Source organism: Neobacillus paridis (assembly GCF_016765675.1).
In the GTDB taxonomy this organism is placed as follows: Bacteria; Bacillota; Bacilli; order Bacillales; family Cytobacillaceae; genus Neobacillus; species Neobacillus paridis.
This window is the reverse complement of sequence record NZ_JAESWB010000181.1, coordinates 57,672-115,342: the sequence shown is the minus strand read 5'-3', so window position 1 is coordinate 115,342 and position 57,671 is coordinate 57,672. Positions and strand designations below refer to the sequence as shown.

Genomic DNA, 57,671 nt, shown 5'->3' with positions numbered 1-57,671 from the left:
GTACGACGAAATGGGAGACGGACTCAAATGGAACAAATCTCAGGACTCAATCATTATTACGTTCGTCCGTTGATGAGCCGGTAATTGCGGATATTTCGAAGTGGCAGGGAACGATCGACTGGAAAACGGCTAGTAACTATTTGGATTTAGTGATTATTCGCACGCAAGCTGGAAGCAGTTATGAGGATCCTCTGCATAAAGTGAACGAAAACGCCGCAATTCAATATAAAGTTCCATTTGGTGTTTATGCCTATAATAAGTCGATTTCATCCGCCGATGCCAAAGCGGAAGCGAAGGATTTTTACAACCGGGCCAATAAAAATACGCTATTTTATGTTGTCGATGTTGAAGAGAATACGAGTAAATCAGGAGAGAGTATGCGCACGATCATCAATTCGTATGTAACCGAATTACGGAAATATACAGATAAAAAAATTGGCGTATACATTGCCCATCATTTATACAAAAGTTTGAATATTGATACTTCAAAATTTGATTTTGTGTGGATTCCTAGATACAACAATACCAACACTCCTCCGAATTATGATTATGATCTATGGCAATATACCGATAAAGGAATCGTCAAAGGAATCAATACATATGTGGACTTAAACCGTCTCCATCCTGATGTAACACTCGAGTTTTTCACCGATGATAGTAATGATTCAGTAGATGCTGGCGATCCAAGTGATACCGGCGGCACAACTGATCTCGGTGATAAAACTAATCCTGGTGAAAAAACTGATGCCGGTGATAAAACTAGTCCTGGCGATAAAACTAATTCCGGTGAAAAAAACGATACCAGTGATCCAAATTATGCGGGGGAATTGCTGGATCTAGCAAAGTACTATACTGCTAATCCCAAAAAGGTAGTCATTTTAAAGACCATTTATCAGTATGCGAATCCGAATTTAACGCAAGATGCTAAAAAAACAGCCTTAACGGCCAATAGTATCGTGTCTGTAACAGGCGTAGCTTTCTCATCTAAAGGCACTCCTTGTTTAAGGCTATCTAATGGGTATTACATAAGTGCCGCTAAAGACTATGTTTTAAAGGTGACAGCGGATATTGGGAAGTACTATACAACGGCACCGAAAAAAGTGGTGGTGAAAAAGGGATTATATGAATACAGAAGTATGTTAAATATAACTGCGAACCGGATCAGGGCATTGCAGAAAAACACAGTTGTTCCGATTACCGGTATCGTTTATTCAGCAACAGGCACGCCGAAGCTAAAGACATCAAGAGGCACCTATATTACCGCTCATAAAGACTATGTTTTGAAGATGACAGCGAATATTGATCATTACTATACAACGGTACCCAAAAAAGTGAAGATTACAAAAGGATTGTATGAATACAAAAGCACAAACTGCACAACCGCGAACCGGATTAGAGCAGTGAAGAAAAACACAGTTGTTCCGATTACCGGTATTGTTTATACAGCGTCAGGCACGCCGATATTAAAGACATCAAAAGGTACCTATATTTCGGCTAATAAAAGCTACGTTCAGAAGCTTGCTTGATTGATACCACTCGGATTTTGTCGAAGTTTAACAGGAAATTAGGTTTGGAATGGCCCTGTGGAGAGGATTCTCCCCGGGGAATTTTTTTGGCCGAGAGAAGCTGCTTGGCCTAAGTGTACAAGGGAATATTTGTGAGACTAGGCAGCGCAGCCCAAAGTGATTCTTTTGGGGTGAACTACGCCACTGTCTTTGACCTTTACGGCTCGCCAATCAGCGGCTTTCCTATGTCGCATAAATTCAACTATCCCTATAAACTGCCCTAAAGGGCCCGCCAATCGCCGAGTTTTTTACAATAACCGGATAGGAATGTCTATTAAATAGGAAATTTGCCCTACTGGAAATGCCCCTCCCATATTGGTAGAATTAGGGGTGTAGGTTTGTCAAAATTCGTAGATAGATGTCATATTTATACTAAATTAATATGGGAAGAATAATAGATTTTGTAATAGCAGATAACGAAAGGAGGTATTGAAAGTCAATGGATCCTCATTGCCTGCCTATTTCGAACAGTTTTTCGACATTACTGGGTATGCCCCAAAGGATATTATTCTATTGCTATGGCAGCTGAGTAGATGATTCGACAAAATCTATTGTTTAATAGCGTTTAGTGTCAAGGGAGGAGAGAAAGTAAAATTGAAAAAGTTTTATTTGCTTGCAGTATTATTGGGGATTAGTATTTTGGCCATATTGAGTGTTCAGGAGGCCGCATATGCAGACATGGCACCGGCCAATCCGGATAGTACGACGAAATGGGAGACGGACTCAAATGAAACAAATTTTAGCGCTCGATCATTATTACGTTCTTCCGTTGATGAACCGGTGATTGCTGATATTTCGAAGTGGCAAGGAACGATCGACTGGAAAACGGCTAGTAACTATTTGGATTTAGTGATTATTCGCACGCAAGATGGAAGCAGTTATGAGGATCCTTTACATAAGACCTACGAGAACGGTGCGATTCAATATAAGGTTCCATTTGGTGTATACGCCTATAACCGGTCGATTTCGACCACCGATGCCAAAACGGAAGCGAAGGATTTTTACAACCGGGCCAATAAAAATGCGCTATTTTATGTTGTCGATGTTGAGGAAAAGACGAGTAAATCAGGAGAAAGTATGCGCGCGATTATCAATTCGTATGTAACCGAATTACGGAAATATACGGATAAAAAAATTGGCGTGTACATTGCCCATCATTTATATGAAGATCTGAATATTGATACATCTAAATTTGATTTTGTTTGGATTCCTAGATATAACAATACCAACACTCCCCCGAAGTATGATTATGATCTATGGCAATATACCGATAAAGGAATCGTCAAAGGAATCAATACATATGTGGACTTAAACCGTCTCCATCCTGATTTAACACTCGGGTTTTTCACCGATGATCCAAATGATAAGGGTAATCCAAATTATACGGAAGATTCCCTAATTAAAGCAAACTACTATACGGTCAATCCGAAAAAGGTAGTCATTTTAAAGAAAGTTTATCAGTACGAGAATCCGAATTGTACGCGGGATACTGTAAAAACCGCATTAACAGCCAATCACATCGTGTCCGTAACAGGTGTTGCTTATTCAACTAATGGTATCCCTCGTTTAAAGCTGTCTAATGGATATTATATTACCGCCAATAAAGACTATGTTTTGAAGGTAATTGCCACTATTGATCAGTACTATACCACTGTACCCAAAAAGGTGGTCATTAAAAAAGGATTGTATGAATACAAAAGCACAAACTTCATAACCGCGAACCGGATTAGAGGTTTGCAGAAAAACAAAATCGTTACGATTAGCGGTATTGCTTATACAGCATCAGGCACCCCGAGATTAAAGACATCAAGCGGGACCTATATAACGGCTAGTAAAGACTACGTTTTGAAGGTAATTGCCACTATTGATCAGTACTATACCACTGCACCCAAAAAGGTGAAGATTACAAAAGGCTTGTATGAATACAAAAGCACGAACTTCACAACCGCAAACCGGATCAGGGGATTGCAGAAAAACAAGGTCGTTACGATTAGCGGTATTGCTTACACGGCATCAGGTACTCCAAGATTAAAGACATCAAACGGGACCTATATAACGGCTAGTAAAAGCTACGTTCAGAAGATTTCTTGATGAGGGTGGCAGTCCGTTGCGTCCTCAGGATAGGTGCAACTGGCCCGCCAGATTAATTTAGGTGCCAGGTACCGCTCGAATAAGAGGGATGTGAACTTCAGTATCCCATTGCTAAATTCAAATATCAATTATTAGGGGGCTGTCCCAAATGGTGCTTGACATCATACTTTTGGGACAGCCTCTTTTGTATTATACGGCTTAGTAGAGGCGGCCTGACTGAGTGAGGTATCCGCCCACCAATAGGAGAGGGGTTTTCGCCAATTGGGGTGTTGTTATCGCCAATAGGAGAAGGTTTTTCGCCAATTGGGGTGCTGTTTTCGCCAATAGAAGTGGGTTTTTCGCCAATTGGGGAGAGTAACTCGCCAATAGGAGAAGGGATCCTGCTAATTGAAGGGGGTCACTCGTCAATTTTAGAAGGTTATCCGCTAATGATAACCGTTACTATTTAGCTTAGAAGAAATGAAACTTTTTTTAAAATGAACCAGTATAATGTAGTGATGTATTTAGCGAGGAGTGCTAGTATGAGCATGATAGGAAGATTCCGGGAGATCATGGATCGTAACTTGAATGCCTTATTGGAGAAGGCCGATGATCCCGAGAAAATGATTGCCCTGTATTTACAGAAGTTGAAAAAGGATTTAGGGAAGATTAAGTCGGAAACAGCAACCGTGATGATGGAAGAACAGCGCGCTAAGCGGGCGGTTGCTGAATGCGAGGAGACAATAGCCAAGATGGAACGCTATGCGGCCAAGGCAACGGAGTCCGGCAACGAAAGGGACGCTCGGCGGTTTTTGGAAAGGAAAACAGCTTTGTCTGCGCAATTAGCGGAATTGCAGGAGGCTTATCATTTAGCGGCTGCCAATTCCCAAAAAATGAAACAAATGCATGATAAACTGGCTGCTGAAATTAGCGCAGTGGAAGCGGCCCAAGACGACACCTTTTAAAGCAGGAAAAGGACGTTAGAGGACAAATAGAGTTGGTCAATCTGCCCTCAAAAGCGGAAAAATCCAATTTTGAGGTCAAGTATTAGGCTGCTATCGAGGACTAATTTTACTACACTTATAGACCAGAGGGTGATGTGAAGATGATCCTTCATTATAAATGCCCAAGCTGTGGCAGTGACATGAGTTTTGATTCCGAAACCGGCGACCTGTCCTGTCCGAGCTGCGGCAGACATGAAAAAATCGAAAATTATCAGGAAGAGCTGCAGACATCTTCTGCTAATGATGTTGAGACGAAGGAGTATCATTGTGAGAATTGCGGCGCCATTTTGCTGACAACCGCCGACACGACGGCGACAAACTGCAGTTTCTGCGGTGCGGGCGTCGTCATCGCCGACCGCTTGTCGGGGCAGCTTGCTCCGGCGAAGGTGATTCCGTTTACGATTAGTAAAGAAGAAGCAATTGATGCATTTAAAAAATGGTGCCGAAAAGGGTTGCTTACGCCAAGGGGCTTTATGAACGCCGACCGCATCAAAAGCATTACCGGGATGTATGTCCCCTTTTGGCTGTTCGATTTGAACAGCAAGGTGCAGGTGAGTGCCGAATGTACCAAGGTCCGGACCTATACACAGGGAGATTACATTTACACTGAAACCAAGTATTATGATGCTTTCCGTGATATTAACCTTGATTATGTTAAAATCCCGGTCGATGCCTCGGAAAAAATGAATGACGAGCTGATGGATCGATTGGAGCCTTACCCGTACGACCAATTAAAGGATTTTAAAACTCCGTATTTGGCTGGCTTTTTGGCGGAGAAATACAATTATTCCGATGACGAGCTTTTGCCGCGGGCGAAGGATAAAATCAGCAGCTATATTGAGTCTTATATTAGCTCCACATTTGCAGGTTACCATTCTGTTTTTTATAAAAATAAACAGATTGATACGAAAAATGTGAACAGCAATTATGTCCTGCTGCCTGTTTGGATGGTCAGCTATGATTACAACCATTCGGAGCACACGTTTGCGATGAATGGCCAGACGGGAAAGGTTGTCGGCAAACCGCCAATCAGCATGGGGAAAGTGGCTGCCTGGTTTAGCGGTATTGCTGCCGGGACTTTCTTCGCTTTAAAATGTGTCTCCTTTATGTTAGGAGGTGGCTTTTGGTGATGGTCGAAAAATGGCTGCAAAATCAAAGTCTCTTTTGCTGTTTCTTCGTTTTCCTGCTGCTGCTGCCTTTCGGGACGGTAGCCAAGGGGCAAAGTTTTGACAGGAATCAGTATATTTATGATGAGGCCCAGTTGCTGACGGCAAAGGAAAAAGCTAACCTGCAATCGCAGGCGAGTCAGCTTGGCAAGAAAAGAAATACGGCATTTATTGTTGTGACGGTCAATGGAACCGATGGAAAAACGCTGAAGCGTTATGTCGAGGATTTCTATGATAAATATGCCCCGGGCTATGATCAGCCGCATGGGAATACGGCGATTCTGGCCATCGACATGCAGAAGCGGAATGTCTATTTGGCCGGTTTTCAAAAGGCGGAGAAGTATTTGGATGACAGCCGGCTGGATCAGATTCGCGAAAAAATCACCCCTGATCTGTCTGATGGCAACTATTTTCAAGCCTTTTCGGCATTTTTAAATACCTCCGATGAGTATATGAACTATAAACCAGGGGTCAATCCGGAAAATATCTTGTTTAAATGGTGGTTCCAATTGGCTGCAGCTCTTGTAGTGGCCGGTGTGGTTGTGGGGCTGATGGCCTATCGCTCCGGCGGCCGGGTAACTGTTAACGCGGGAACCTACCTGAATCACGATCAATCAAGAGTTTTGAGCCATTACGATAATTATATAAGAACCATCGTGACGAAGGTGAAAAAACCGTCCAATAATTCAAGCAGCGGCGGTGGAATCTCGAGCGGCGGCCACTCCCACAGCGGCAGCGGCGGCAAGTTTTAAAGCGCCGGGATTAGGCGGAATATTGCCGATCCGTACTATTATATCAGCGATTTTTAAGTTTTATTAGCGAATCGCATGAATATATTAGCGATTTTTAATTTTTATCAGCGAATCAAAATGGAAGGGAGCAATTGAAGAATGTCTTTTTTTCGCAATCAATTTGCTAATGTGGTAGAGTGGCAGGAATTCAGAGATGACATGATTTTTTATAAATGGAGCAATCGTGAAATCAAAAAGGGAAGCCGGTTGATTATTCGCCCGGGGCAGGATGCGATTTTTTTAAACAATGGAAAAATTGAAGGGGTGTTTCGCGACGAAGGTGATTATGATATCGAGTCGCAGATTATTCCGTTCCTGTCGACGTTAAAGGGATTTAAGTTTGGCTTTAACAGCGGCATGCGGGTCGAAGTGCTGTTCGTCAACACGAAGGATTTCGTTGTCAAATGGGGCACGAAAAATGCGATTAATATTCCGGCGCCGGGGCTTCCAGGGGGAATGCCGGTTCGCGCTAATGGAACGTTTACCTTTAAAGTCGATGATTACATTGCCTTGATTGACCAAATTGCTGGTGTGCGTGACGAATATTTTGTCGATGATGTGAAAATTCGGATTACCGCTGTCCTCGACCAGCTCCTGATGAAATGGATTACGAAGGAAGGAAAAGATATGTTCAATCTGCAGGCCAACTCCTTCGACATTTCCAAAGGGATTCAAGAGGATTTAGATATGCAAATGATGAATAGCGGCATTTCCATTACCGGGTTTAATGTCATGAGTTTCAGCTATCCAAAGGAAATTCAAGACATGATTAACAAAAATGCTTCCCATGGAATGGTAAGCGATATCGGCCGCTACCAGCAAATTGAGCTGACCGATGGCATGGCCTCAGGAAAAATGACTGGCGGCGGAGCGGCGTCCGATATGGCCGGAATGATGATGGGAATGAATATCGCCAATCAAATGATGAAACAAATGAATCAATCAACACCAAACCAGGGGGCGGCTGACCAGTCTGCATCTGGCCAGCCGTCATCAAATCAGCCGGCGCCAAATCAGTCTCAACCCAATCAGCCGGCGCCATCCCAATCCAGACCGAACTTCTGCCCAAATTGCGGCACAAAAACCACTGGAGGAAACTTTTGCTCCAACTGCGGACAAAAACTTGTATAAGAAAGCGCGGCTTCTGCCGCGCTTTTCTATTGGGTGGGAAGCTATAGTCGTTAATGCCGATTTTACTTACGGATGGAGCAGTGTTACTTGCGAACAGAGTGGCGTTACTTGCGAATAACCTTTTACTAAAGCAAATCAATTGGCGGCACCCCTGCTCCAATTGCCGAATCAACGTCCCCCGTCAGTCGCGCTCCCCCAATAACAGGATACAGTTTCCATTTTTAACATTGGTTTTCCTAGAATAAGAGTCTATAATAGTCATAGATTGGCAAATAAATAGATAAGGAGACTCTTTTTGTAATGCAGGGGAGATTTTTGAAAGGTTTTTGGTTTATTTTTGTGCTGATGTTGTTGGGTTTTGTATGTATGGCGATCAAGCCGGTCCAAGCTGCCACGTCGATTAAACAAGAATTTAAAGCATCGGCGGGGGTGACGTACCAGGATTATCGAATTAATACATCTGCCCGCAATCAGGCCGTTCGTGTGTTAAAGGCGAATTTGAGCGACCCTTATACACAAATTAAGGTGGGTATTCCCGATCCGTTAAATAAATTATCCAAGACCATTGCTAGAGCGTTGACGTATTATGCGCCGAGGCATCAAGTTGTTGGTACCATTAATGCTTCCTTTTTTGGGCCGACAGGGCTGCCTGTGTATTTGATTGCTGAAAATAACCAGCTCATTAATGCCGGAAAGCTTCCGGTTGGAAAAACGGAATATGCGAATGAGCCGATTGCTTTTGGGATGAAGGACGGGAAAGGGATCATTGCTCATTATAATTTAGACCTACATTTTGTACATAACGGCAAGTCAACCCCAATTACGGCTTCCAATAAGGCGAGAGCGACAAATCAGCTGATTCTCTATACTGCCAAAAATCCAAGCAAATATACGGATACAAGCGAGAAAGGAATCGAAGTTGTCGTTGAGAAGCTCGATGCCCCGCTTGATCTTACTTTCGGTTCAACGGTTACAGGAATGGTTACCAAGATTCGCGATTATGGGGACAAAACGAAAACGCAGATTCCGAAGGATGGCTTTGTTTTATCAGCGACAGGAACAAGTAAGGCTGCCTTAAAGAACATTCAAATAGGCGATTCAATTTCTCTAGCGGTAGATATCGATACCCTTTGGCAAGGTGCAGATTTTATGTTGGGCAGCGGGCCAATGCTTGTCAATAAAGGAAAAGTGGACTTATCGATGGATCCGAAAAGTCCCAATGCTATCACAAGGGCACCGCATACGGCTGTGGCTGTTGATAAGACCGGCCGAAATGTATTCTTTGTGACGGTTGATGGAAGACAGCCGGGCTATAGCACTGGAATGAATTTAACGGAGTTCGCGCAGTTCCTTGTCAGTATCGGTGCCTACCAAGCGCTGAATCTCGATGGAGGAGGATCGACGGCAATGGGCGTCAGGTATCCCGGTGATTCCGTTGTGAAACTGGCCAATTCCCCGGCAGACGGCTTCGAAAGATATATTTCTACCACGTTAATGGCGGTCTCAACAGCGCCTAATGGGCAGCCAACATACATAAAAGCACATAAATCGAATACTAGTGTTCTTTTAAAAGGATCGTCGATTAAGATTTTACTAGATTACGTGCTGGATCAATATTATAATCCGGTAAAAGCCTCCACGAAAAATTTGTCGATAACGAGTAAATTGGGGACGGCAAAAGGAACGGCGTTTACCGCAGCTAAGGCAGGAAAAGGGACGCTTACTGTAAAATATAGCCAGGCAGCCACCTCTCTCCCTGTCGAAATCGTTGATCAGCTTGCTAAACTGACGATCTCCAAGAGCAATTTGCTGGTGCGCAACGGGGATACGGTGAAGCTATCGGTCAAAGGCTACGACCGTAAGGGGAGAACCGTCCTGATGGCGCCAAATGCGATCCAGTGGTCGGTCACTGGAAAACTGGGGACCATTTCCAAAGACGGCACCTTTACCGTAACGGGGACAAAGGGCAGCGGACAAATCACGGCAGCCTATGGAAAAACAAAGGCAGTTGTCGCGGTTAACATCGGCCCTGACCAAGAGGTGTTGGACACTTTTGATCAATTAACGAATTGGACAGTTTCCAGCATTCGAGCGACGGCATTTAGCCAGAGCAGTACGAAAAAGGAGCCGGTTAAAGAAGGTAAAGCCGCTTTGAAATTCAACTATGACTTCACCGTAAGCAAATCAAATACATCCGCCGCTTATTTAAACGCAGCAAAAAGCCTTGTGTTTACAAGCAGGCCGAATGCTATTGGCGTGTATGTGTATGGTGACGGGAAGAACAACTGGTTAAGGGCCACTTTAACCGATGGAAAAGGGAAAAGCCGGACAATTGATTTTACAAAAGATATGGGTCTATCGTGGCAGGGCTGGAAGTTTGTTAAAGCAGCCATTCCGAAGGATGTGGCTTTACCAATTAAACTCAAACAAATCTACGTGGTTCAACCGCACCAGGAATTAAAAAGCAAAGGGACGCTGTACTTTGACCAGCTGCAAGTATTCTATGGATTGAAGTGAGCAGGGCTTCCATGCCGCCCTTTTAGTGATAGGAAAAGAAAAACTCTGCCGAGAGAAGTCTCAGCAGAGTTTTTACGTAGCAGATCTTCCGGATGGCAGCTGCCCGCTTAGTTAGTTTCTTTTGAGCAACTTCATTTGTATCTACTTGGAAGTATTTGTTAATCGATTCCGTGATCCGCTTAATCGCAGTTTCCGCGGTGGTAACCCGCTCTTCAACCGATTTGGCATATTTTGTTTTGATGATAACAACTTTCTTTTCAACTTTTTTCGAAATTACTTGTCGAAAAAGTCTCGGGATTACGCGCGCAGGAATGGATGAAGGGTAAAATTTGGACTTTGCCACTCCTGCCATCTATTAAAAATCGGTCCATCTGTCACTCTATTAAGCTTGCAAGCTACTGCTAATAATGGCTTCCTGTTATCGGGAATCCATGATATAATTGGTGATAAAACCAAATGTACCCAACTTAGAAACCTCTTTCCAACCCCTTCTTAGCGCATACGTGCACAAAGGAAAGCTTCGTTAGTTTAGGCCATGCCGTTCAAAAGTTATGCTTTTGGGCGAACTGCGCCTCTGTCTTCACCTTTTGGGGATCGCCAGCCGCTTTTTGATACTCTGGGAAAATCTGCTCATTTAAAAAGTTAGAATGAATATACATAAAGCGCCAAGTCTTTTTTCATAAATTTGAACGCTAGGAAATAAAGTGGTTATCCTGCGGCCTGCGACTGGTAATGTGTCAGCATATCAATTGTCGACTGGTCAAATTCCTTATTTAGAATCAGTTGTTTTCAAAATAGAGATTTCCAACTAAAAAAATGATGGGGAGATGGAAAATGAAGAAAAAACCGCTATTGTTGTTGCTTGTTGCTTTTTTCGTATTGGCCTCGTGGATTCCGCAGTCCGGAGCCCGTGCCGCCGGTGAAATGCTGTATTGGTCCGAGGAAGATAAGGGCGTGTATGAACCACTGCTTGCATACACATTGGAATGGTCCGGGGATGTCTTAAAGTATGGCGGATTTGACCTCGATACGATGACCGTAACGACAGATAAAAATACCGCAGATGTTGTCATTAATCAGTATGGCGATATTGGGGCAAGAAGGATTGCCGAGCTTCCTCAGCAAGCGTTAACAGATCCGGTGAACTTAGACAAGATTACCTTTCCAACAGATGGGCTTGGTTACCCGTTACTATCCCTCAAATTAAAAGCCAATGGTCTCTATTTAATTGAAATGGATAATGGTCAGTATGCCAAGTTAAGAATTGATCAGTCTTCGTCGACGAAGGTAACATTCAGCTTTGTTTTACAAACAGCGGAGCCGCCGGAGGACGATGACGAGACCCCGCCGCCAACCGACGGGACGCAACCGCCAAAGGGCACTGTAACGATAATTGATTTAACCGCGCCACAACAAAACATCTCTGTAAAGACGGGAGCGGCTAGATCTGTTTTGCTTATCGCGCTATATTCCAATAAAACAAAGAAAGATGTTACCGCTGAGGCAAACTGGAAATCCCAGTATCCGCATGTTGCAACAGTCTCGAAGGGGAAAATTCAAGGGATTTCACCGGGGGAAGCCGTGATAACCGCTGAATATCGAGGTCTGAAGAAAACTTTTTGGGTCAATGTGACCGGTACTATGAAACCGGTAAAGCCAATCAAAGGGATAACTGGAACGGCGATTGCCGCAGGCTCTGACCATACGCTTGTACTGAAGAGGAACGGAACCGTATGGAGTTTTGGCTGGAATCAAACAGGACAATTAGGGAATGGAAATACCACCAATCAATCCAAACCTGTTCAAGTGATAGGGTTAAAAAATGTAAAAGCGATTGCCGCCGGGTATAATTTTTCCCTTGCTTTAAAGAAGGATGGAACGGTATGGATGTGGGGCAGTCCCTTCGCCTTAATTGACGGACCGCGACCGTTTCCTTACCAAATTCAATCGTTGAAAAACATTGTCGCAATCGCCGCCGGAGAGGAGCATATGATGGCGCTGCGCAAGGATGGAACGGTTTGGAGCTGGGGAAATAATTCCTATGGCCAGGGGGGAATTGGCAGGACATCCCCGGCAACCATTGAAAGGCCCGTGAAAGTGCTGGGATTAACGAAGGTAGTCTCGATCGGTGTCGGACGCTTCCACTCGTTAGCCGTAAGGAGCGGTGGCTCGGTGTATGCATGGGGAAATAACGAAAGGGGCCAGATCGGCAACGGGAAAAGCGGCTTTGATCTCATGGACAATGTCCTCAAGCCGTATAAAATTCCTTTGATCACGAAGGTAAAAAAAGTTACTGGAGGAACTTACTACAGCCTTGCAGTTAAAGCAGACGGAACGGCTTGGTCCTGGGGGCATAATGATCAACGACAATTGGGCCTTCCTTATAATAACATGATTCAAAATAGACCCGCCCAAATTAGAGGAGAAAACGGCGGGGGCTATCTGCAGCAAATGAAACAGATTGATGGCGGATACCGTCATACGGTGGCAGTGGCAAACAATGGAACAACCTATGCATGGGGTGAAAACCGTTACGGGAAATTAGGAAATAATAAAGCAACGAACGCACCCTACCCTGTCAAGGTTCCGATTACAAAAGTAGTCGCGGTTGAAGCTGGCACCGACCACACTGTTGCATTAAGGTCGGATGGAACAGTCTTGGCATGGGGCTCAAACGGATATGGTCAATTGGGAATTGGAAGTAAATACCGCCAAAGGAATGCACCGGTTAAAGTTATGAATGCAAAATAACAATGGTGTTTTAGTGTCAGGCGCTGCCTTATGGTAGTGCCTGACGTCTTTTCAGACAGCCATTCCGCCAATTGGGGAGGGTTTAGCGCCAATAGGAGAGGGTTTCCCGCCAGTAGGAGGACGCTTTTCGCCAATAGAAGAGGGTTTCCCGCCAATAGGAGAGGGCTTAACGCCAATTGAAGCTACTGATTCGCCAATTGAAAAGTGCCTTCTGCCAATTGGAGTCCATTATCCGACAACGTAGCAGAGACATATAGGGCTTTTTTCCTCATTTTATCTAGCAATCTATTTTTTTTTAAATTGGTGATAAATTTTGACAAAATATTCAGATATCTCGTGCTATTTTAGTAGTAACTACTAAATTGGAGAGATTGATATGAAGAAATTATCTGCTATTTTTGTTGTCTTATTTGGACTATTTTTCTTTGCTGGTCATTCAGAAGCGAGCGGGAGCGGTACATCGCAATTATTGATTATTAATAAGAAGATTAATACCTTGGCTTTTTATGATAGTGGTAAGCTGGTGCGGACATTTAAAGTTGCTACAGGGCGGACGAGGGATTTAACTCCTGAAGGAAAATTTATGATTGTGACGAAGATTGTCAATCGCCCTTATTACAAAGAAAAAATCCCCGGGGGAGACCCGCGTAACCCTTTGGGCAACCGTTGGATGGGATTGAACGCACGAGGTACATATGGGGACACTTATGCGATTCATGGCAATAGCAATGAATATTCGATTGGCCGCTATGTCAGCGGCGGCTGCATCCGGATGCATAATGCAGAGGTGCGCTGGCTGTTTAACCAAGTAAAAAATTACACTCCTGTTGTGATTACCTATTCCAGCAACAGCTTTGAGGCGATTGCCAAAGCCCATTTAAACGGCTGGCAGGAATTTAGCGGCCAGAAGTATTATTTAGCTAATGGCGTGAAGAAGACCGGCTTGCAGACTATCAATGGAAAAAAATATTTCTTTAACGAAGCAGGGGTTATGCAGACTGGCTGGCAAGAGAGCGGTGGTAAAAAATATTATTTTGATTCAAATGGCGTGGCCAAAACCGGGTGGTTGAACCAGCAGGGCAAACGTTATTACTTTGACCAAACAGGAGCGGCTAAAACTGGCTGGTTGGCCGATGGAGGCAAACGCTATTATTTTGCCAAGGATGGAATGATGAAAAAGGGCTGGTTGGAGGAGGATGGCAAAAAGTACTTTTTCGATCAAACCGGAGCGATGAAAACCGGCTGGCTGGAGAAGGAAAATAAATGGCACTATTTTGCTGTAAACGGCGAAATGCAGACTGGCTGGATCAATTCTGAGGGAAAATGGTACTACCTAAAGGCAGACGGGTTTATTGAAAATACTTGGTTCAGCACGAATAATCGCCCAGGTTTAGCAGAAAAGAATGACGCGGTAAAAACCGGCTGGTTAACCCTATCCGGAGATAGATATTACCTTGACAGTCAATCGGCGACAGTGACAAGCTGGTTAAAATATGAGGATAAATGGTACTATCTTGCTGTGAGTAAAGATATGGAAACGATCGCAAAACTGGACCGCGGCAGCATGACAACGATTGCGATTGCCTCCTCATAGCGATAAAAGCCGCGGAAGCTGACCGCGGCTTGTTTTTGGCCGATAGGAAAAACTTTCCTATCAGTCCACCGTGCAGCGCAAAATCAGCGCTGCACCACAAAGAATGAAAATAGTTATACTTTCATGGTAGGCATAAGTGTAACTACGCCTCTGTCTTCGCCATAAAGGTTCGCCAATCGGGGAGTTTTCTTTATCCTAATAGGAGTATAAAATTCTACCCAATTTTAGGCTTTCCTATGTTGTATAAACTCAACAACGCCTCATGAACCGCTCTAACGGACTTGCCAATCGGTGGAGTTTTCATTTAATGTTCTTTATTCGGTAATCTTTTACTTGGGGCATTGTCGCCCTGTCTATGCTGATTTTTTCTGTTTTTTTCTTGCTTTTCGTGCAATTTTTCGACAAACTCATGTGTGCTTCCTTGTTCCATCATGTCAGCCCTCCTTTACCAGTCATAGTGTTACCATCCAGGCAAAAAAAATCTCCCTTTTGGGGAGATTTTTACAAACGAATGCAACGACCATGGCGTCAATGCTGATTTAAATTAACCCTTGTGCAATCATGACATCGGCAACTTTTACAAATCCGGCAATATTGGCTCCAACGACTAAGTTGCCTGGGAAGCCATACTCTTCAGCAGCATTGATACTGTTGCGGTAAATGTTAACCATGATCTCATGAAGCTTGCGGTCAACCTTTTCAAATGACCAAGCGAGTCTGGCGCTGTTTTGTGCCATTTCTAAAGCAGAAACAGCGACACCGCCGGCATTGGCTGCTTTTCCAGGGGCAAAGAGAATTTCGTTATTTAAGAACACATCAACCGCCTCAAGAGTGGATGGCATATTTGCGCCTTCTCCGACAGCTTTAACTCCGTTGGCCACCAGCAATTTGGCTGCTGCTTCGTCAATTTCATTTTGCGTCGCGCAAGGAAGGGCGATATCACAAGGAATCGACCAAATAGCGGAGCAACCCTCAAAATATTGTGCCCGTGGATGATAATCGACATATTCGTAAATTCTTTTTCGTTCTACTTCTTTCAGCTTTTTAACCGTCTCCAGTTTAATGCCGTCCTCGTCATAAATGTATCCGTTGGAATCGCTGCAAGCAACAACTTTTGCCCCCAGCTGCTGTGCTTTTTCAATCGCGTAAATGGCGACATTTCCTGAACCGGAAACAACAACAGTGCTTCCTTCAAAGCTCATGCCCTTATCCTTCAGCATTTCCTCGACAAAATAAACGGTACCATAACCGGTTGCTTCGGTTCTCGCGAGGCTGCCGCCATAATTGAGCCCTTTTCCCGTCAATACACCAGGTTCAAAATTGCCGCGCAGCTTCTTATACATTCCAAACAGGTAGCCAATTTCTCTGCCGCCTACGCCGATATCACCGGCGGGAACATCGGTATCCGGACCGATATGGCGGTAAAGCTCCTGCATAAAGCTTTGGCAGAAGCGCATCACTTCAGCGTCGGATTTTCCTTTCGGGTCAAAGTCTGATCCGCCTTTGGCACCGCCGATCGGCTGGCCAGTTAACGAATTCTTTAAAATTTGCTCAAACCCAAGGAACTTAATGATGCTGGCATTAACCGACGGGTGGAAGCGCAAGCCCCCTTTATACGGTCCGATGGCACTGTTGAACTGGATGCGGAAGCCGCGGTTTACTTGAATTTTGCCGCTGTCATCGACCCAAGGAACGCGGAAGGTAATTGCTCTTTCCGGCTCGACAATTCGTTCTAAAATCCCCTGCTCGATGTATTTTGGATGTTTCTCCAAAACTGGTACGAGAGAGTTAAAAATTTCTTCTACTGCTTGGTGAAATTCATATTCAAAAGGGTTGCGGCGTTTTACCGTTTCGAAAACCTCATTGACATAATCCCTCACCGCTTGGGTTCCTGATTGTTTTACATCTTCAATTGTTTGCATAGGAATCAACCCCTTTGTAAAAAATTTTGATTAAATGTTTACTGAAAATTCTTTTTATTGGCGTCGATTTATTTTATAATGGATGAATAATCTAAGCAATATGAATAATAGATAGGTTTAATGCCGAAATGAGATAAGTGATAACTCGCCGATTGGCGAGTCCGTTAGGGTGGTTCATAAGGCGTAGTGGAATGGATGTGACGTTGGTAAAATTTTTTCCTTTTTTGTAGTCCACCATGCAGCGCAAAAATCAACGCTGCATCACATCATAAGGAATGAAAACATTTTGTTTCAAGCTAGCTTAAAGGAACCGAGGGTTATTTTCCAGAAAGGAGTGGCGGGCAGATGGAGTTGAGACAGATTCAATATTTCATAGAGGTGGCCAAAAGAGAGCATGTAACCGAGGCTGCCCATGCCCTGCATGTTGCACAATCTGCTGTCAGCAGGCAAATTTTTAATTTGGAAGAAGAGCTGGGGGTCAGCTTGTTTTTCCGCGAAGGAAGGAATGTTAAGCTAACCCCGATTGGGGAAATGTTTTTAGGACAGATGGAGCAGGCCATGAAGCTGATTGAAAATGCCAAACGGGAAGTGGAGGAACAGATTGATCCCGAAAAAGGGACGATCCGTGTGGGCTTCCCAAGCAGTCTTGCCGCTTATACCTTGCCCACCGCCATTTCGGCCTTTCGTGAACGCTACCCTCAGGTTAAATTTAAGCTGAACCAGAGCTCTTACGCCAACTTAATTGCTGGTGTGGCTAGAGGTGATTTCAATTTGGCGCTCCTTGGCCCGGTGCCGAAAAGGGAAAAAAAGATTAAAGGCCGAACCCTGTTTACGGAAAAAATGGTCGCTCTGCTGCCGCAGTCTCACCCTCTTGCCGATAAGCGGCTCCTGAAGTTAAACGAATTGCGGGACGCCGCCTTTGTGTTATTTCCGGACGGCTATATTTTGCGGGAAATAATCGTCGATGCCTGCGCCCAGCTGGGGTTTGCCCCACAGGTTGCCTTTGAGGGAGAAGATATTGATGCAATTAAAGGATTAGTCTCGGCTGGTCTCGGGGTGACGCTGATCCCTGAAATTACGCTGATTGACGGTCTGCCGCGCTCGACCGTCAAAATTCCGATTACCGAGCCTGATGTCAGCCGCACGGTCGGGGTGATTATTCCGGCAGACCGCTCCCTGCTGCCGGCAGAAATGTTATTTTATGAGTTTCTTAAAGAATTCTTTAGCATTCTCGACCGCTATAAAAATTAGTTTTTTGATTGATGCTGGCTTTTAAAAAGCAGGTTTTTTGAAAAAGGGATTGACGACCGCTTTTAAAAATTACTGGCAATGAAGAAAGGGGTCGATCCGCAAAAAAATTACTGGCTTGAAGGAAGGATTCGGTTCGCAAAAAAAATTACTGGCTTGAAGATAGGTTTTGACTGCATTAAAATTTGCTGCTTGAGGATATAAACCTTTCCAACATACATATGTATGAAAGGAGGGTTATCACCCTTCTATCTTTGTCGGCTCTTGAAACCTCACGAAAAGGGGGAGTTTGTATGATCTTGATGAATTTAAAACGCTGCGAAGGCGGCCCGCAGTTACATGGGGTTGCTATCTGGGCGGTTTCCCCTGCCGGCGCTTTGGCGGAGGCTTGCGGTGATGACTGAGAGTGGGACCGAGCGGCTGCCAGCGGCAATTGTACTAGAAGATGGTACTTTGAATAGGGGACTGATTGCCGGAAGAGAAATCCTTTACCGCGGCAACAACGGCCGCTCGGTGGAAAGGTTTTTTATGCCTGCAGGGGAATCGTACATCTTTAAACCGTTAACGAACAATGCACAATTAGGTCGGGAAGTGTGGGTGTATGAACAGATTCTCCCCCATTTTCCCGTCGTTTTTCCTAAAATGATTGCCTATCGGATTAGCGATAACCCTCAGTACAGCTGGTTAATTCTCGAGGACCTCGGTCCGCTGTCTCATGAGTTTCGCGAGGAAAGCTTGCTGGCTGCGGTGCGGTCGGCCGCACTGTGGCACTCGCTTTCTTTGGATGGCTTTCCGGATATTCCGGTAACCGGGATAAAGCCGGGAATTGAAGAAATGGCCGTGGAAGTCTGGGCGAGCCGGAAGTTGTTTTCCCAAAAGCAGCTCCGGCTCATTGATGATTTCGAGTTTACCATGAAGCCGGTGGTATCCCACGGGGACCTGCATCAAGGCAATTTTGCCCTTGCCGGCGGTCGCTTGATCGTGCTTGACTGGGAGCATGCCCATGTGAACCTGCCTTATTGGGATCTATTTCATGTCATCGATATGGCGCACCCTGTTTTTTCGAAAAAGATGACCTGCAAACTGCGGGAAGCGGCCCTCGATTGTTATCTTGATCAGCTTGATCAGCCGGTTGACAGGGAGGTTTTTAAAAAGGAATATTACCTGTTCGCCGCAGTGTTTTCATTATGGATGCTGTTATTGATTGGGCGTGATCTGCAGGCCGATGCGGGAAACTGGTCCAAAGAACAGCTGGAAAGGCAGCGATTGGAGACCATTGGATGTTTAGAACAGCTGTGTCAGCGTGCATGTTAAAAAGCTAACCTGAGTTGCAGGTTAGCTTTTTGCTGCTGCGCTTAGTTTGCTCTTTGTTCAAATAGTTTGATAATTTCAATGATAGTTTGAGTGGCTTTGATCATATTTTCGACGGAAGCAAATTCATATTTACCGTGGAAATTTTCCCCGCCGGTGAAGATATTCGGTGTCGGCAGCCCCATGAATGATAATTGTGAGCCGTCCGTACCGCCGCGGATTGGCTGAATGATTGGCTTGATATCAAGGTTTTCCATTGCCTGCTGCGCGATTTCAACGATTTCCTTTACCGGTTCGATTTTTTCACGCATGTTGTAATATTGATCTTTCAGTTCAAGCTGAATATTGTCAGCACCATATTTTTTCCTTAAATCATTGACGATGTTTTCGATCGTTACTTTTCTATTGTTAAAATTCTCGCGGTCATGGTCGCGGATAATATAATAAAGCTTTGTCTGTTCGACATCGCCGTTGAATGAAATCAGGTGGTAGAAGCCTTCATAATTTTCCGTATGCTCTGGCGCCTCTTGTTCTGGCAGTTGGCTGTGTAGCTCCATTCCAATTTTCATCGAGTTCACCATTTTATCCTTGGCTGAACCCGGGTGAATATTGTTTCCCTTGATGGTGATTTTTGCCGCTGCCGCGTTAAAGCTTTCATATTCCAGCTCCCCGAGCGGTCCGCCGTCAACCGTATAGGCAAACTTGGCATTGAACGCTGCAACGTCAAACTTATGCGGCCCGCGGCCAATTTCCTCATCCGGCGTGAAGGCCACGCGCACCTTGCCGTGCTTGATTTCCGGGTGCTGAATCAGATAGTGCATCGCGGTCATGATTTCCGTTACCCCAGCCTTGTTATCCGCGCCCAGTAGCGTCGTGCCGTCAGTTGTGATCAGCGTATGACCTTTGTAGTTTTTAAGGTTCGGAAAATCCTTTGGTGACAGGATGACATTTAATCCCTCGTTTAAGGTAATGTCGCCGCCATCGTAATTTTCATGAATTTGCGGGTTGACATTTTTTCCAGTGAAGTCGGTCGCCGTGTCAACATGGGCGAGGAAGCCGATGGTGGGCACGTTTCTGTCCGTGTTCGCTGGCAAGGTCGCCATCACATAACCGTTGTCGTCAATCGTCACCTCTTCCATGCCAATTTCCTTTAATTCATCCACCAGCATCCGAAGCAGCGTCCACTGGCCCTCGGTTGACGGACAAGTTTCACTGTCTTCATTAGACTGCGTATCCACCTTCACATACGAGGTAAATCTTTTGATCAGTTCATCTTTCAATGTGCAGCACTCCCTTACTAAGTTATGTACATGATTATCATATCACTTTAAGGGAGCGGATACACATTTTTTGGAATACGTGTTGACACAGGGGCGCGTGTTATCAATTGGCGAGAAGTGGGCTCCAATTGGCGCAAAGCCCTCTCCAACTGGCGAGAAAGTATCATCAATTGGCGAAAGCTGCCCTCCAATTGGTGGGAAGTAAATCAACTGGTGCAAAGCGGGCTCCAACTGGCGCAAAGTCCTCTCCAACTGGCGAGAAAGCATCATCAATTAGCGAAAGTCGCCCTCCAATTGGCGGGAAGTAAATCAACTGGCGCAAAGTGGGCTCCAACTGGCGCAAATCCCTCTCCAACTGGCGAGAAAGCATCATCAATTGGCGAAAGTCGCCCTCCAATTGGCGGGAAGTAAATCAACTGGCGCAAAGTGGGCTCCAATTGGCGCAAATCCCTCTCCAACTGGCGAGAAAGTATCATCAATTGGCGAAAGCTGCCCTCCAATTGGTGGGAGGTAAATCAACTGGTGCAAAGCGGGCTCCAACTGGCGAGAAAGCATCATCAATTGGCGAAAGTCGCCCTCCAATTGGCGCGAAGTAAATCAATTGGCGGGAAGTGGGCTCCAACTGGCGCAAATCCCTCTCCAACTGGCGAGAAAGTATCATCAATTGGCGAAAGCTGCCCTCCAATTGGCGGGAAGTAAATCAACTGGCGAGACCCCCCTCCAATTGGCGCAGCTAATTTTTATCAATCAAATAGGTTAAAGTTTTTGATATTCATAATATACTTCCGGTAACGATAATCCCCCTCACTTTTAAAGCTCATATTTTGCAAAATCCGTTTTGCTATATGAATATCATTCACATGCAAAAACTCCCGGCACTCGCGATTGGTGATCGTTCTCTTAAAAATCAAATACCATTCGAGCAAGGCTCGTTGATGTGCCAGGGGATCGGTTGCCTGGCAAAAAGGGCATACCCATGTTCTCGGCTGCTTAATCATTCCCAGCCTGCCACACGTTATACATCCTACGCCTGTTCGAAAGTCGCTCCAACGAAGTTTATAGGTTTCACAAATAGGCTTGGGAAGATAGCGTTGATGACTCTTAAGCAGCTCGGCAGACAGCCAGTTAAACGTTTCGGGAGTTAATTTTTGCCCCTGCTGCGGGATCGATTTTAGATAAGTGGGAATCATGTTGGGGAATAACAGTTTCGTCCGGGGTGGGGCAGTTTTCACAATTTGTTTCGGGTATGCAAGGACGACTGCGCCATAAATCGGGAGTTGGATGCCACGGTGCAAAAACCATTCACGTAAAAACTCGCAATTGCGTTGTAATTGACTAACGGGGCTTTCGTAGCCATATTGACAGCCATCCTCCTTGGTACTGATTAATTGCGGTGGATTTTCGTTAAATTCCAGAATCCCGCTGATATTTTTCACCTCTAACACCAAGCCATACCATGGGGTTAAACAATGTGTGTCCGTTTGGAATTTTTCATCGGCTGAAGGGGATAAATCGTGAAAAATGTGGATGTCGAAGGGAAATGAAAATTGGGACAAGACCTCTGCCACCCGATCCTCGCCGCCGATCCCGGCTTCCATGGCCGCTTGCTTTGCTGCTAACACGGGCAGAATCGGATGCTCGGCGGATAAGCGGTGTCGCGCGGCAGCTAACCCTGCTAATTTTAAGGAAAAATCGCGATTTTTAATAATAATGTCAATCACCTCCACCTTGCATCGTAGCATATTCCCGAAGTCTAAACTATATCGTTCATGATTTTGTAAAAAATATCCTTAACTATCTATTGACCAGTGGAGTCAATCGAGAATATACTACAATTGACCGTTGTGGTCAAAGGAGGAGTGCCGAGGTGTTTTCGAAATTTCTCAACTTAGATAAGGAAAAACAAGACCGCATCATTAACGCGGCGATTAAGGAGTTTGCCCAGAAAGGATATGATAGTGCCTCGACGAATGAAATTGTCAAAGAAGCGGGGATCTCAAAAGGGCTCTTGTTTCACTATTTTCAGAACAAAAAGCAATTATATTTATTTCTGTTTGACTATTGCTATGAGCTGATTGCTACGGAGTTTTATCAAAAAATTGATTTATCCGAGACTGATTTTTTCAAAAGAATGCGCGCGGCGGTAACCATTAAAATGGAGCTGCTCTCTGTTTATCCGGCTCTTTTCCATTTTCTCCAAGCGGTCTATATAGAGGATTCCCGTGAAATTAAAGCGGAGTTTGCCGAAAAGTATCAGCAACTGCTGGAAACCAACTTCGCCAAAATGTACGAAAATATTGATATCACGAAATTCCGCGATGATATTGATTTGGAAAAAATCTTAAAAATCATTACCTGGACGTTTGAAAAATTAAGTGATGAGGAGCTAAACAAAGCCAAGTTTTTACCAACGCATGAAATTGATTATCAACAGGTCAGCATGAAGGCAGAACAGTATTTTGAAGTATTAATTAAAGTTTTCTATAAATAAGGGGGGCTCCCGGCGATGAATGTGATTGAGTTAAATAATCTGACAAAAACGTATGGCAAGGCAAGAGGGATTTCCAACATCAGCTTTACGGTGGAGGAAGGCGAGATTTTTGGTTTTATCGGCCCGAATGGCGCTGGCAAGTCAACGACGATCCGCACGATGCTGTCGCTGATTTATCCGACAAGCGGCAGCGCAACGATTTTTGGCAAGGACTCGGTCAAGTTTGCCCCGGAAATCAAAAAGGAAATCGGCTACCTGCCGTCGGAAGTGTTCTATTATGACAACATGAAAGTTAAGGACCTGCTGAAATATTCAGGCAGTTTTTATAAAAAGGATTGCAGTCAGCGGATCAAACAATTGGCGGAGCTGCTCGACCTTGACCTCAACAAAAAAATTGACGACTTGTCGTTTGGCAACAAGAAGAAAGTGGGTATCGTTCAAGGACTGCTCCATGAGCCGAAGCTGATCATTCTTGATGAGCCGACGAGCGGTCTCGACCCGCTGATGCAGCAGAAATTTTTCGATCTGTTAAAAGAGGAAAATAAGAAAGGGACGACGATTCTCTTTTCCTCCCATATCTTAAGCGAGGTGCAGAAAATGTGCGACCGCGTGGCGATTATTAAGGAAGGCGAACTCGTCAAGGTCGAAAAAATCAGTACATTAAAGGAAAACAACCATAAACGCTTTAAGCTGGAGACGAAGGCGCCCATGCCGCAGGGCTTTTTACAAATTGCTGGGGTGCAGAATTTGGAAATTGATGGCCTGCACGTAAGCTTTCTTTACAGCGGCAATATCAATTTAATGCTGCAAAAATTGGCGCAGCTGGAGCTGTTAAACCTGTGGATTGAGGAACCGGATTTAGAGGAGATTTTCATGCATTACTATGAAAAGGGGAATTGAGCGATGAATATATTTCTCCATGAATTAAAGGATAATCGCAAGTCGACGATCATTTGGACGCTGTCATTAGTGGCGGTTGTCGTCCTGTTTATGGCTCTGTTTCCGTCCATCGCCAAGGATTCGGAGGCGTTTAAAAAGGTGCTGGAAAACTATCCAGAATCCTTGCGCAAAGCCATCGGGATGTCACTTGATTCGATCACCTCACTGTTAGGATTTTACTCGTATGTTTTCACCTATGTGGTGTTATGTGGTGCGATTCAGGCAATGAATCTGGGAGTCTCGATGCTATCCAAAGAAACCCGTGAGAAAACGGCGGATTTCCTGCTAACCAAGCCGGTCACGCGAACGCAAATTGTTACCGCGAAGCTGCTCGCGGCTGTCGTTTCGCTCATTTTGTCCAATCTGGTAGTTATCATGGCCGCGTTAGTAGCGGCGCAGGCGGTCAGCGAGAGGTCATTTGACACCAAGGCATTCCTGTTGATTTCGCTGACGGCGTTTTTCGTTGAATGCATGTTTTTGGCACTTGGCATCCTCATCTCCGTCCTTGTTCCAAAAATAAAATCGGTGTTGCCGCTGTCACTGGGAACGGTGTTTGGTTTTTTCATTCTCAATATGTTCGGATCGGTCATTGGTGATAAGGCGGTGCGCTATCTGACACCGTTTAAGTATTATGATCCGGGTTATATTAGCAAACATCAAACCTATGAAATTCGGTTTATCGTCATTGAAGTTATTTTTATCATTGTCGCGGTCACGGCAAGCTATTTCATTTATGCGAAAAAAGATATTCATGCGGTGTAGGGGGTGTGGACAGTGAATCTATTTTGGCGGGAAATGAAGGCGAATCGGAAGTCGTTAATCATTTGGGGAATCGGGCTTCTGTTCATGGTGGTCGCCGGAATGGCGAAATATGAAGGATACAGTTCATCGGGTCAATCGATTAACGAATTGATTTCGCAGATGCCGAAGTCGCTCCAGGCAATTATTGGGACGGGAGACTTGGATTTGTCGACAGCTATCGGGTTTTACGGCATGCTGTTTTACTACTTGTTGCTGATGGCGGCAATTCATGCGTTGATGCTGGGCGCTAATATTATTGCCAAGGAAGAGCGCGACAAAACAGCGGAATTTCTGATGGCAAAGCCAATCTCACGTACCCGGATTATCAGTTCAAAGCTGCTGGCGGCTTTGGTAAATGTGGTCATCTTTAATCTGGTAACCTTAGTTCTATCGCTGGCAATGGTGAGTCATTATCAGCAAACCGGGGAACAGCTTGATGATATTTACTTATTAATGGCGGGGATGTTTCTAGTGCAGCTCATTTTTCTGGCAGTTGGCGCGGTGATTGCGGCGGTGGGAAAACGGCCGAAGCGTGCGGCCGCACTGGGAACGGTACTACTGCTACTAACGTATCTCCTCTCCATCGCCGTCGATTTGAATGAAAAAATTGAATGGCTGCAATATGTAACGCCATTTAAATATTTTGAAGCAAAAAGGGTCTTGGCGGACGGTACGCTGGAAACTACGTTTGTTGCGATCACCATTGTAGTGGTTACGATTCTAATTGCCATTACTTACCATTTTTATCAAAAACGAGATTTGCAAATATAATCACAAAAATGAAGCAGCAGTAATGTTAGAAAACTTCTATATTGTGATGATGTGGTGGGCTTGTTGGCTGGGATGGATTAGAAGTTGAAGGATGCTCCTAAGTGGTAGGCATCCTTCTTTTTTGGTTCCGGGGGCAACAACTTGATGGGAATAAACAGGATTTTTTATACATATTAATAGTGTTTAATACATTAATAATAGTGTTAATATAATATATAAATAGGTTGGAAAAGGGAGGAATTTAGGATGTCGCAAAATAATCATCAATCGTTGCCGCCAAAAACGTGTACAATTGAGCGCTTAGTGACGTTAGAAAAGGATGTCAAGAAAGTGCTTGCCGGGGAAAAAACAGCCACCCGCCGCAATGGCCGCTATGCCGACCCGGGAGAAATCATGACCCTGGAGGGACGTCAGTTTGTTGTTGATAAGGTGTATTCCCAAAGCTTGGGTGAGCTGACAGAGGATGATGCGCGCCGCGAGGGCTTTGCTTCTGTAGAGGAATATAAACAGTCAATCCTCGCAATTCATCCAGGTATGCCATGGCTGCCGCAAATGAGAGTCTGGGTGCATGAATTTAGCGCAGTTTAATAGAAGGGTTCGGTTAGTCCACAGATCTTTGCACTGTGGACTTGATTTTTTATGGCGGGGCTACTGTAAACATGACAGCCGCTAGAAAAAAGCCATCAATCGCCAATTGAGGATGTTATCCCGCCAATTGAATGAGTTTGCGCCAATTGAAGCAGCTATGTCGCCAGTTGAATTGGCAATGTCGCCAATAGGAGAGGGCTTTTCGCCAGTTGAATGAGTTTGCGCCAATTGAAGTGCGTCTATCGCCAATTGAAGCAGCTATGTCGCCAGTTGAATTGGCAATGTCGCCAATAGGAGAGGGCTTTTCGCCAGTTGAATGAGTTTGCGCCAATTAAAGTGCGCCAATCGCCAATTGAAGCAGCTATAACGCCAGTTGAATTGGCAATGTCGCCAATAGGAGAGCGCCTTCCGCCAATTGAGATGGCTATATCGTCGATTGAAACCGGTTACCTGCCAATTAGAGAGTGTATCCGCAAGTAACACAGCTATATGTGGCCCCACATAATCGGCTCAAATATTTGTATATCACCAAAAAACATCATTATAATAGCTTTATCCCTTTTTCCGGGAGTGTAGCCCTCACCGCAAAACTTTCGTTAAACAAAGTTTTGGTGGGGTATAAGGCGTACTCCACTGATTGAGGTTCCACTTCATGAAATGTTGAAAGACTTTTTGAGGAGAGAAACTCTATGAGTTATTTAGGAAAATACATCAAAAAATATTGGCTGTCTTTCAGCATTGCCGTGTTTTTTCTTACGTTAGAGGCGATTTGTGATTTACTGCAGCCGACGATTATTGCCAAGGTAATCGACGAGGGCGTGGCCCATAATGACATCCACTACGTATTGAAAATGGGTGGGGTGATGCTGCTCGTTACCGCATTTGGAGCGGTCGCCGCGTCAACGCGGAGTATCCTAGCCAGCATCGTTTCACAAAATTTTGGCGCCGAATTAAGATCCGATTTGTATAAAAAAATTCAATCCCTGGCATTTAAAAATCTCGATCAATTTGACCGCGCGTCGCTCATCACTAGGCTGACCAATGATGTCACCCAGGTGCAGATTTTTGTCAACGGATTAATGCGCATCTTTGTCAAGGCACCGCTGCTTGCACTTGGCGGGCTGGTGATGGCTACCCGGCTGAATCTGCAACTCTCGGTTGTCCTGGCGGTCGTTGTGCCGCTTGTCGCCATTCTGATCATCATCAACCTTAGGTTGGGCTTCCCGTTATTTTCCAAAGTGCAACAGGCGTTGGACGGAGTGAACCTGGTGATGCGCGAATATTTATCAGGAGTCCGCGTCGTTAAGGCGTTTAATCGTTTCGAGGTGGAAATCAACAAGTTTACTAGGGTAAACGATGAGTTTAAAAGTCGCTCGATTGCCGCCAGCCGACTGATGTCGATTTTCAGCCCGGCGATCATGCTGACCGTCAATCTCGGGATTGTTGTCGTCATTTGGATCGGCGGCTTGGGCGTTGATAATGGCAGCATCCAGGTCGGCCATATTGTGGCGTTTATCAATTATATGACACAAATTTTAACATCATTGATGATGATCACAATGGTGTTTAATATGTTTGTCCGCGCGAAGGCGTCGGCGGGAAGAATCGGCGACGTTTTTTCCGAAGAAAGCAAACAGACATGGAGCAAGAACACGCTAGCACAGAGCGGTACGCAAACAGGCCGGATTGATTTTGAACACGTCAGTTTCTCTTATGAGACAGAAGGAGCTGAGCCGGTGCTAAAAGATATCAGCCTGACGATCCTCCCGGGGGAAACGGTGGGCATCATCGGCTCAACCGGGTCCGGCAAAAGTACCCTAGTCGGGCTAATTCCCCGCTTCTATGATGCCACATCCGGTACAGTAAAGGTGGGCGGGGTAGATGTTGCGACCGTAAGCCCGAGAGCACTTCGGAAAAAAATTGCCTTCGTACCGCAAAAGAATACTTTATTTACCGGCAGTGTTGCTGAAAATATTCGCTGGGGGAAAGAAAATGCGACACAGGAAGAAATCGTCGAAGCGGCCAGGATTGCCGGGGCGCATAAGTTTATCAGCGCCACGCCGGAAGGTTATGGGACCGCGATCGGCCAAGGCGGGGTTAATTTTTCCGGCGGCCAAAAGCAGCGGCTGGCAATTGCCAGGGCATTGGTGAAAAAACCGGAAATTCTGATCCTCGATGACAGCACAAGTGCCGTTGATGTCAACACTGAGGCCAAAATCAAACAGGCCTTAAAACAATATGCCAAGGGGCTGACCTGTATCATCATTGCCCAGCGGATCACCTCCATGCTGGATGCTGATAAAATCGTCGTTCTCGACCATGGTGAAATCGCCGGGGTGGGAACGCATCAGGAATTATTGAAAAATTGTCGCGTTTATCAAGAAATTTACCGCTCGCAAATTGGCAAGGAGGTGTCCGTAGATGGCGAAAACAACCACACAGCAGCAGAATAATCCGGTCACGCCTCCACCATTAAGACCGGGCGGGGCCCATCATCGCCGTGGCCCGGTTGTCAAGCCGAAAAACTTCAGCGGCACCCTGAAACGGCTTTGGGATTATATCGGCAAGGAGAGAAAGATGCTCACGCTGATTTTCAGCTTTATTCTGATTGACGCGGTGCTGATGTTGCTCAACCCATTCCTGATTGGGAAGGCGATTGATGCAATGACGTTGAAACATGGAAAAGTTGATTTCGCGCTTTTGGAAGTAATGATCCTGGTACTGGCAATCGCCTATATCGCTGATGCTGTGCTTACGCTGATGCAAGGCTGGCTGATGGCGGGCGTAGCTGGAAGGATTGTGAAAAATTTGCGCGATGCCATTTTTCACAAGCTGCAAAAGCTCCCGGTCGCTTTTTTCGATTCCCGCACACATGGGGAGCTGATGAGCCGGCTGTCCAATGACGTTGACAATGTCAGCAACACCATCTCGCAGTCGACGACGCAATTAATGTCGGGGCTCGTTGTTCTGACCGGTTCCTTCCTGATGATGCTTTACTTAAGCCCGTTGTTAACCTTGGCCAGCATGATCACGATTCCGCTTGTCTATTTGCTGACGCGGACGATTGCCAAGCGCACCAGCGTCTTGTTTAAACAGCAGCAGGTCGAGCTTGGCCAGTTAAACGGACAGATCGAGGAGACGATTTCCGGGATCGAGGTCGTGAAAGCCTTTAACCATGAGGATAAAGTAGTCGAAGAGTTTGACAGCGTCAATGCCAGACTCCGTGAGGTCGGCCTTAAGGCGCAGATTTGGTCGGGGTTTCTGATGCCGATTATGAACGTCATTAACAATCTGGGCCTGGCAATTGTCGCAATGGTCGGTGGTGTCCTTGCTGTCAAAGGTCAGATCACGATTGGTGCGATCGCCAGCTTCATTACTTATTCAAGGCAATTCGTCCGCCCGCTTAATGACATTGCCAACATCTTTAACATCCTTCAGTCGGGTGTTGCCGGTGCCGAGCGGGTATTTGAAATGATGGATGAAGAGGAGGAATCCGTCGACCTGGCGAACGCGGTGCCGCTTCAGCATCCGCAGGGTCATGTCGTCTTTGATAACGTCAGCTTCGGCTATCGCTCCGATGTGCCGATTTTGAAAAATGTCAGCTTTGAAGCTGAGGTTGGCACCAGCATTGCGCTTGTCGGGCCGACCGGTGCGGGAAAAACAACGGTCGTCAATCTGTTGACGAGGTTTTATGATGTCACCAGCGGCAGGATCTTGTTAGATGGCCGCGATATCCGCGAATATACGAGAGATTCGCTGCGGCGCTGCTTTGGTTTTGTGCTCCAGGATACGTACTTATTTTCCGGGACGGTAAAGGAAAATATTAAATACGGTAAGCCGGATGCGACCGATGAAGAGGTGGAAAAAGCGGCCCGGATGGCGGGTGCCGCCGGGTTTATTAAACGCCTGCCGCAGCAATATGAGACAGTGCTTGCGGAAAACGGCGGCAACTTGAGCCAAGGCGAGCGGCAGCTGTTAGCAATCGCCCGGGTGATGCTGGCGAAACCGGCACTGTTGATTTTGGATGAGGCGACCAGCAGCATTGACACCCGGACTGAGCTTCATATTCAGAAAGCATTGTTAGCGCTGATGGAGAATCGCACGAGCTTCATTATTGCCCACCGCCTTAACACGATTCGTGACGCTGATATGATCATGGTCATTGATCACGGCGAAATCATTGAAAAAGGCAGCCATGAGGAATTAATGAAAAAACAAGGCCGCTATTATCAAATGTTTTTCAACCAATTTAAAAATGTCGAAAGCGCGCTAAATGAGTGAGGGACGGATCATCCCTCGCTTTTTTTGACTTGGAAAAATGAGCTGCAAATTTTTCTTTATTTTCCGTGCTGGATCTCTGCAATTTTTTAAATTATATCTGCAAAACTGTGCAAGAATATCGGCGATTTTTCAAAAGCTAGTTACAAAAGGCTCAAGTAGGAAATAAATTGGTGACAAGTGTAAAGACAGCTGTTAAAATACATGTATTGTTTCAACATACTATTTAAAAAACATGGAGGGATGAAAATGAGCAATACAAGGGGGATTTCAGGCGCACGGCCGCTTGGAATGAAGGTAAATAACAGCGACGGTATTTCCAGCCGTAAGCTGCTTGGTATTGCCGGGACGGCCTGGATGTTTGATGCCATGGATGTCGGGATGCTAAGCTTTATTATTGCGGCGCTGCAGGCAGAATGGCAGTTAACCCCGGGACAGATGGGCTGGATTGGCAGCGTCAACTCCATTGGCATGGCTGTCGGCGCGCTTGTCTTTGGTTTAATGGCCGACAAAGTTGGCCGCAAAACTGTGTTTATGATTACTTTGTTACTTTTTTCACTTGCGAGCGGCGCCTCTGCGTTTACGAGCAGTTTGGCCATCTTTTTAGTGCTCCGGTTTATTATTGGCGCCGGCTTGGGCGGCGAGCTTCCGGTGGCCTCAACGCTTGTCTCGGAAAGTGTTCCGGTGGAGAAACGCGGCAGCACGGTTGTCCTGTTGGAAAGCTTTTGGGCCGTAGGCTGGCTGGTTGCAGCGGTTATTTCCTATTTTGTGATTCCGGCTTACGGCTGGCAGACTGCCTTGATTATTAGTGCCTTGCCTGCACTTTATGTCATTTACCTGCGGCTCGGACTGCCGGATTCACCAAAATTCGCTGCCGCCCAAGCCAAAAAGACGGTTTCTGTGTTTGAAAATCTCGCAAAAATATGGTCGAAACAGCATGTAAGGCAGACGGCAATGCTATGGATTGTCTGGTTCTGTGTCGTGTTTTCTTACTATGGCATGTTCCTCTGGCTTCCAAGTGTGATGGTGATGAAAGGCTTCAGTTTAATTAAAAGCTTTGAGTACGTGCTGATCATGACATTGGCACAGCTGCCAGGCTATTTTACCGCGGCTTGGTTTATTGAAAAATTTGGCCGTAAGTTTGTCCTGATTGTTTATCTCATTGGGACGGCGGTGAGTGCCTACTTTTTTGGGACGGCCGATTCAACAGCGTTGTTAATGACATCAGGAATCCTGTTATCATTTTTCAACCTTGGTGCCTGGGGCGGGCTGTATGCCTATACCCCTGAGCAATATCCAACGCTGATTCGAGGAACTGGCGCCGGCATGGCAGCGGCCGTCGGACGAATTGGCGGAGTGCTGGGTCCATTATTGGTCGGCTATCTCGTTGCCCAAAAGATTTCTGTGGCCATGATTTTCACTATTTTCTGTGTTTCCATCTTGATCGGAGCACTAGCCGTGTTTATTTTGGGAAAAGAAACGAAGCAGCAGGACCTCATCTAATGTTATTTTGAAGGGATTCCTTTTTATGGGAGTCTCTTTTTTCCTATTTATTCAAAAAAAATCATATTTAGACAAAATATTTTTATCCTATTTATAAAAATATATTGTTTTTAGTTTTTAACTGAGTAAAGCGATAGAATCAATAATAATCCAGACTGTTGGCATTTTTTAAATTATTTCAAAAAAACAAATATTAATACTAGACGAACGTAAAATTATTATGTACAATGTTTTCAGAATATTATCTTTTTTGCCAAGACTTCGATTACTAACTTGGGAAAATATTAAAAAATGGGGGTAAAACAATGAGAAAGAAAAAGGTAGCCGGCATTTTTGCATCATTGATGCTAGCGGCAGGGGTAATGGCAGGTTGTAACTCTAGTACAAGCGGTGGAGGAGATAGCAAAGAAGCGGACAAGGGCGGCGAGATTAAAATCGGTGCGAACCTTGAGTTATCCGGCGGGGTTGCTTCTTACGGCCAGTCGATTAAAGAGGGGATCGAATTAGCGTTTGAAGAAATCAACAAAGAAGGTGTCAACGGCAAAAAACTGAAGCTTGTTCCGTATGACAACAAGTCTGATGCACCGGAGGCGATTACCGGGGCAACGAAGTTAACCAGCCAGGATAAAGTTGCAGCGATCATCGGGGCAGCTACAAGCGGAAATACAAAAGCACAGATTGAAATTGCCCAAAGCAATAAAGTACCGCTGTTAACACCGACCGGAACGGCAGAGGATGTAACATTTAAAAACGGCAAGCTGAATGATTTCGTCTTTCGTACCTGCTTCATCGATCCATTCCAAGGGACGGTAGCAGCAAACTTTGCGCTTAATGAGTTAAAGGTTAAGACAGCTGCTATTTTCATCGACAGCTCCAGCGACTATTCGAAAGGCTTAGCGGCATCCTTTAAAGAATTATTCACAAAGGATGGCGGAAAAATTGTCAAGGAAGAAGCTTATGTTGCTAAGGATACTGACTTCCATGCACAGTTAACCAATATTAAAGGGGCAAAACCTGAATTCGTCTTTATTCCAGGTTATTACGAAGAAGTTGGTCTAATCGTGAAACAAGCTCGTGAGTTAGGCATTACCGCACCAATGATGGGGGCTGACGGCTGGGATTCTCCGAAGCTGATTAAACTTGCTGGAAAAGCAGCATTAAACAATACATTTATTACCAACCACTATTCTTCTGGCGATTCTGATCCAAAGGTACAAGAGTTTGTGAAAGCCTTTAAGGCAAAATACAGCGACAAGTCTCCTGATGCCTTTAATGCTTTAGGTTATGACTCCGCTTACTTTATTGCCGATGCCATTAAGCGTGCCGGCAGCGCCGATCCGGAGAAAATTCAAAAGGCACTTGCTGAAACGGACGGCCTTGACCTGGTAACCGGAAAAATGAAACTTGACGATAAGCACAACCCAATCAAATCTGCTGTTATTCTGGAATATGTAAACGGCGAACAAAAATTCAAAACAAAAGTTAATCCATAAAAGAAAAGCGGAAGTTACCGTTTAGCGACGTACGGCCAAGGTAGGACGCTAGTCGCTAGGGACTGGAGCTAGACAAATTTATAATTTTTAAATGAATAGGGAGCATGTCGATGTTCCCTATTCCCTTTAGAAAGGGAGTTGCTTTCATGGAACAACTTATACAGCAGCTGGTAAACGGCATTTCCTTAGGAAGTATTTATGCACTAATTGCTCTCGGTTATACAATGGTATACGGAATCGTCAAGCTCATCAACTTCGCCCATGGGGATGTCTTCATGGTCGGCGCATTTATCGGTTTTTATTCGATTACAGTTATGGATTTAGGTATTTTTCCAGCATTGCTTGTTTCAATGGCGGCCTGTGCCCTGTTCGGTGTCCTGATTGAGCGGATTGCTTATAAACCGCTGCGAAACGCGACCAGGATTGCCGCTTTAATTACGGCGATTGGGGTTTCGCTGTTTATTGAATATGGCACGATTTATATCCGCGGAGCACAGCCGGAAGCTTATCCAGACGGGATAGTTCCGCTCAAGAGTATTGATCTTTTTGGCGTCAGTATCAGCGGCCAGTCGTTGTTAATTCTGGGCGTTGCGATTGTGTTAATGATTTTACTGCAATATATTGTCCATAAAACAAAAATCGGCAAGGCGATGCGGGCTGTTTCCCATGATCAGGATGCCGCAAGATTGATGGGCATTAATGTCGATAATACCATTTCCGCAACGTTTGCGATTGGCTCGGCGCTTGCCGGGGCAGCCGGCGTTGTGTTTGGGATTTACTATACAAAAATCGAACCGTTGATGGGGATCATCCCGGGGTTAAAGGCTTTTGTTGCCGCCGTTTTAGGCGGAATCGGAATTATCCCGGGGGCGATGGTCGGCGGTTTATTGTTGGGTGTGATTGAAGCGCTCGTCAGCGCCGCAGGTTTCTCGCTATGGCGTGATGGAGTGGCGTTTGTCGTATTAATTGTGATTTTAATTTTCCGTCCTGCCGGATTATTTGGAAAAAATGTCAGGGAAAAGGTCTAGGGGGTGGCTTAAGCGATGAAATCAATGAAACATGTAAAAGGTTTTTGGCTCTCAATCGTTTTAGCCATTATTTTTTCCGTTGTGATTCAATTCCTTATTACCGGGGGAACGTTAAATTCATTTTATGTTAACACGCTGTTTTCAATTGGGATTAATATTATTCTAGCAGTCAGCTTGCATTTAATCATCGGCATTACCGGGCAGTTTTCGATTGGACATGCCGGCTTCCTTGCCGTCGGTGCCTATGCGTCGGCGATTATCACGATGAAATTGGCGTTGCCGTTTCCATTAGCCTTGCTTGTCGGCGGGATTGCAGCGGCGTTTGCCGGGCTGGTGATCGGGATTCCGACGTTACGTTTGCGCGGTGACTATTTGGCGATTGCCACGCTCGGTTTCGGCGAGATTATGAAAATTGTTTTCTTAAATATTGATTATGTCGGCGGCGCCAGTGGAATGACGGTGTCTCACCTGACAACATGGCCGTGGTTAATGGCGTGTGTCCTGATTACCATTGTCGTGATTATAAACTTTACCAATTCTACCCATGGAAGGGCCTGCCTCTCGATTCGTGAGAATGAAATTGCCGCCGATGCGATGGGGATTAATACGACGTATTATAAAGTAATGGCGTTTGTCATCGGTGCGTTTTTTGCCGGCGTTGCCGGTGCGCTGCATGCTCATAATTTTTATATTATTCAGCCAGCCAACTTCGGCTTTTTAAAGTCCTTTGATATTTTGATTTTGGTCGTTCTCGGCGGCTTGGGCAGCATGTCCGGTTCGGTTATCGCGGCAATTTTGTTAACAATTATTTCCACATTCCTATCCAATTATCCTGAGGTTCGGATGCTCATTTACAGCCTTGTGCTGATTGTGATGATGCTGTTCCGTCCACAAGGATTAATGGGTACGAAAGAATTTACCGACCTCTTAAAAATCGGCAAAGGCGCTAAAGGAGGTTCTCAAGATGTCAACAAACAAACCATTGCTTAAAGTAGACAATGCTGGGATTCGATTTGGCGGACTGAAGGCCGTTTCTGAAGTCAACCTTGAGCTCCTTAAAGGCGAATTGGTCGGTTTGATTGGGCCAAACGGTGCCGGGAAGACGACTTTTTTCAACCTGTTAACGGGCGTCTATGTGCCGACGGAAGGCAGCATTTTGCTTGACGGGGAAAAATTAAACGGTATGGCTCCCCATAAAATTACCAAAAAAGGGATCAGCCGGACGTTCCAAAACATTCGATTGTTCAATGACTTGTCTGTGCTTGACAATGTCAAGATTGCTTATCACACGCAGGCGAAGCATTCCATTGTCAGCTCGATTCTCCGCCTCCCATCCCATTTTGCCGGTGAGCGCGAAATGGAGGAAAAGGCCATCGACTTTTTAAAAATTTTTAATTTGGATGATGTGCTGTATGAGCAGGCGAAGAACCTGCCCTACGGACAGCAGCGCCGCCTGGAAATTGCCCGGGCGCTGGCGGCAGGGCCGAAGCTGTTGCTTCTCGATGAACCTGCGGCCGGGATGAACCCGCAGGAAACAGAGGAACTGATGAATTTAATCGCCTTGATCCGCGAGAAGTTTGATTTAACGATTTTATTGATTGAGCACGATATGAACCTAGTCATGGGGGTTTGTGAGCGAATCTATGTCCTCGACCACGGCCAGTTGATTGCGCAAGGCACGCCGGTAGAAATCCGAAACAATCCAAAAGTCATCGAAGCCTATCTCGGCGAGGAGGTCTCTTAAATGCTGAAAGTGAATGATATCAATGTTTATTATGGCAATATCCATGCATTGAAAGGAGTAACTCTCGAGATCCATCCCGGTGAAATTGTGACCTTGATTGGTGCGAACGGTGCCGGAAAAAGTACCCTGTTAAAGACGATCTCCGGTTTATTAAAGCCGAAGAGCGGGGAGATTTTGCTTGAGGACGAGCATGTCGCCGGGAAAGTGCCACAGTTAATTGTCAAGCGCGGGATTTCCCACGTCCCTGAAGGCCGCCGTGTGTTTGCCAATATGTCGGTCGAGGAAAACCTGGAGTTAGGCGCTTATTTGCGTAAAGATAAAAACGGCATTCGCGAGGATTTTGAAAAGGTGTATCAGTTGTTCCCGCGCCTCCAGGAACGCCGCAAACAGCTATCAGGGACATTGTCAGGCGGTGAGCAGCAAATGCTGGCAATGGGCCGGGCGTTGATGGCACGGCCACGGCTGCTGCTATTGGACGAACCGTCAATGGGTCTGGCACCGCTCTTGGTTAAAACGATTTTTCGCATCATTGAAGAAATCAATCAAACGGGTACCACGATTCTTTTGGTTGAGCAAAACGCCAATATGGCCTTATCGATTGCCAACCGTGCGTATGTCATTGAGACTGGAAAAATTGTTGCTGCCGGAACCGCGGCAGAGCTGGGTGAGAGTGATCAAATCAGGAAAGCTTATTTGGGCGGACATTGAAAAAGGTATCGGGATTCTCTCCGATACCTTTTTTTTAGCCGAAAAGGAAAGCATTAACTTTCCTATTGGGTATAAGCACACAATGGAAAGCTTCGTGAGCAAAGACACCGCAGCCCAAAACCTTTGGGCGAACTGCGCCTCTGCCTTAAAGGCTCGCCAATCGGCGAGTTTTCTTTTTTACAGTTTGGCCTTCCGCTGTTCTGGTTTCAGCTTAAATTGATGGCGCTGCTCCTGGTGCAGCTGGGATTGAATTTTATTGGCATATTCTTGTAAAAGTTGCTCCAAGCCAACCATTGTCAGTGAAAAGATGTTGGCGTAATTCTTCTGTACTTCCCATTTCAGTTCATTTTTACCGCAAATGCTGTAGTTGTTGAGCTGTTCGATTTCCTTGCGTAGCTCTGCCAGTGCTCCTGCCTGGTCGGCCTCGGGGAGCACGAGAATGTGGTCGATTTTTTCAATGTATTCCTGTGATTTGGCGATTTTCCATTGAATTTCTTCGTAGCTGGCTTGGTCAATCAGCTGATAGTTTCGTTTAAATTCGTTCAGCTTTGCCGCCGCTTCATACGTCGCATTGACGATATCATCACGGGTCATTTCATTTGTTTCATAGCTTAGCATATGCTTCCATGACGGCTGGGTAATCGCCTTGCGGTGGTCCTCCAAGCTGTGGCACAGCTTTTTGTAGCCGTACATTTCCGGATGCTCAAACGCCGGGCTCGCCGGGTCCAAAAACGGCGCGAGCGGAGCGATAAAGTAATAGATTCGCCGGTCCTCGTGGCAGGCAAGGTGAATTTTTTCACAGAAATCAATATTGGCGATTGCACTTTCGTACGTCTGCCGCGGGATTCCGACCATGAAGAACAGATCAATTTTTTTACAGTTATGCTTTAAAGCGAAATTTAAGGTTTCGATCACTTTGGCGTTTGTACAGCTGAATTTCCCGTTATAGCGGCGAATGTTTTCATCATGTGTTTCCAGGGTGATTTCAATGCTGTATTTTGGCACGCTGTCTTCGATCAGCTTGAAATAGTCCTCATCCGCGTACTGGAATAATTCAAACACAATTTCATTTTTCAAATGAAGCTGTTTGACCCGGCTGAAAAACTCTTCGACATACTTGCGGCCCCCCTGCCGTAAGTCATGAAGAATGAAAATTGGTGCCCGGCTAAACCGGGAAATAAACTGAATGTCACTGGCGAGTTTCTCCGGTGACCGCAAGGCCAGTGATTGCCGCTGGCAGTTTTGCTGATAGGCCTCTCGCGAACCGCCGCAGATCAGGCAGTTCTGGGTACAGCCGCGCGCGGTTAACAGCGCGGTGTTGGGATAGTGCAGCCAGCCATTGTATGGCAGCGGATCAAGGATGTTGCGGTATTTAAACACCGAGCGGATCGTGTAGCGGTAGCCAGGAATATCGATATCATCCAGGTCCTTAGGTACATAGGTCAACGGATTATAGCCGATTTGACCGCCCTTCTTCCAGGTTAAATTGGGAATATCGGCATAATAGGTGTTGCCCATTTCTAATTTATTCATCAACAACAGCATCAGCTTTTCCGTTGAATCGCCGCGCATGACAAAGTCGATAAACGGATACTCGATTAAGTCTTTATGGTAGTAAGTGGCGGATAAGCCGCCAAAAATAATCGGTGTCTCAGGATGCAGTTGTTTCACGATTTTTGCCAGCTCGATGCTGCCGTGCGCATGCGGCAGCCAGTGGAGGTCAATCCCGAATGCCCGGGTCTTGATGTTTTTTAATTTTTTTTCGACATTGAAATCCCGGCTCATCAGCATCCGGTTGGCGATATTAATAATTTTTACCCGCAGTCCGTACCGCTCCAAATAATCTGCGATGCTTGTTAGTCCGATCGGATACATTTCAAATACTGGCGATGACGGCACGACATCGCTGATCGGACCAGCCAGTACAGAACTTTTCCGAAAGTCGTAGACACTTGGCGCATGCAGCAGTACTAAATCATAGCTCATTTGCAACAACACTCCTATATATTATGAATAATCCACTTGTGACGCCTTTCACAAATAGGAATCAACTATTTACAGGTTAATAACTGTAACTTCGTTGGGAAAAATGGTCCTTGATTCCAATTAATATAAGTTTACTATAATCATTGTTTGATAAAGTGACAAATGGGTGACAAAATAGCGGTGAATTTGTGGAAATTTGCCGGGGATTCGGCTGGTTCTTGCATGACTAGAAGGGGCCGGCAAAATACTGCTATAATAAAAAGTAATTTTTTGAACAAAAGGATGAGGCAAAATGGCACATGCAAAAACTAACGCAATGCGGCTGCTCGATACACACAAAATCAGCTATGAGGTCCTGATATATGATCATAAGGATGAAAAAATTGATGGGATTTCTGTGGCTGCAAAAATTGGCAAGGATCCAAAAGAGGTCTATAAAACGCTCGTCGCCCAAGGGGCAAGCAGGAATATTTATGTGTTTGTCATTCCGGTGGCGGAGGAATTGGATTTGAAAAAGGCTGCCAAAGCAGCTGGTGAGAAAAACATGGAAATGGTGCCGGTCAAGGATATTCAAAAATGGACCGGCTATATCCGCGGCGGCTGTTCACCGATCGGGATGAAGAAACAGTACCGCACCTTTATCGATGAAAGCTGCCTGCCGCTCGACTCGATCGTTGTCAGCGCCGGAAAAATCGGCATGCAGGTGGTGCTGGGGCCCGGTCAACTGAAGGAAATCACCGGAGCGGAAATTGTTAATTTGACGAAATGAAAAATTTTCTGGGCTTCACCTATAAGAAACTCCTGCATAAGATAGGGTGAAAAATCATTGAGGTTCTCATCTATGCAGATATTTGTTAACAAAGGGAGTGTCGACGAATGCCAGGAAAAATCAAAAATTATTTTGCAGGCGGTAATACAGCCAGAGGCTTCCACAATTTGTATGATTCCAATCTTCAAGGGTTGAATCGGATCTTTATTTTAAAAGGCGGGCCGGGAACGGGAAAGTCCTCGCTGATGAAAAACATCGCTAAAGAGTGGCTGGAAAAGGGCTATGATATTGAATTATTACATTGCTCCTCCGATAATAACTCGATTGATGGGGTGCTGATTCCTGCACTAAAGGTCGGTATTGTTGACGGCACTGCACCGCATGTGATTGAGCCGAAAGCACCGGGGGCCGTGGAAGAGTACATTAATTTAGGCGAAGCCTGGGATGCCAAGGCACTTGCTGCCCGGAAAAAGGCAATTGAAAAGCTGAGCAAGCAAATCGGCGAGTCGTTTGAACAGGCTTATGCGACCTTTAAACAGGCGTTAGAAGTGCATGATGATTGGGAAAAAATCTATATTAACAGTATGGACTTTCAAAAAGCGGATCAGTTGACGAACAAATTAATCGAGTCGTTTTTTGGAAAAATGAAGCTGAATAAACCATCCGATGTCCGTCACCGCTTTTTAGGGGCAGCGACTCCAATGGGAGCAGTGGATTTTGTCCCGAACTTAACCGAAGACATCCCCAAGCGTTACTTTATAAAGGGACGTCCCGGTTCAGGGAAATCCACCCTGCTGAAAAAGCTGGCAGCTGCAGCCGAGGAGCGCGGCATCGATGTGGAAATTTATCATTGCGGCTTTGATCCGAACAGCTTGGATATGCTGATTTTCCGGGAATTAGGCATTGCCATTTTTGACAGCACCGCCCCCCATGAATATTTTCCGAGCCGCGATGGCGATGAAATTATCGATATGTACGAAATTTTGATCGAGCCGGGAACCGACGATATTTTTGCCGACATTATCAGCAAAATCTCCGCGCAATATAAAAGGAAAATGGCCGAGGCCACCTCATACCTCGCCAAAGCCAAAGAACTTCATGACGAACTCGAAGCCATCTATGTTGCCGCCATGGACTTTTCGGTTGTCGAACAAATCCAGCGAAAAATTGAAGCCGAGATAGAGGAAATCGCGAAAGACTAATTTAAAAACGCAACTGGATTTTCACCAGTTGCGTTTTTATTTCTTCTTATCACCTATATTGTTATTCAAATAATTGGGTCTGAACCGATCATCATCTCTTGCTGAATAAACAAAACTTACCCCAATTGCAGCAGTACCCAAAATGGAACCTACACTATAAGCAAAGATATGATACCCTAAAATAAAACTAATAATTGTTACACCTAATAAGAATAACAAAAGATAAAGAAAGATCTTGCCCATAAATCAACCTCCTCTTTTCCCTATAATACCATATACGGAAAAATTACCCGAAAGTTTCAGCGTTTTTATACGAATAAAGCATTTTTTTAATTTCTGTAAAAAAGGCAATTTAAACTAAAAGGGTAATAGGGAAAAATCGATTTCACCATTTTTAATATACTTATTAGTCCGGTGTCAGGCACCATGTGAAAAATTCACATAGTGCCTGACACCCTTTTTACTTATGCGGATTGGTTTTGCTTTGCTGGCTCTTGTTGCGTTTGTTGCCTTTGCTGTTGTCCCCGCTGACAAATTCAGCGGTAAATTCCTCTCCCATCTGTCCTGCCTGCGGTGAATTTTGATTGCGGCTGCCTTTGTTGAATTTCTTGGTCATCCTGATTGCTCCTTTCGATTAATTGCTATTGATAGTTTGGCGGCTATTGTCTGCTTTATTCTCCAATTAAAAAGGTTATTTTAGGAAAAAAGAGAATACTTTAATATGCTATTTTTTATAAAGGACTGATCGATCATGCCAATTAACATTGCCCCGTTAACAAGTCTTTTTAAGGCAAACCAAAACCCGGCCAATGCCGAACAAATGGAACGATATATGAAGAACCGCTTTCCCTTCTTTGGAATTAAGACGCCACAACGAAGAGAGATTGAAAAGCGATTTTTTCAAGAGACGGGAATAGTAAAAGAGCCGTTTCATCATGAATTAGTCCTGGAACTTTGGCAAATGCAACAACGGGAATATCAATATGCGGCTTTAACCTATATTGAAAAATCATTAAGTAAGCTGCAAAAAAGTGATGTAGCACTGATGGAAACTTTGATTACAACAAAATCTTGGTGGGATACGGTTGATGCCCTTGCTGCAAAGCCAGTTGGAAACATTGCGCAAAAGTTCCCGGAAGTTGTCGATGAGACGATTGATGGCTGGGCGACTCATGACAATATGTGGCTACGGCGGACGGCAATTCTTTTTCAATTAAAATATAAACAAGCGACAAATGAAGAGAGGTTGTATCAATACATCCGATTAAATGCCGCCAGCAAGGAATTTTTTATCCAAAAGGCGATTGGCTGGGCATTAAGGGAGTATTCCAAGACAAATCCGCTGTCTGTTAAGGGATTTATCGAGGGGAGTCGTTTAGCTCCGCTGAGTGTGAGGGAAGGCAGCAAGTATTTGTCTTGAGGCTCGATGCAGGAACAATTCGGAGAAAAATGGTAAAATACCGGTATTATTTATTTAAAGGGTGAAACAGAATGATAAAATGTATTGCTATCGATATGGATGGAACCTTGTTAAATTCGATGCAGGAAATACCCGAGGGAAATAAACAGGCGATTCTAAAAGCACAATCCCAAGGGGTTGAGGTGGTTGTGGCAACGGGCCGATCCTATCAGGAGGCCACCTATGTCCTGCATGCCGCTGGCTTGAGCTGCCCGGTGATTTGTGTGAATGGCGCTGAGGTCCGCTCTAAGGAAGGGGATGTGATTTCGGCCAACCCGATTCCGAAACAACTGGCCCGCGAGACAGCGGCGAAACTGTCGGAGAATGATATTTATTTCGAAGTTTATACCAATCATGGTGCCTACTCGACAGATGCCGATAAAGCTGTTTCTACTCTTGTTGATATTGTGATGAGCGCTAACCCCGAAGCGGATCGTGATGAAATTACTGTTGCGGCGGGGGCAAGGGTGCGCGACGGCTTGATCCACATGGTAGAGGACTATGAGCAGCTATTTGTCGATGACGAGAAGATGATTTATAAATTTCTCGCTTATTCCTTTGAGGACCCTGGCAGACTGAAGGCAGCCAGCACCGCCCTTGCAGTATATGATGAGTTAGAGGTCACTAAATCAGGTTATGAAAATATTGAAATTACCTATAAAAAGGCGCAGAAGGGGGTGGCCCTCGAGGCGTTTACGAAGGCGATGGACATTGCCTTAGCGGATACGATGGCCATCGGTGATAATTTTAATGATATTTCGATGCTGGAAAAGGCCGGCCGCGCGGTGGCAATGGGCAATGCCAGTGATGAAATTAAAGCGCTTTGCGATGTTGTTACCGACACCAATGAGAACAGCGGCGTGGGCAAGGCAATTCTTGAAGTGTTGTAGGTTGAGGGAGAAATCGAGCTCGGAATTTCAAAGAATGAAGGACAAACCGATTATAGTCTTTTTTAAGAAGAATAAAGGACAAAACGGTCTTGGAATTTGGGGGAAATGTCTTTCATCGGGTGGATGAAGGACAAAAGGAGCTTGGAAATTAGGGGAAATGTCTTTCATCGGGTGGATGAAGGACAAAAGGAGCTTGGAAATTAGGGGAAATGTCTTTCATCAGGTGGATGAAGGACAAAAGAATCATAAAATATAGGGGAAATGTCCTTCACCAGGCGGATGAAGTATTAAAGGAGCTTGGAAATTGTAGGGGATGTCCTTCATAAAGAAAAGGGGGTATCTGTTGTTGGGGCGGATCGGGTCTATTTTTCTAACGCTGGTTTTGCTATTGTCCGGTTGTTCTTTTTTCGAAAAAAAGCAGACACAGGAGCCTGATAGAGACGCGGTTGATGTCCAACAGGAAGTGGAAGTGTTGGCAGAAAATTTATCGGTTCCCTGGTCTATTGATCGAGTAAATCAAACTTTCTACATCAGTGAGCGGACGGGAAGTATTGTCAAAATTACTAACCGCAAAATCGAACGGCAGCGTGTACACTTGGAAAAACCATTGGCTGAAGCGGCAGAGGCCGGTTTGCTTGGCTTTGTATTAGACCCGCAGTTTTCCGAAAATCACAAGGCCTATGCGTACTATACTTATCGGGATGAAAAGAAGGGACAGTTTAATCGTGTCGTTGTCTTGAGGACGAATGGCAACGAGTGGACAGAAGCCGCCATCCTTCTTGACAGGATTCCAAGCGCCGCTTATCACCACGGCGGCAGGTTAAAAATAGGTCCGGACCGCAAACTATACATTACAACAGGAGATGCTACTGAACCGGATTTAGCCCAGAATGTAAAGTCGTTAAATGGAAAAGTTTTGCGAATGAATTTGGATGGTTCGATTCCCGCGGATAATCCATTTCCAGGGTCATCTGTTTTTAGCTACGGTCACCGTAATCCACAGGGCCTGGCTTGGCTTGGTTCGAGGTTGTATGCCAGTGAGCATGGGCAGTCGGCGCATGATGAAATTAATATGATCAAATCAGGTATGAATTACGGCTGGCCAGTCATTCAAGGGCAGGCTAAGAAAGCGGGGATGGTGACGCCGTTGTTTCAATCAGGTGAGAAAACCTGGGCGCCTTCCGGGATGGCTGCATCCAATGGTAAGCTTTACGTCGCAGCACTAAGGGGCAATGCGGTATTTAGGTTTGATTTAGCACGGATGCGGATGAAACCGGTGATAACGGGTTTAGGAAGAATCCGCGATATTTTTGTAGATGGTGAGTATCTGTATTTTATCAGCAACAATACTGATGGCCGCGGAAATCCTGATGAAACTGATGATAAATTATATCGGGTATTGTTGAAAAATGGTAATTAAGATTTTGGCGGAATGTCTATCAGACAAAACGATTCAGCAAATGTATCGAACTGTCCCATAGGGAAATCCTATGGGACAAAACTGTGTGGAAAAAGAGTAGAAGTGTCCCATAGCAAAGCTCTATGGGACACAAGCGGGTGAAAAAAGAGTCGAACTGTCCCATAGGAGGACCTATAGGACAAACCGATCGAAGAAACCAGTCAAACTGTCTTTAATAAAGCCTCTTAAGGACAAAATTCCCCGTAAAATCAACCATACTGTCCTTAAAAGGTTTAACAAAACTTCAAACCTGTTCCCAAGGCTACCGTCTTCAACTCCAGCGGTTATGTGATAAACGATAGGTAGCAGATAACTAGCAACAAACTTACAAAATCTCAATCTTTAGCGAATTCACCTCGGAAACGACGAGGTCTTCGTATTTTTGCTGTGCCAGGTAGAGGAGATCCTGCTCGCCGGCCTTAGGATTTTCCTGTTTAACTTGCGCCTTTACATCCTCTTGAACTTTCGAGGCGAGGACAATCAGCTTGTACTGCTGTTTTTCCATTGTCCAAAATTTCTTCTCACCGTAAGCCTTGATCAATTTCATTGCCGAACCATATTCGCGATATTGCCCGCGAGCTCGGGTAACCGCCTGGGTAACCTCGGCATCAGCAGCTTTATGGCCCTTCTCTTCAGCAAGCAGCGCCATCGCGTGCAAACGGATCATTTGCGTCAGCAGCTGATTCCGATCTTCAGCTAGTTTCGACTGTGAATCTAAATAGGTTAATTCCTCCTCTAACTGTTTGCCGCTATATTGCTTTTTCGCCGCCTCGCGGTTAATCGCAAGCTGAAGCTGGTTGATGAATTTATAAAAAGCAAGGTCGTCAGCGGTAATCCACTCGCCGTTAATTTTGGCAACTCCCTTTGGTTTTTCCACATTCAAATTCATAACCTTTTCGGTCTTTTTGCCGTCTTTCTCAAGGGTGAAGGCCGCCTCATATTTTCCGGTCATCGGCAGCTGCACCTTGCCGGAATAGATGCCCTTCTTCCCCTCGGTAAATGTTATTTGAGCAGTGCCGTGATCCATATTGGCCATTGATAATTCTGCCGTCACAGTTAAGCCCGTAACCGCCTTATCGCCTTCGGTTACCTTCACCTCAATGGGTGACGCCTTATCTTGTTGAAAATAAGGCTTATTTGTGATTTTAACCGTATAATCGGGGCTTGAACTGCAGCCGGCCAGCACCGCGGCGGCCAGCAGCACTACAAACAAAATCCGTTTCATTCCTGATAACCTCCCAAATGATGTGTTTCCAAAAATTCTTCAACCGTGTATTTTGTCATTTTTCCATCGTCTAAATAGGCAACATGGGTGCACACTTGGCGGATTTCATCGAGATGGTGCGAGGAGAGGAGGATTGTTTTACCATGCAACGACTTTAATACCTCTAAGATTTCCTTGCGCCCCAACGGATCGATGCCGCTCGTCGGCTCATCAAGAATCAAAATATCGGCATCCTGATAGAGCGTAATCGCCAGACCTAACCGCTGCAGCATTCCTTTTGAGTACTTCTTCACTTGGACATCGCGGTCATCCCAGAGGCGCACCGACTGCAGTATCTGTTCCATCCGCCCAAGATCCGCCGAACCCACAACCGCCTCGGCAAAAAATGTCATATTTTCAAGCCCGGTCAAGCTGGGGTAGAGCATGAATTTTTCCGGCAGATAGGCAATCGCTTTTTTCCACTTGACATTTTTCTTTATGACTTCAATGTCATTAATTGTAATTTTTCCTTGCTTCACCGGTAGAAGCCCCAACAGGCTGTTAATAAAAGTAGATTTGCCGGCGCCGTTTCTACCAACAAGGGCGCAAATTTCAGTTTTGCCGATTTCCACGGAGATAGCGTCGAGGACCCGTTTTTTTCCGTAGGATTGGCTCAATTGTTCGACTTTAATCATTATTCAACCCCCTCCTTGCGGTTGAAGGCAATCGCTATGCCTATGGAAGCGGCAAGCCAGACCACCAGATTCCCCAGTAAAAAGAACACCGGCTTCGTCCACATGAAGGCCTGCAGCAGCCGCGACATGTGACCGAAGGAATAAACTCCGATGCCGGTTTCGAGAAACATTCGCACGGCCGCAAGCGGATTTAAAAAGTAACATATGGAAAATAGTTTCACAGATTCATAGCTAACCTTCGGCAGGAACGACAACAGGATGAAATCATGCAAAAAGAAAAAGTAAAACCAGACAAAAATCGCGCTTCCGATAATCTGCATCCGTGAGCGGGAAAAACTGCCGATTGCCGTGCCCATCTGCATAAATACCAGTGCCATCGACATGATCGAAAGCAGAAAAATCACATACGACTTAAGATCAAGCTGGAATTGAAACTTCAACAGTAACAGGTAGATGAAAAACCACACGAGCAAAGGCACTAACACTACCGCATAGAGCGCGAGGCTTTTCCGCAGCAGGAAGCTGGCAAAGCTGTCTTTTTTCGTCAGCAGCATGATCAGCGTCTTTTGCTCTTTTTCTTGAAAAATCGAAAAGGCACCGATGAACAGGCAAAGGATCGGAATAAAATAAATGATGGCATCAAACAAATTGATCAGTAGAATGTAAAAGCCTTTGTCAAATGAAAGGGCCGTGGAACGAAACAGGATGCTGACTGAAATCAGCCCAATGATGCTCAAAGAAAGCCAAAGCCCCTTACCCCTTATGTTTTCCTTCCATTCCTTCCAAATGTAATGCATATTTTCGTCTCCCCTTTATGAAGATCAACACCGCCGCCGCAAGTCCGATGACGATCCAGACGACCACATGATGGCTGTTATTTTTCGAAACGAGCGGGTGCGAATCTCGAAACATGACTTCATTTTCGTTCAGAGTGGCGTTGATTTTTTCATAGATTTTAATCGCCGGGCTTTTTAAAAATAACGTCGTTAATTCCTGATCCTCCATTAGTTGGTGGAGGCTGGAATAGTAAGTTATCGGAAAATCCCCGATGCCGTCCTGATTTAAGTCGGTGAGCGGAAACGATCTGCCCCAGTCGTTGCCGAAGCCTTTCTTGCTCCAGACATTGCGCTCGCCTTTGCCGCCAATCGTGACAGCGGGAATGGTGTTTTCGGAAATTCGGTTTAAGGTAAATATTTCATCATTGGAACTAGCCCACAGCTCAATTCCAATTTGATTTTGGACAATGCGGTTATTTTTGAAAAAATTCCTCGTGGCTTGGTCAATGTACAAGCCGCGCTGGTTCATATAAAACGTATTATCTTCGATTCTGTTATCATTGGCCTGCAGCAAGAGGAGGCCGAATGATTGATTGCCATAGTTGATGATAAATTGATTGTCTTTTAGAGTCAGATGATTCGAGTTCATGACGGCGGCGCCGCCTTCGTTCATGGTAAACGTATTGCCTTTAAACATATTGCCGTCGGAGTACATATAATGCAGCCCGTAGCGGGTATTGCTGATATGATTGTCATAGCTTTGGTTGTGGTTGGCATAGTCGAAGAACATCCCGTCACGGGTGCCTTCAATCGTGTTATGAGAGAGGAGATTGTCCTCGGCATACCAAATATGAAGCCCGTTGCCTTGGGCGGCGATTTCTCCCTTGCCAAGTCCCTTTATGTTGCAGTAACGAACGGTGTTGTGGAAGGCTTTGCTTAAATAAATGCCGTGGAAGGAATCGCGGACCCGGATATGCTCGATCACATTGTGGTTCGTGTAGACCTTGACCGCGGCATATTCTTCGGCAGAGTTGCGATTCATGCTGCTGCCTTCCACCGTGAAATGGCTTAAGGTTACCTGCGGTGCCTTCACACTGATGACGTTGCCGGTGCTGTCGCCCTTAATCACGGTATGTTTTTGGCCGACGAGTGTCAGCGGTTTGTTAATGACGATATTGCCTTGATATGTTTTGTTCTCAAGCTTCAAAACCGCTCCTGCTTTCATGGAGTCGATTTTCGCTTGCAAATTCTCGGCTGCCATATTTTTTTCCGGTTTTATCAAAAACAGGAGAGAAAAAACAACAAGTAGGAGCGATATTTTTTTCATCTTTTTCGATCCTTCCATAGCGGAATCAGTAATAAAATGAATGCGATAATCACGATGTAGACACCTGTGCCTAACAAGCTGTGGGTTGTAAAGTTGGCCACTTTATTGGCTCCGATAATCGGCGGGACGAATGGGTCCATGTGGATGGGCGCATGCGGGTCCAAATTGGTGCCGTATTTTTTTAACGCTGCATAAAGGTCTAACACTCCAGCTAAACCGCCAATGACGAATAGCGAGATTAACCCGTAAAGTATGGATTTTTTGCGCAGCACCGCGGTAATCAGGGTCAGGACCGCCAAGCCGCCAACAATGTAGATTAAGTAGGATAATTCCGGGAAATTTTTCTCGCTGAAATTGGACATCCCAATATAATGGTTGAGCCCGTTAATGATGTCAATTTCGCCTGCTAGTTTATTCGGATAGACGATGATATTTAGGCCTTCTGGGTATTGTGGCGCATAGAAGAGCATTCTCCACCAAGGGAAAAACATCGAAATCACAATGAGAATAGCGGAAAGTCCAATTAATAAAGCTGAACCAAGTGATAATTTCCCTTTCTTTTGATCATTCAAGATAACCACTCCTATTATGGTGTAATCTTTGTAATGGGGAGGGTACCAATTGTTCAATTGATCCCCCCGCCAAAAAAGACTGCCAGGCTTAAGACGGCTAGGGTGGCCGATTAAGCTGGGCTAATTACAAAGTGCACAAAGCATTGGCATCGCGGCACAAACATGTTGCTTTTGAGCCAACCCTGTCTCTGTCCTCGCCTTGTGGGTTTGCCAGTCGGCGAGTTCTCTTTATAATATCAGAATTTATATCGTTCAAAATTGAGAATTGTCCAGCTCCACAAGGAACGCTACGGCAGCATAAACAAGGCGCTTCCGCTTTTCTATTTCGGTTTGACAAGGAAGTAGCCGTTCATTTCCTGGTGCAGGGCAGAGCAGAAGTTTGTGCAATAGAGCGGGAAGGTACCGGCTTTATCGGCGGTAAATTCCATTGTATTGGTTTGTCCCGGCTGGACTTCCATGTTCAAGTCATAGTCATTGATCGCGAAACCGTGGGTAATGTCCTCATCGAAGTCGATGTTCGTTAAATGGATGAAGACATGGTCGCCTTGGTTCACCTCAATCACGTCAGGACGTTTTGCTTTGGAATCAAATACAAATCTTGAACGCATCGCAATCCCGTAGACATGGACTTCGTTGCCTTTGCGGACAATTTTAGTATCTTTTTGGGTGTAGACGGCATCCTTGTTTTTCGAATCCTTTGGATAGACGTTAATCGTCTTGATTTTGTCCGCCTTGATCATTTGGGCATAGTGCGGCTCCGGATCAACCGGTACCGATTGAACGATCTTCATTTTCTTGCCGCTGAGATCGATTAATTGCATTGATTCTGGGTGAGAAGGTCCAACTGATAGGTAGGAATCCTTCGCGAGTTTATTCAGCGCGATAATCCATTTTCCGTCGGGCGATACCGTGTCTCCTTCAGCGGAAACTGCGTGTCCTGGTGAATATTGAACTGGTACGCGGTCTAATGTTTTACCGGTATTTGGATCCCACTTGACAATTTCTGATGAAATGAACATCGTGGTGTAAGCCATGCCTTTATCATCAAATTGTGTATGTAGCGGTCCAAGGGCATTTTCCGGGTTGACTTCGCGTTCCATGACCGATTTATAGTTTAAAATCGGAATACCATTGCGTTTGCCAGCAAAATCTTTATTTTTAATCGCCTTGAAGGCTTTTTCAAACGAGAATACCGTCATCGCCGGGGCCAGCTTGCCGGAAGCGATGAATCGTTTGCCGTCTGGTGTTACGTCTACACCATGCGGGGATTTGGCAACAGGGACTAAATAAATGCCGCCTTTTTGTTTTTCCGGGAAAATCATTTTTTGCCCGCCAACATTTTCATATTTGCCTTCCTTAACCATTTGGGCAAGCTCTTTCCAGTTGAACAGGACGATGTAGTCACGGTCAGCCTGGGATGCTTTTACTTCCATTGTTGTAGTTGCTTCTTCAGTATTGTAAGTGGTCATTACGGCCCAATCTTTGGATATTTTCTTACCGGCATCGGAAAGGTCATAAGACCATGGCGGCAGCGCCACTTGATAGGCGATGTGAAGCTTTTCCTTTTTGTCATCAAAAGTTACCGCTGACATCACGCCGCGGTATTTCTGGCTGTAGTTGTCAAGCGATTCGTATTTTTGCCCAAGCGGAACAGCGAATCTTGTTGGTAAAAACAAGTACTCGGTATTTTCCGTTACAAACGCGGCACAGTGCGGGCCGGCTGTGTTAGGCACTTTGATAATGTCTTTGGTGGTGAATGTTTTTAGGTCAACAACGGCGGCGCGGGCATTGCCAACATCAGTGGCAAACATCCATTTGCCGTCATAATCGCCATTTGTTTCCGATAGGGCCGGGTGGTGCAGGTCGCCCCATGTATAACCGCCCATCAGCTTTTTCGAATGTTCGTCAAAGCCATAACCAGTAGCGGAGTCCGGCGAGAAGACCGGGATCGTTCTGATTTTGCGCATCGAGGGCACACCGTAAATAAACATTTGTCCGGAGTGGCCGCCAGATGCAAACAGATAATAGTCATCTTTTTTGCCAAATGGCACATAAACCTTTTGAGCATCGGTCTTGTTGCTGGCGGAAGCGGTTTCGGATTTTGGAAATGAGAAGTCGGCAAAGGTAATCGTTGCCGCGATAAAACCAGCCAGCAGGCCCGATGCGATCGGAATCCATTTTTTCATTCAGTACACCTCTCTTTGTATTATTTTTCAGATGCTTTTTTCAGTAATTCCAATACTTGCTTGCGTTCTTGGTCGGTTAATGGATTTTTGCCGATAACTCCTGACATCACCTCTGTAGTTGGTTTTTTCAGGAATTCTTCAATCGGCTTGCCGTGTTTCCCTTCCACATTGACATAAGCCTTGGATAGGTCGGGACCTACTTGCCCGCCTTGTAGATTAAGGGATTCCACGCTGTGACAGCCTAGGCAGCCCTTTTTATTTAGGATGTTGTCCTCGTCAGCGGCAACGGTTTTGGCGGCTGGTTCCGTCGAGGTGCTGCTTTTTTCAGTTGTGGCTGCTTTGTCTTTTGGACCGGTTTGTGCTGTCTGTGCTTCATGACTGGAGTTCCCAATCAGGACATCAAAGACGAGGTAGCCAAGCCCAAAGCCAATGACTAAACTAATCACAAAACTAATAATTGATTTTTTCACCTTTTCCCCTCCTTTTCTAGGTATGAACATTTTCATCCTAGACTTCGCTATTCCGGTGAAGTGTGATGGGAATCACACTAGTTCTGGTATTTATGAAAATTTTGTGAAGGGGCTATGAAAAAATTATTAACAAAGCTGGTTTGAAAAAATGAACTTTTTTTGAAATGTATATTTATGTAGGGAGGATTCCTTTTTGTGAGCTATGTCACTCATTTTTGGAGACAGGTCATTATAATAGAGGCTAATCTAAAGTGTTTTAGTGATAATGAGGATTTCTTTTGAAAAGGTGGTGGCAATTTTGGTCCAAATCAACTACTTGCAGGACGAGAATTTGGCAGTTTATCGGGAGCTGAATAAAGCGGATTTGCTGCGCAAGATTGTAATTTTTAAAGAGTTATCAGCTGCTTCGCTTGCGGTCATTGAAAGGCGGATTCAAACCTTTGAGTTCAAAAAGGGAACGCAGATTATTGCCGAGGATGAAGTGGCAAAAGGGGTTTATTTCATTTTTTCCGGAGCGGTCAAGCTGACGAAGCGGGATGAAAACGGCAATGAAATTATTGTTTGTATGAAGCAGCAGGGCGACATTTTTGCCGAGGCCTGTCTGTTTACCAATAATGCTGAGTGCTATCCGGCCACGGCAACGATGCTGGAGAACGGTAAGATTTTGTTTTTGGACAAGCAGGAGCTGGAGAAAGATCTTGCTGATTATCCGGAACTGGCGCTGCAACTGGTCCGCTATATGAGCGATGCCTTAAGGGAAATGACCGGACAGCTGCGCGATGTGGCCTTGCTCGATGTGTATGCGAAAACGGTGAAAACGCTGCAGCGCTTAGGGGCTAAATTTAATACTGACGGGAAGCGCTGGGGGATTGAAATCCCCTTGACGGTCCAGGAGTTTGCAACGGTGGTGGGGACGACCCGGGAAAGCGTCAGCCGCGTATTTTCGAAGCTGCGCAAGGATGAATTGATTGAGATGAAATCACGAAAAATTGTCATCCTCGACTGGTGCAAGCTGTGCACATTGGCGCATCACGGGTATTGAGGTAATTTGTTGCGACGGCTGGAACAGTGGATTGTAACTATCCGCTGCAAAAGTGTAGATATCTGGCCAGAAAGTGTAGATATTGTCACAAAAAGTGTAGCTATCTGGTCAAATAGTGTAGATATCGTCACAAACAGTGTAGATATCGCCAAAATTAGTGAAGATACCTTTCTACAGCGAAGAAAAAATGACGTGTGCGAAATCGGCACGCGTCATTTTTTAACTACCATGAAAGTATAACTATTTTCATTCTTTGCGCTGCATGATGGACTAATGGGAAAGCATAAGTTCAACTGCGCCTCATGATCCGTCCTTACGGAATCGCCAGTCGGCGAATTTTCACTTATCAAATTTATAGGTCCAGAACCGCTCATTGTTGAGCCAGACCATCACTTGTGGATCCTGATTTTTCAATTTTTCCTCCATGTCAGCGAGCGTTGCCTCGGTCTGTGAGCGGTGCGCCTTGATCGCGGCCAGCTTCAGTTCATTCACCGGTGTTATGTTATTGATAATATCAGCTTCTCCAAGCTTTTCGACACAATCGTTGGAGAATGCAACACAGTGTACGGTCGGCCTTGCGGCAGCGGGCATTTTTTCCACCGCGCGGATGACGGCCGCCCCAGTGGCATTGTGGTCAGGGTGAACAGCATAGCCGGGATAAAAGGTAATAACCAGTGATGGATTCAGTTCCTCGATTAACGAGGAAATCAAATTGGTCATTTTATCGTCGTCTTCAAATTCAATGGTTTTATCGCGAAGGCCCATCATCCTCAGGTCTTGAATTCCTAATGTGCGGGCTGCTTCCATTAATTCTTTTTTCCTGATTTTCGGCAGTTCCTCCCGGTTCGTAAATGGAGGATTCCCCATATTACGTCCCATTTCGCCTAGGGTTAAGCAGGCGTAGGTGACCGGTGTGCCATTTTTTATATGAGTCGCAATTGTTCCAGATACCCCGAAGGCTTCATCATCCGGGTGTGGGAACACGACGAGGACATGGCGTTCTTTTTTCATAACCATTCTCCTTTCCGGTGATTCAAACAGAGTTGAGCCATTTTTCAAGTGGAACTGATACCTTTATGAGTTTAGTCAAACGGCGTCGTGCTGATTTCCAGGGCAACGGCCAGCTTGCCTTTATAATCGTGGCCGGCGAGTAGCAGTCTTCCTTGTGGATCCATTTCAAAATGGGTAATCCCTTCAGCGTAGACCCAGCCAAGGTTAATTTTTAGACCGACCCGGTAAGGACCGTCGCCGGTGATCTTACCTATTTCATAGCGGACAAGGGCATTACGGATATAGGCGCCGGCGGAAAAAAAGGTTTGATCATAGTGGGATGCATAGGCACCATTTGTTGTTTCCAGATGGATATAGACATCTTTGTTGGCTAGTTGGTTAATCGCTTCCTGCACGCGATTCACGTCAACAACTTCCATTTTCCGCTCCTCCTTCCCTTTACAACAGTTAAAATTTATAATGTAATTATCATACTAAAATTAATAAGAAAATGCGAAATCAATGCTTTGGTGGAAGAAAAAAAGGCGCCCTTAGAAAAGGGACACCGTTTATATCATTACTTAGTTAATCCGCTGCGATAAGCGCCATGCCAGGTAGGACCGACGTATTGATTTAAGCGGAAGCCTTGCGAGATCGCGGCAGAGACAAAGTCTTTGGAAACTTGCACAGCCTCGTTGACTGATTTCCCTTTAGCAAGTTCCGCTGCAATCGCCGCTGAATTGGTACAGCCGGCACCATGGGTATAGGTTGTGTCGATTTTGTCTGATTCATATACTTTGAATTCTTTTCCATCATATAGAAGGTCAAGTGATTTTTCCTCTGTTTGCAGCTTGCTGCCGCCTTTGATGAGAACATTTTTGGCCCCTAAATCGTGGATTTTCGCAGCCGCCTGCTTCATTTCATCCAATGTTTTCGGTGTTTTCATTCCGGCAAGCTGACCTGATTCAAACAGGTTTGGAGTTACCACTAAAGCCCGTGGGACGAGCAGTTCACGCATGGCGTCAGCCGTTTCCGGATTGAGCACTTCGTCTTCGCCTTTACATACCATTACAGGGTCAATGACGACGCGCTCTAATTTGTGCTCATCCATTTTTCTGGCCACCAGTTCGATGATATCCACCGTTCCAAGCATGCCCGTCTTCATACCGTCAATGCCAACTGAGAGGACCGTTTCCAGTTGTTTTTCAACTAGGTCGACAGCAATTGGATCAACACGATGATGCCAGCCGTTTGGATCCATCGTCACGATACATGTCAGGGCGGTCATTCCATAAACGCCCAGCTCCTGGAATGTTTTTAAATCTGCCTGCTGTCCGGCGCCACCGCTGGTATCCGAGCCGGCAATGGTCAATACTTTTTTAATCGCCATTATGTAAAACCTCCTGAAAATCTGCTTCAATTCATTTTTATTATAAATCATTTGAAAAAAATTAACAGAAATGATGCATGATAAAGTGAAACTTCCATCAGTGTGGGGGTTCTTCATCCCCCCACTGGTGGTTAGTTGAACTAATCGGACCTTTACGGGCAGTTGATCCCCCACCTAGATTTCTTGTAGACTTGGACTATCGATGTGGGGGTCTTACTGCCCGTTAAGGTGGGATAAATTTTATAATGATAGGAGAGCGAGAATGAAGGGAGGCTATCCTGATCCCCTACTATTGGTTGTTGCCTCCAAAGGAGAGATATTCAGTTGAATCAATATTGGCAGAAGGTATTCCGGCTTCCAGCGGAGAATACCACAATACGGACGGAGGTCATTGCCGGATTAACTTCGTTTATGACGGTTGCCTATATTATTGTTATTAATGGAGTGATTTTGCGAACGGCCGGGATGCCGTATGAGGCGGTTACGATTGCAACGGTCATCTGTGCCTGTTTAGGCTGTCTGTTGATGGCACTTTGGGCGAATTCACCGCTGATCATCATTCCGGGAATGGGTGATAACGCCTTTTTCGTTTACACGCTTGTGTTAGCTTTTGGACTCTCATGGCAGCAGGCGCTTGCGGCCGTTTTTCTGGCCGGCATTGTGTTTTCGATGACGGCGATGACAAAGGGAGCGGTCTATTTAGCTGCCGCGATTCCTAAGTCGATGGTGCATGCGATTACAGCAGGGATTGGTTTTTTTATTGCTTTTCTTGGATTGAAAAATGGCGGCTTGATTATAGCCAGTAAAGGGACGTTTGTTACCTTAGGAAACTTACATGATCCCCATACGTTGACAACGATTTTGACCTTGGCCGTTTTGCTGCCGCTGTTTTTGCGCAATGTAAAGGGGAACTTTTTAATTGCGATGATCGTTGGTACGGCCATTGGTGCGATGTTTGGTATTGTCGACTTTTCTCAGCTGCGTGATTTTAGTATTTCTTTTAGCAGCTACCGGGAAGTGTTCCTAGCCTTGGATTTCAGCGGGATTAGCTCGGTCGATTTTTGGACGGCGGTATTTGCGCTGTCAATGGTGATTATTTTTGAAAATATGGGAGCACAGCTGGGGATGCTGCCGGATAAGGAAAAGTTCCGGAAAGCGTTTCAGGCGAATGCGATATCCGTTCTCGCTGCCGGGCTGTTCGGCTCAAGTCCAACGACGACGGCTGCCGAATCAGCAACGGGAATCGCTTCCGGGGGAAAAACCGGATTGACATCTCTGACGGCTGGCTTGTTATTTATCCCGGCGCTGTTCTTGATTCCGTTATTTAAGATTATTCCCAATGCCGCGATTGCACCGGTTTTCATCATTGTAGGCTGTATGATGATTCAAAGTTTAAAGGAAGTACCGCTGGATGACTTTACTGAGGCTTTCCCGGCCTACCTGATGATCGTCCTCATGCCGCTGACCTTTAGCATTGCCAACGGAATCGCATTTGGCTTCATCGCCTATCCCATCGTCAAATGGGCCACCAGCCGCCAAGACGAAACAACACCAGCCATGTATATCATCGCTTTATTATTTCTGCTTTATTTTATCTTTGGTTAAGGGTGCCGGTATGTGAATTTTTCACATGGTGCCTGACACCAAAAGAAGGAAGGTGTGGCTATGAACGAGGCTGCTGCCATTATTTTAGCGGGTGGGAAGTCTAGCAGGATGGGGACCAATAAGGCCCTTTTAAAAATAAATGATAAAATGAATGTTGAGAGAATTAGAGATGAACTGCGAAATAGCTTTCATGATATCATTCTGGTAACAAACGATCCAAAGGCATATGAGTTTCTTGGCATAAAAATGGTCAGCGATGATTATCCTGGTATGGGGCCGCTTGCTGGACTTCATGCGGGCTTAAAGGCGAGTGCCCGTAAGGTAAATCTTGTTGTTGCCTGCGATATGCCGTTTGTCTCGGCCAAGCTTAGCAGGTTGCTGGTCGAGCAATACCGTGGCGGTGATGCGGTGGTCCCGGTTATCAACGGCAAGCCCCAACCATTATTTGCTGTTTATAAAAAGGAAATTGCTGATAATGCAGCGAAATGTATTGAGCACGGGAAACGAAGCATGAACTACTTGCTTGACCGCTTAGTAGTCCATTACGTAACTGAAAAAGATCTGGCTGACTTTGCTAATGTAGATTTAGAGCGGTTTTTTTTCAATATGAATGAACCCCAAGACTATGAGGCTGCTAAAAAGCTGGGCTTAAAGAGGTGAAATCATTGACGTTTTATGAAATTTCAAAGGAACCGATTAACATTCAGGCGGTGATAGACAAGGTAGTCCGGCGGGAAGCAGGGGCGATTACGACCTTTATCGGAACCGTCCGGGAATTAACCGGTGGAAAGAAAACATTATTTTTGGAGTATCAAGCCTATGAAGCTATGGCAGTGAAAAAGCTTGCCCAAATTGGTGCCGAGATTGAGCAGCGCTGGTCGGGAGCCAAGGCGGCGATTACCCATCGGATTGGTCGCCTTGATATTACCGATGTGGCGGTGGTCATTGCCGTGTC

The 57,671-nt window shown here is 45.4% G+C and carries 55 protein-coding genes (2 of these 55 cut by a window edge); 37 read left to right on the top strand and 18 right to left on the bottom strand.

Going from position 1 to position 57,671, the window contains the following annotated elements:
- The 7 genes from JK635_RS13615 to JK635_RS13585 all read left to right on the top strand — a co-directional run.
- On the top strand, positions 1-1,526 hold the 3' portion of the coding sequence (locus JK635_RS13615) for a DUF5776 domain-containing protein (protein WP_202654512.1). 106 nt of this gene lie to the left of the window's left edge; only the last 1,526 of its 1,632 coding nucleotides appear in the window; its start codon lies off the left edge, out of view; it ends in the stop codon at positions 1,524-1,526.
- A gap of 633 nt (positions 1,527-2,159) precedes the next feature.
- Positions 2,160-3,656: a DUF5776 domain-containing protein gene (locus tag JK635_RS13610; RefSeq protein WP_202654511.1), complete on the top strand. Its 1,497-nt coding sequence runs from the start codon at positions 2,160-2,162 to the stop codon at positions 3,654-3,656.
- Positions 3,657-4,177: 521 nt separating this feature from the next.
- Positions 4,178-4,600, top strand: coding sequence for a PspA/IM30 family protein (locus JK635_RS13605; RefSeq protein ID WP_202654510.1), 423 nt, complete (start codon positions 4,178-4,180; stop codon positions 4,598-4,600).
- Positions 4,601-4,740: 140 nt separating this feature from the next.
- Positions 4,741-5,769 carry a TFIIB-type zinc ribbon-containing protein gene (locus JK635_RS13600; protein ID WP_202654509.1) on the top strand — a complete coding sequence of 343 codons (1,029 nt, stop codon included), beginning with the start codon at positions 4,741-4,743 and terminating at the stop codon, positions 5,767-5,769.
- Entirely contained in the window at positions 5,769-6,557 is a 789-nt protein-coding gene (locus JK635_RS13595; protein ID WP_202654650.1) for a TPM domain-containing protein, read from the top strand. The genes JK635_RS13600 and JK635_RS13595 overlap by 1 nt, the downstream gene beginning before the upstream one ends.
- A gap of 138 nt (positions 6,558-6,695) precedes the next feature.
- Positions 6,696-7,727, top strand: coding sequence for an SPFH domain-containing protein (locus JK635_RS13590; RefSeq protein WP_202654508.1), 1,032 nt, complete (start codon positions 6,696-6,698; stop codon positions 7,725-7,727).
- A gap of 300 nt (positions 7,728-8,027) precedes the next feature.
- Positions 8,028-10,244, top strand: a complete 2,217-nt coding sequence (locus tag JK635_RS13585; protein ID WP_202654507.1) for a phosphodiester glycosidase family protein — start codon at positions 8,028-8,030, stop codon at positions 10,242-10,244.
- A 22-nt stretch (positions 10,245-10,266) separates the two neighbouring features.
- On the opposite strand, the gene JK635_RS13580 is transcribed toward JK635_RS13585, so the two are convergent.
- A complete protein-coding gene (locus JK635_RS13580; RefSeq protein WP_202654506.1) occupies positions 10,267-10,587 on the bottom strand; it encodes a hypothetical protein in 321 nt (106 codons plus the stop codon).
- Positions 10,588-11,078: 491 nt separating this feature from the next.
- Here JK635_RS13580 and JK635_RS13575 point away from each other — a divergent pair, with 491 nt between their 5' ends.
- Positions 11,079-12,995 carry an RCC1 domain-containing protein gene (locus JK635_RS13575; RefSeq protein WP_202654505.1) on the top strand — a complete coding sequence of 639 codons (1,917 nt, stop codon included), beginning with the start codon at positions 11,079-11,081 and terminating at the stop codon, positions 12,993-12,995.
- A 376-nt stretch (positions 12,996-13,371) separates the two neighbouring features.
- Positions 13,372-14,589 (top strand): N-acetylmuramoyl-L-alanine amidase family protein, encoded by a 1,218-nt coding sequence (locus JK635_RS13570; protein ID WP_202654504.1) that lies wholly within the window; start codon positions 13,372-13,374, stop codon positions 14,587-14,589.
- Positions 14,590-14,893: 304 nt separating this feature from the next.
- Here the strand turns inward: JK635_RS13570 and JK635_RS13565 are convergent, their stop codons facing one another.
- Together JK635_RS13565 and gdhA are read right to left on the bottom strand one after the other, a co-directional pair.
- Positions 14,894-15,022 (bottom strand): DUF4023 domain-containing protein, encoded by a 129-nt coding sequence (locus JK635_RS13565; RefSeq protein WP_202654503.1) that lies wholly within the window; start codon positions 15,020-15,022, stop codon positions 14,894-14,896.
- Between the two features lie 106 nt (positions 15,023-15,128).
- Positions 15,129-16,511 (bottom strand): NADP-specific glutamate dehydrogenase, encoded by a 1,383-nt coding sequence (gene gdhA, locus JK635_RS13560; RefSeq protein WP_202654502.1) that lies wholly within the window; start codon positions 16,509-16,511, stop codon positions 15,129-15,131.
- Between the two features lie 345 nt (positions 16,512-16,856).
- Between gdhA and gltC the strand changes: the two genes are divergently transcribed.
- Together gltC and JK635_RS13550 are read left to right on the top strand one after the other, a co-directional pair.
- Positions 16,857-17,762 carry a glutamate biosynthesis transcriptional regulator GltC gene (gltC, locus tag JK635_RS13555; protein WP_202654501.1) on the top strand — a complete coding sequence of 302 codons (906 nt, stop codon included), beginning with the start codon at positions 16,857-16,859 and terminating at the stop codon, positions 17,760-17,762.
- Between the two features lie 393 nt (positions 17,763-18,155).
- Complete coding sequence (locus JK635_RS13550; protein WP_202654500.1) at positions 18,156-19,073, top strand: phosphotransferase; 918 nt, start codon at positions 18,156-18,158, stop codon at positions 19,071-19,073.
- A 41-nt stretch (positions 19,074-19,114) separates the two neighbouring features.
- Here JK635_RS13550 and pepT read toward each other — a convergent pair whose 3' ends face one another.
- A complete protein-coding gene (pepT, locus tag JK635_RS13545) occupies positions 19,115-20,350 on the bottom strand; it encodes a peptidase T (RefSeq protein WP_202654499.1) in 1,236 nt (411 codons plus the stop codon).
- A gap of 128 nt (positions 20,351-20,478) precedes the next feature.
- Between pepT and JK635_RS13540 the strand changes: the two genes are divergently transcribed.
- A complete protein-coding gene (locus tag JK635_RS13540) occupies positions 20,479-20,658 on the top strand; it encodes a hypothetical protein (protein ID WP_202654498.1) in 180 nt (59 codons plus the stop codon).
- Between the two features lie 214 nt (positions 20,659-20,872).
- Complete coding sequence (locus tag JK635_RS13535) at positions 20,873-21,049, top strand: hypothetical protein (protein ID WP_202654497.1); 177 nt, start codon at positions 20,873-20,875, stop codon at positions 21,047-21,049.
- Positions 21,050-21,093: 44 nt separating this feature from the next.
- Here JK635_RS13535 and JK635_RS13530 read toward each other — a convergent pair whose 3' ends face one another.
- Positions 21,094-22,071, bottom strand: a complete 978-nt coding sequence (locus JK635_RS13530) for a nuclease-related domain-containing protein (protein ID WP_368857094.1) — start codon at positions 22,069-22,071, stop codon at positions 21,094-21,096.
- 146 nt (positions 22,072-22,217) lie between these two features.
- Between JK635_RS13530 and JK635_RS13525 the strand changes: the two genes are divergently transcribed.
- The 14 genes from JK635_RS13525 (at position 22,218) to JK635_RS13460 (ending at position 36,694) form a co-directional block, all read left to right on the top strand.
- Positions 22,218-22,841: a TetR/AcrR family transcriptional regulator gene (locus JK635_RS13525; RefSeq protein WP_202654496.1), complete on the top strand. Its 624-nt coding sequence runs from the start codon at positions 22,218-22,220 to the stop codon at positions 22,839-22,841.
- A 15-nt stretch (positions 22,842-22,856) separates the two neighbouring features.
- On the top strand, positions 22,857-23,741 hold the full coding sequence (locus tag JK635_RS13520) for an ABC transporter ATP-binding protein (protein ID WP_202654495.1): 885 nt from the start codon (positions 22,857-22,859) through the stop codon (positions 23,739-23,741).
- Positions 23,742-23,744: 3 nt separating this feature from the next.
- Entirely contained in the window at positions 23,745-24,542 is a 798-nt protein-coding gene (locus tag JK635_RS13515; protein ID WP_202654494.1) for an ABC transporter permease subunit, read from the top strand.
- A 12-nt stretch (positions 24,543-24,554) separates the two neighbouring features.
- Positions 24,555-25,352, top strand: coding sequence for a DUF2705 family protein (locus JK635_RS13510; RefSeq protein WP_202654493.1), 798 nt, complete (start codon positions 24,555-24,557; stop codon positions 25,350-25,352).
- 246 nt (positions 25,353-25,598) lie between these two features.
- Positions 25,599-25,940: an ASCH domain-containing protein gene (locus JK635_RS13505; protein ID WP_202654492.1), complete on the top strand. Its 342-nt coding sequence runs from the start codon at positions 25,599-25,601 to the stop codon at positions 25,938-25,940.
- A 312-nt stretch (positions 25,941-26,252) separates the two neighbouring features.
- Positions 26,253-26,420 (top strand): hypothetical protein, encoded by a 168-nt coding sequence (locus tag JK635_RS13500; protein ID WP_202654491.1) that lies wholly within the window; start codon positions 26,253-26,255, stop codon positions 26,418-26,420.
- A 209-nt stretch (positions 26,421-26,629) separates the two neighbouring features.
- Positions 26,630-28,393, top strand: coding sequence for an ABC transporter ATP-binding protein (locus JK635_RS13495; RefSeq protein WP_202654490.1), 1,764 nt, complete (start codon positions 26,630-26,632; stop codon positions 28,391-28,393).
- Positions 28,362-30,221, top strand: coding sequence for an ABC transporter ATP-binding protein (locus tag JK635_RS13490; protein WP_202654489.1), 1,860 nt, complete (start codon positions 28,362-28,364; stop codon positions 30,219-30,221). The genes JK635_RS13495 and JK635_RS13490 overlap by 32 nt, the downstream gene beginning before the upstream one ends.
- A 288-nt stretch (positions 30,222-30,509) precedes the next feature.
- A complete protein-coding gene (locus JK635_RS13485) occupies positions 30,510-31,721 on the top strand; it encodes an MFS transporter (protein WP_202654648.1) in 1,212 nt (403 codons plus the stop codon).
- Between the two features lie 305 nt (positions 31,722-32,026).
- Positions 32,027-33,214, top strand: a complete 1,188-nt coding sequence (locus JK635_RS13480) for an ABC transporter substrate-binding protein (protein ID WP_202654488.1) — start codon at positions 32,027-32,029, stop codon at positions 33,212-33,214.
- Between the two features lie 146 nt (positions 33,215-33,360).
- Positions 33,361-34,242 (top strand): branched-chain amino acid ABC transporter permease, encoded by an 882-nt coding sequence (locus tag JK635_RS13475; protein ID WP_202654487.1) that lies wholly within the window; start codon positions 33,361-33,363, stop codon positions 34,240-34,242.
- 15 nt (positions 34,243-34,257) lie between these two features.
- Positions 34,258-35,232 carry a branched-chain amino acid ABC transporter permease gene (locus JK635_RS13470; protein WP_202654486.1) on the top strand — a complete coding sequence of 325 codons (975 nt, stop codon included), beginning with the start codon at positions 34,258-34,260 and terminating at the stop codon, positions 35,230-35,232.
- Positions 35,207-35,986 (top strand): ABC transporter ATP-binding protein, encoded by a 780-nt coding sequence (locus tag JK635_RS13465; protein ID WP_202654485.1) that lies wholly within the window; start codon positions 35,207-35,209, stop codon positions 35,984-35,986. The genes JK635_RS13470 and JK635_RS13465 overlap by 26 nt, the downstream gene beginning before the upstream one ends.
- Positions 35,987-36,694: an ABC transporter ATP-binding protein gene (locus tag JK635_RS13460; protein WP_202654484.1), complete on the top strand. Its 708-nt coding sequence runs from the start codon at positions 35,987-35,989 to the stop codon at positions 36,692-36,694.
- A gap of 177 nt (positions 36,695-36,871) precedes the next feature.
- Here the strand turns inward: JK635_RS13460 and JK635_RS13455 are convergent, their stop codons facing one another.
- Complete coding sequence (locus tag JK635_RS13455; RefSeq protein WP_202654483.1) at positions 36,872-38,680, bottom strand: TIGR04190 family B12-binding domain/radical SAM domain protein; 1,809 nt, start codon at positions 38,678-38,680, stop codon at positions 36,872-36,874.
- 292 nt (positions 38,681-38,972) lie between these two features.
- Here JK635_RS13455 and ybaK point away from each other — a divergent pair, with 292 nt between their 5' ends.
- Complete coding sequence (gene ybaK, locus JK635_RS13450; RefSeq protein WP_202654482.1) at positions 38,973-39,449, top strand: Cys-tRNA(Pro) deacylase; 477 nt, start codon at positions 38,973-38,975, stop codon at positions 39,447-39,449.
- A 107-nt stretch (positions 39,450-39,556) separates the two neighbouring features.
- Positions 39,557-40,651 (top strand): PRK06851 family protein, encoded by a 1,095-nt coding sequence (locus tag JK635_RS13445; RefSeq protein ID WP_202654481.1) that lies wholly within the window; start codon positions 39,557-39,559, stop codon positions 40,649-40,651.
- 36 nt (positions 40,652-40,687) lie between these two features.
- On the opposite strand, the gene JK635_RS13440 is transcribed toward JK635_RS13445, so the two are convergent.
- Both JK635_RS13440 and JK635_RS13435 read right to left on the bottom strand, forming a co-directional pair.
- On the bottom strand, positions 40,688-40,894 hold the full coding sequence (locus JK635_RS13440; RefSeq protein ID WP_202654480.1) for a hypothetical protein: 207 nt from the start codon (positions 40,892-40,894) through the stop codon (positions 40,688-40,690).
- Between the two features lie 217 nt (positions 40,895-41,111).
- Entirely contained in the window at positions 41,112-41,267 is a 156-nt protein-coding gene (locus JK635_RS13435; RefSeq protein ID WP_202654479.1) for a hypothetical protein, read from the bottom strand.
- Positions 41,268-41,402: 135 nt separating this feature from the next.
- On the opposite strand from JK635_RS13435, the gene JK635_RS13430 reads away from it, so the two are divergent.
- From JK635_RS13430 to JK635_RS13420, 3 genes are all read left to right on the top strand, one after another.
- A complete protein-coding gene (locus JK635_RS13430) occupies positions 41,403-42,071 on the top strand; it encodes a DNA alkylation repair protein (RefSeq protein ID WP_202654478.1) in 669 nt (222 codons plus the stop codon).
- 71 nt (positions 42,072-42,142) lie between these two features.
- On the top strand, positions 42,143-43,000 hold the full coding sequence (locus JK635_RS13425; RefSeq protein ID WP_202654477.1) for a Cof-type HAD-IIB family hydrolase: 858 nt from the start codon (positions 42,143-42,145) through the stop codon (positions 42,998-43,000).
- 346 nt (positions 43,001-43,346) lie between these two features.
- Positions 43,347-44,420 (top strand): PQQ-dependent sugar dehydrogenase, encoded by a 1,074-nt coding sequence (locus JK635_RS13420; protein ID WP_235888095.1) that lies wholly within the window; start codon positions 43,347-43,349, stop codon positions 44,418-44,420.
- Between the two features lie 364 nt (positions 44,421-44,784).
- Here JK635_RS13420 and JK635_RS13415 read toward each other — a convergent pair whose 3' ends face one another.
- The 7 genes from JK635_RS13415 to JK635_RS13385 all read right to left on the bottom strand — a co-directional run bounded on the left by JK635_RS13415 (position 44,785) and on the right by JK635_RS13385 (position 51,689).
- Positions 44,785-45,684: a FixH family protein gene (locus tag JK635_RS13415; protein WP_202654475.1), complete on the bottom strand. Its 900-nt coding sequence runs from the start codon at positions 45,682-45,684 to the stop codon at positions 44,785-44,787.
- Entirely contained in the window at positions 45,681-46,358 is a 678-nt protein-coding gene (locus tag JK635_RS13410; RefSeq protein WP_202654474.1) for an ABC transporter ATP-binding protein, read from the bottom strand. Before JK635_RS13410 ends, JK635_RS13415 begins: the two co-directional genes overlap by 4 nt.
- Complete coding sequence (locus tag JK635_RS13405) at positions 46,358-47,155, bottom strand: ABC transporter permease (RefSeq protein ID WP_202654473.1); 798 nt, start codon at positions 47,153-47,155, stop codon at positions 46,358-46,360. The genes JK635_RS13410 and JK635_RS13405 overlap by 1 nt, the downstream gene beginning before the upstream one ends.
- Positions 47,112-48,461 (bottom strand): nitrous oxide reductase family maturation protein NosD, encoded by a 1,350-nt coding sequence (gene nosD, locus JK635_RS13400; RefSeq protein WP_202654472.1) that lies wholly within the window; start codon positions 48,459-48,461, stop codon positions 47,112-47,114. The genes JK635_RS13405 and nosD overlap by 44 nt, the downstream gene beginning before the upstream one ends.
- The gene (locus JK635_RS13395) at positions 48,458-49,033 is read right to left on the bottom strand and encodes a hypothetical protein (protein WP_202654471.1); all 576 of its coding nucleotides are present in this window, start codon (positions 49,031-49,033) and stop codon (positions 48,458-48,460) included. The genes nosD and JK635_RS13395 overlap by 4 nt, the downstream gene beginning before the upstream one ends.
- A gap of 320 nt (positions 49,034-49,353) precedes the next feature.
- The gene (nosZ, locus tag JK635_RS13390; protein ID WP_202654470.1) at positions 49,354-51,219 is read right to left on the bottom strand and encodes a Sec-dependent nitrous-oxide reductase; all 1,866 of its coding nucleotides are present in this window, start codon (positions 51,217-51,219) and stop codon (positions 49,354-49,356) included.
- A 20-nt stretch (positions 51,220-51,239) separates the two neighbouring features.
- Complete coding sequence (locus tag JK635_RS13385) at positions 51,240-51,689, bottom strand: c-type cytochrome (protein WP_202654469.1); 450 nt, start codon at positions 51,687-51,689, stop codon at positions 51,240-51,242.
- A gap of 298 nt (positions 51,690-51,987) precedes the next feature.
- Between JK635_RS13385 and JK635_RS13380 the strand changes: the two genes are divergently transcribed.
- Both JK635_RS13380 and JK635_RS13375 read left to right on the top strand, forming a co-directional pair.
- Positions 51,988-52,731: a Crp/Fnr family transcriptional regulator gene (locus tag JK635_RS13380; protein ID WP_235888093.1), complete on the top strand. Its 744-nt coding sequence runs from the start codon at positions 51,988-51,990 to the stop codon at positions 52,729-52,731.
- Positions 52,732-52,740: 9 nt separating this feature from the next.
- Positions 52,741-52,971, top strand: coding sequence for a hypothetical protein (locus tag JK635_RS13375; protein ID WP_202654467.1), 231 nt, complete (start codon positions 52,741-52,743; stop codon positions 52,969-52,971).
- Between the two features lie 99 nt (positions 52,972-53,070).
- Here JK635_RS13375 and bshB2 read toward each other — a convergent pair whose 3' ends face one another.
- The 3 genes from bshB2 to pdxK all read right to left on the bottom strand — a co-directional run bounded on the left by bshB2 (position 53,071) and on the right by pdxK (position 55,111).
- On the bottom strand, positions 53,071-53,742 hold the full coding sequence (bshB2, locus tag JK635_RS13370) for a bacillithiol biosynthesis deacetylase BshB2 (RefSeq protein WP_202654466.1): 672 nt from the start codon (positions 53,740-53,742) through the stop codon (positions 53,071-53,073).
- 71 nt (positions 53,743-53,813) lie between these two features.
- Positions 53,814-54,161 carry a YojF family protein gene (locus tag JK635_RS13365; RefSeq protein WP_202654465.1) on the bottom strand — a complete coding sequence of 116 codons (348 nt, stop codon included), beginning with the start codon at positions 54,159-54,161 and terminating at the stop codon, positions 53,814-53,816.
- 137 nt (positions 54,162-54,298) lie between these two features.
- Positions 54,299-55,111, bottom strand: a complete 813-nt coding sequence (pdxK, locus tag JK635_RS13360; RefSeq protein WP_202654464.1) for a pyridoxine/pyridoxal/pyridoxamine kinase — start codon at positions 55,109-55,111, stop codon at positions 54,299-54,301.
- A gap of 324 nt (positions 55,112-55,435) precedes the next feature.
- On the opposite strand from pdxK, the gene JK635_RS13355 reads away from it, so the two are divergent.
- The 3 genes in view from JK635_RS13355 to JK635_RS13345 are tightly spaced (at most 60 nt apart) and all read left to right on the top strand, a layout consistent with a single transcriptional unit that may run on beyond the window.
- Positions 55,436-56,716 (top strand): NCS2 family permease, encoded by a 1,281-nt coding sequence (locus JK635_RS13355; RefSeq protein WP_202654463.1) that lies wholly within the window; start codon positions 55,436-55,438, stop codon positions 56,714-56,716.
- A 60-nt stretch (positions 56,717-56,776) separates the two neighbouring features.
- Positions 56,777-57,376: a molybdenum cofactor guanylyltransferase gene (gene mobA, locus JK635_RS13350; protein ID WP_202654647.1), complete on the top strand. Its 600-nt coding sequence runs from the start codon at positions 56,777-56,779 to the stop codon at positions 57,374-57,376.
- 5 nt (positions 57,377-57,381) lie between these two features.
- Positions 57,382-57,671: the 5' portion of a molybdenum cofactor biosynthesis protein MoaE gene (locus tag JK635_RS13345; RefSeq protein ID WP_235888092.1), read on the top strand. It continues 178 nt past the right edge of the window; the window shows 290 of its 468 coding nt (coding positions 1-290); its start codon is at positions 57,382-57,384; its stop codon lies off the right edge, out of view.

Coding starts and splice junctions, on each gene's coding strand:
- JK635_RS13605 (WP_202654510.1), top strand. CDS start 4,178: ATGAGCATGATAGGAAGATTCCGGGAGATCATGGATCGTAACTTGAAT.
- JK635_RS13600 (WP_202654509.1), top strand. CDS start 4,741: ATGATCCTTCATTATAAATGCCCAAGCTGTGGCAGTGACATGAGTTTT.
- JK635_RS13595 (WP_202654650.1), top strand. CDS start 5,769: ATGGTCGAAAAATGGCTGCAAAATCAAAGTCTCTTTTGCTGTTTCTTC.
- JK635_RS13590 (WP_202654508.1), top strand. CDS start 6,696: ATGTCTTTTTTTCGCAATCAATTTGCTAATGTGGTAGAGTGGCAGGAA.
- JK635_RS13585 (WP_202654507.1), top strand. CDS start 8,028: ATGCAGGGGAGATTTTTGAAAGGTTTTTGGTTTATTTTTGTGCTGATG.
- JK635_RS13575 (WP_202654505.1), top strand. CDS start 11,079: ATGAAGAAAAAACCGCTATTGTTGTTGCTTGTTGCTTTTTTCGTATTG.
- JK635_RS13570 (WP_202654504.1), top strand. CDS start 13,372: ATGAAGAAATTATCTGCTATTTTTGTTGTCTTATTTGGACTATTTTTC.
- JK635_RS13565 (WP_202654503.1), bottom strand. CDS start 15,022: ATGATGGAACAAGGAAGCACACATGAGTTTGTCGAAAAATTGCACGAA.
- gdhA (WP_202654502.1), bottom strand. CDS start 16,511: ATGCAAACAATTGAAGATGTAAAACAATCAGGAACCCAAGCGGTGAGG.
- gltC (WP_202654501.1), top strand. CDS start 16,857: ATGGAGTTGAGACAGATTCAATATTTCATAGAGGTGGCCAAAAGAGAG.
- JK635_RS13550 (WP_202654500.1), top strand. CDS start 18,156: ATGACTGAGAGTGGGACCGAGCGGCTGCCAGCGGCAATTGTACTAGAA.
- JK635_RS13520 (WP_202654495.1), top strand. CDS start 22,857: ATGAATGTGATTGAGTTAAATAATCTGACAAAAACGTATGGCAAGGCA.
- JK635_RS13515 (WP_202654494.1), top strand. CDS start 23,745: ATGAATATATTTCTCCATGAATTAAAGGATAATCGCAAGTCGACGATC.
- JK635_RS13505 (WP_202654492.1), top strand. CDS start 25,599: ATGTCGCAAAATAATCATCAATCGTTGCCGCCAAAAACGTGTACAATT.
- JK635_RS13495 (WP_202654490.1), top strand. CDS start 26,630: ATGAGTTATTTAGGAAAATACATCAAAAAATATTGGCTGTCTTTCAGC.
- JK635_RS13490 (WP_202654489.1), top strand. CDS start 28,362: ATGGCGAAAACAACCACACAGCAGCAGAATAATCCGGTCACGCCTCCA.
- JK635_RS13485 (WP_202654648.1), top strand. CDS start 30,510: ATGAAGGTAAATAACAGCGACGGTATTTCCAGCCGTAAGCTGCTTGGT.
- JK635_RS13480 (WP_202654488.1), top strand. CDS start 32,027: ATGAGAAAGAAAAAGGTAGCCGGCATTTTTGCATCATTGATGCTAGCG.
- JK635_RS13475 (WP_202654487.1), top strand. CDS start 33,361: ATGGAACAACTTATACAGCAGCTGGTAAACGGCATTTCCTTAGGAAGT.
- JK635_RS13470 (WP_202654486.1), top strand. CDS start 34,258: ATGAAATCAATGAAACATGTAAAAGGTTTTTGGCTCTCAATCGTTTTA.
- JK635_RS13465 (WP_202654485.1), top strand. CDS start 35,207: ATGTCAACAAACAAACCATTGCTTAAAGTAGACAATGCTGGGATTCGA.
- JK635_RS13460 (WP_202654484.1), top strand. CDS start 35,987: ATGCTGAAAGTGAATGATATCAATGTTTATTATGGCAATATCCATGCA.
- JK635_RS13455 (WP_202654483.1), bottom strand. CDS start 38,680: ATGAGCTATGATTTAGTACTGCTGCATGCGCCAAGTGTCTACGACTTT.
- ybaK (WP_202654482.1), top strand. CDS start 38,973: ATGGCACATGCAAAAACTAACGCAATGCGGCTGCTCGATACACACAAA.
- JK635_RS13445 (WP_202654481.1), top strand. CDS start 39,557: ATGCCAGGAAAAATCAAAAATTATTTTGCAGGCGGTAATACAGCCAGA.
- JK635_RS13440 (WP_202654480.1), bottom strand. CDS start 40,894: ATGGGCAAGATCTTTCTTTATCTTTTGTTATTCTTATTAGGTGTAACA.
- JK635_RS13435 (WP_202654479.1), bottom strand. CDS start 41,267: ATGACCAAGAAATTCAACAAAGGCAGCCGCAATCAAAATTCACCGCAG.
- JK635_RS13430 (WP_202654478.1), top strand. CDS start 41,403: ATGCCAATTAACATTGCCCCGTTAACAAGTCTTTTTAAGGCAAACCAA.
- JK635_RS13425 (WP_202654477.1), top strand. CDS start 42,143: ATGATAAAATGTATTGCTATCGATATGGATGGAACCTTGTTAAATTCG.
- JK635_RS13415 (WP_202654475.1), bottom strand. CDS start 45,684: ATGAAACGGATTTTGTTTGTAGTGCTGCTGGCCGCCGCGGTGCTGGCC.
- JK635_RS13410 (WP_202654474.1), bottom strand. CDS start 46,358: ATGATTAAAGTCGAACAATTGAGCCAATCCTACGGAAAAAAACGGGTC.
- JK635_RS13405 (WP_202654473.1), bottom strand. CDS start 47,155: ATGCATTACATTTGGAAGGAATGGAAGGAAAACATAAGGGGTAAGGGG.
- nosD (WP_202654472.1), bottom strand. CDS start 48,461: ATGAAAAAAATATCGCTCCTACTTGTTGTTTTTTCTCTCCTGTTTTTG.
- nosZ (WP_202654470.1), bottom strand. CDS start 51,219: ATGAAAAAATGGATTCCGATCGCATCGGGCCTGCTGGCTGGTTTTATC.
- bshB2 (WP_202654466.1), bottom strand. CDS start 53,742: ATGAAAAAAGAACGCCATGTCCTCGTCGTGTTCCCACACCCGGATGAT.
- JK635_RS13365 (WP_202654465.1), bottom strand. CDS start 54,161: ATGGAAGTTGTTGACGTGAATCGCGTGCAGGAAGCGATTAACCAACTA.
- pdxK (WP_202654464.1), bottom strand. CDS start 55,111: ATGGCGATTAAAAAAGTATTGACCATTGCCGGCTCGGATACCAGCGGT.
- mobA (WP_202654647.1), top strand. CDS start 56,777: ATGAACGAGGCTGCTGCCATTATTTTAGCGGGTGGGAAGTCTAGCAGG.